The 55,253-nt window shown below is 64.9% G+C and carries 63 protein-coding genes (1 of these 63 running past the window's edge); 34 read left to right on the top strand and 29 right to left on the bottom strand.

The features are described from left to right. Together J3A75_RS32895 and J3A75_RS32890 are read right to left on the bottom strand one after the other, a co-directional pair. Positions 1-1,129: the 5' portion of an NADH:flavin oxidoreductase/NADH oxidase gene (locus J3A75_RS32895; RefSeq protein WP_209651078.1), read on the bottom strand. The gene continues 8 nt to the left of window position 1, outside the view; only the first 1,129 of its 1,137 coding nucleotides appear in the window; its start codon is at positions 1,127-1,129; its stop codon lies beyond the left edge, outside the window. Between the two features lie 274 nt (positions 1,130-1,403). Next, the gene (locus J3A75_RS32890) at positions 1,404-1,916 is read right to left on the bottom strand and encodes a lactoylglutathione lyase family protein (RefSeq protein ID WP_209651077.1); all 513 of its coding nucleotides are present in this window, start codon (positions 1,914-1,916) and stop codon (positions 1,404-1,406) included. Positions 1,917-2,010: 94 nt separating this feature from the next. Here J3A75_RS32890 and J3A75_RS32885 point away from each other — a divergent pair, with 94 nt between their 5' ends. Then, complete coding sequence (locus J3A75_RS32885; protein ID WP_209651076.1) at positions 2,011-2,904, top strand: LysR family transcriptional regulator; 894 nt, start codon at positions 2,011-2,013, stop codon at positions 2,902-2,904. A 192-nt stretch (positions 2,905-3,096) separates the two neighbouring features. On the opposite strand, the gene leuD is transcribed toward J3A75_RS32885, so the two are convergent. From leuD to J3A75_RS32800, 17 genes are all read right to left on the bottom strand, one after another. After that, positions 3,097-3,729, bottom strand: coding sequence for a 3-isopropylmalate dehydratase small subunit (gene leuD, locus J3A75_RS32880; RefSeq protein ID WP_209651075.1), 633 nt, complete (start codon positions 3,727-3,729; stop codon positions 3,097-3,099). Continuing rightward, positions 3,726-5,141, bottom strand: a complete 1,416-nt coding sequence (gene leuC, locus J3A75_RS32875) for a 3-isopropylmalate dehydratase large subunit (RefSeq protein WP_209651074.1) — start codon at positions 5,139-5,141, stop codon at positions 3,726-3,728. Before leuC ends, leuD begins: the two co-directional genes overlap by 4 nt. 82 nt (positions 5,142-5,223) lie before the next feature. Continuing rightward, a complete protein-coding gene (hpxZ, locus tag J3A75_RS32870; protein ID WP_209651073.1) occupies positions 5,224-5,604 on the bottom strand; it encodes an oxalurate catabolism protein HpxZ in 381 nt (126 codons plus the stop codon). Positions 5,605-5,614: 10 nt separating this feature from the next. After that, the gene (locus J3A75_RS32865; RefSeq protein WP_209651072.1) at positions 5,615-6,433 is read right to left on the bottom strand and encodes an MBL fold metallo-hydrolase; all 819 of its coding nucleotides are present in this window, start codon (positions 6,431-6,433) and stop codon (positions 5,615-5,617) included. 97 nt (positions 6,434-6,530) lie between these two features. After that, positions 6,531-7,763, bottom strand: a complete 1,233-nt coding sequence (locus tag J3A75_RS32860; protein ID WP_209651071.1) for an FAD-dependent monooxygenase — start codon at positions 7,761-7,763, stop codon at positions 6,531-6,533. 82 nt (positions 7,764-7,845) lie between these two features. Then, positions 7,846-8,496: an isochorismatase family protein gene (locus J3A75_RS32855; RefSeq protein ID WP_245364992.1), complete on the bottom strand. Its 651-nt coding sequence runs from the start codon at positions 8,494-8,496 to the stop codon at positions 7,846-7,848. Positions 8,497-8,587: 91 nt separating this feature from the next. Further along, entirely contained in the window at positions 8,588-9,337 is a 750-nt protein-coding gene (locus J3A75_RS32850) for an ABC transporter permease (protein WP_209651070.1), read from the bottom strand. A gap of 70 nt (positions 9,338-9,407) precedes the next feature. After that, entirely contained in the window at positions 9,408-10,211 is an 804-nt protein-coding gene (locus tag J3A75_RS32845) for an ABC transporter permease (protein ID WP_209651069.1), read from the bottom strand. Then, on the bottom strand, positions 10,208-11,047 hold the full coding sequence (locus J3A75_RS32840; protein ID WP_245364991.1) for an ABC transporter ATP-binding protein: 840 nt from the start codon (positions 11,045-11,047) through the stop codon (positions 10,208-10,210). Before J3A75_RS32840 ends, J3A75_RS32845 begins: the two co-directional genes overlap by 4 nt. An 81-nt stretch (positions 11,048-11,128) precedes the next feature. Further along, positions 11,129-11,944, bottom strand: a complete 816-nt coding sequence (locus tag J3A75_RS32835; protein WP_209651068.1) for an ABC transporter substrate-binding protein — start codon at positions 11,942-11,944, stop codon at positions 11,129-11,131. Between the two features lie 256 nt (positions 11,945-12,200). After that, positions 12,201-12,452 (bottom strand): cupin domain-containing protein, encoded by a 252-nt coding sequence (locus J3A75_RS37440; RefSeq protein ID WP_354405268.1) that lies wholly within the window; start codon positions 12,450-12,452, stop codon positions 12,201-12,203. Positions 12,453-12,574: 122 nt separating this feature from the next. Beyond that, a complete protein-coding gene (locus J3A75_RS32825; protein WP_209651066.1) occupies positions 12,575-13,054 on the bottom strand; it encodes a hypothetical protein in 480 nt (159 codons plus the stop codon). Positions 13,055-13,088: 34 nt separating this feature from the next. Next, the gene (locus tag J3A75_RS32820) at positions 13,089-14,042 is read right to left on the bottom strand and encodes a PDR/VanB family oxidoreductase (protein ID WP_209651065.1); all 954 of its coding nucleotides are present in this window, start codon (positions 14,040-14,042) and stop codon (positions 13,089-13,091) included. Positions 14,043-14,102: 60 nt separating this feature from the next. After that, on the bottom strand, positions 14,103-15,146 hold the full coding sequence (locus J3A75_RS32815) for an aromatic ring-hydroxylating dioxygenase subunit alpha (RefSeq protein WP_209651064.1): 1,044 nt from the start codon (positions 15,144-15,146) through the stop codon (positions 14,103-14,105). Positions 15,147-15,275: 129 nt separating this feature from the next. Then, on the bottom strand, positions 15,276-16,457 hold the full coding sequence (locus J3A75_RS32810; RefSeq protein ID WP_209651063.1) for a 2Fe-2S iron-sulfur cluster-binding protein: 1,182 nt from the start codon (positions 16,455-16,457) through the stop codon (positions 15,276-15,278). Then, positions 16,450-17,274 carry an FAD binding domain-containing protein gene (locus tag J3A75_RS32805; protein WP_209651062.1) on the bottom strand — a complete coding sequence of 275 codons (825 nt, stop codon included), beginning with the start codon at positions 17,272-17,274 and terminating at the stop codon, positions 16,450-16,452. Before J3A75_RS32805 ends, J3A75_RS32810 begins: the two co-directional genes overlap by 8 nt. Then, positions 17,271-19,679, bottom strand: coding sequence for a xanthine dehydrogenase family protein molybdopterin-binding subunit (locus tag J3A75_RS32800; RefSeq protein WP_209651061.1), 2,409 nt, complete (start codon positions 19,677-19,679; stop codon positions 17,271-17,273). Before J3A75_RS32800 ends, J3A75_RS32805 begins: the two co-directional genes overlap by 4 nt. 625 nt (positions 19,680-20,304) lie before the next feature. Here J3A75_RS32800 and J3A75_RS32795 point away from each other — a divergent pair. The 5 genes from J3A75_RS32795 (at position 20,305) to J3A75_RS32775 (ending at position 26,964) form a co-directional block, all read left to right on the top strand. Further along, entirely contained in the window at positions 20,305-20,781 is a 477-nt protein-coding gene (locus J3A75_RS32795) for a MarR family winged helix-turn-helix transcriptional regulator (protein ID WP_245364990.1), read from the top strand. A 1,401-nt stretch (positions 20,782-22,182) separates the two neighbouring features. Beyond that, positions 22,183-23,238, top strand: coding sequence for a nucleotidyltransferase domain-containing protein (locus J3A75_RS32790; RefSeq protein ID WP_209651060.1), 1,056 nt, complete (start codon positions 22,183-22,185; stop codon positions 23,236-23,238). Further along, positions 23,238-23,999 carry a hypothetical protein gene (locus J3A75_RS32785; protein ID WP_209651059.1) on the top strand — a complete coding sequence of 254 codons (762 nt, stop codon included), beginning with the start codon at positions 23,238-23,240 and terminating at the stop codon, positions 23,997-23,999. Before J3A75_RS32790 ends, J3A75_RS32785 begins: the two co-directional genes overlap by 1 nt. A gap of 1,470 nt (positions 24,000-25,469) precedes the next feature. Continuing rightward, complete coding sequence (locus J3A75_RS32780; protein ID WP_209651058.1) at positions 25,470-25,769, top strand: hypothetical protein; 300 nt, start codon at positions 25,470-25,472, stop codon at positions 25,767-25,769. A gap of 586 nt (positions 25,770-26,355) precedes the next feature. Further along, positions 26,356-26,964, top strand: a complete 609-nt coding sequence (locus J3A75_RS32775) for a hypothetical protein (protein ID WP_209651057.1) — start codon at positions 26,356-26,358, stop codon at positions 26,962-26,964. Positions 26,965-27,457: 493 nt separating this feature from the next. Here J3A75_RS32775 and J3A75_RS32770 read toward each other — a convergent pair whose 3' ends face one another. The 5 genes from J3A75_RS32770 to J3A75_RS32750 all read right to left on the bottom strand — a co-directional run bounded on the left by J3A75_RS32770 (position 27,458) and on the right by J3A75_RS32750 (position 29,541). Then, positions 27,458-27,964 (bottom strand): hypothetical protein, encoded by a 507-nt coding sequence (locus tag J3A75_RS32770; protein ID WP_209651056.1) that lies wholly within the window; start codon positions 27,962-27,964, stop codon positions 27,458-27,460. A gap of 120 nt (positions 27,965-28,084) precedes the next feature. After that, positions 28,085-28,336, bottom strand: coding sequence for a hypothetical protein (locus J3A75_RS32765; RefSeq protein WP_209651055.1), 252 nt, complete (start codon positions 28,334-28,336; stop codon positions 28,085-28,087). Next, positions 28,333-28,482, bottom strand: coding sequence for a hypothetical protein (locus tag J3A75_RS32760; RefSeq protein WP_209651054.1), 150 nt, complete (start codon positions 28,480-28,482; stop codon positions 28,333-28,335). Before J3A75_RS32760 ends, J3A75_RS32765 begins: the two co-directional genes overlap by 4 nt. A 142-nt stretch (positions 28,483-28,624) precedes the next feature. Further along, entirely contained in the window at positions 28,625-28,897 is a 273-nt protein-coding gene (locus J3A75_RS32755; RefSeq protein ID WP_209651053.1) for a hypothetical protein, read from the bottom strand. Next, entirely contained in the window at positions 28,894-29,541 is a 648-nt protein-coding gene (locus J3A75_RS32750) for a ParA family protein (RefSeq protein WP_209651052.1), read from the bottom strand. The genes J3A75_RS32755 and J3A75_RS32750 overlap by 4 nt, the downstream gene beginning before the upstream one ends. Positions 29,542-29,667: 126 nt before the next feature. Here J3A75_RS32750 and J3A75_RS32745 point away from each other — a divergent pair, with 126 nt between their 5' ends. Beyond that, entirely contained in the window at positions 29,668-29,946 is a 279-nt protein-coding gene (locus J3A75_RS32745) for a hypothetical protein (RefSeq protein ID WP_209651051.1), read from the top strand. Here J3A75_RS32745 and J3A75_RS32740 read toward each other — a convergent pair. The 5 genes from J3A75_RS32740 to J3A75_RS32725 all read right to left on the bottom strand — a co-directional run bounded on the left by J3A75_RS32740 (position 29,902) and on the right by J3A75_RS32725 (position 33,311). Then, positions 29,902-30,621: a hypothetical protein gene (locus J3A75_RS32740; protein WP_209651050.1), complete on the bottom strand. Its 720-nt coding sequence runs from the start codon at positions 30,619-30,621 to the stop codon at positions 29,902-29,904. The genes J3A75_RS32745 and J3A75_RS32740 overlap by 45 nt on opposite strands. Beyond that, a complete protein-coding gene (locus J3A75_RS37140; protein ID WP_281068227.1) occupies positions 30,615-30,737 on the bottom strand; it encodes a hypothetical protein in 123 nt (40 codons plus the stop codon). Before J3A75_RS37140 ends, J3A75_RS32740 begins: the two co-directional genes overlap by 7 nt. Further along, positions 30,737-31,327: a hypothetical protein gene (locus J3A75_RS32735; RefSeq protein ID WP_209651049.1), complete on the bottom strand. Its 591-nt coding sequence runs from the start codon at positions 31,325-31,327 to the stop codon at positions 30,737-30,739. Before J3A75_RS32735 ends, J3A75_RS37140 begins: the two co-directional genes overlap by 1 nt. 68 nt (positions 31,328-31,395) lie before the next feature. Continuing rightward, complete coding sequence (locus tag J3A75_RS32730) at positions 31,396-31,602, bottom strand: hypothetical protein (protein ID WP_209651048.1); 207 nt, start codon at positions 31,600-31,602, stop codon at positions 31,396-31,398. A 17-nt stretch (positions 31,603-31,619) separates the two neighbouring features. Further along, positions 31,620-33,311, bottom strand: coding sequence for a DEAD/DEAH box helicase (locus tag J3A75_RS32725; RefSeq protein WP_209651047.1), 1,692 nt, complete (start codon positions 33,309-33,311; stop codon positions 31,620-31,622). Positions 33,312-33,374: 63 nt separating this feature from the next. On the opposite strand from J3A75_RS32725, the gene J3A75_RS32720 reads away from it, so the two are divergent. The 27 genes from J3A75_RS32720 to J3A75_RS32590 form a co-directional block, all read left to right on the top strand. Continuing rightward, on the top strand, positions 33,375-34,094 hold the full coding sequence (locus J3A75_RS32720; protein WP_209651046.1) for a ParB N-terminal domain-containing protein: 720 nt from the start codon (positions 33,375-33,377) through the stop codon (positions 34,092-34,094). Then, positions 34,091-34,282 carry a hypothetical protein gene (locus J3A75_RS32715; RefSeq protein ID WP_042673020.1) on the top strand — a complete coding sequence of 64 codons (192 nt, stop codon included), beginning with the start codon at positions 34,091-34,093 and terminating at the stop codon, positions 34,280-34,282. Before J3A75_RS32720 ends, J3A75_RS32715 begins: the two co-directional genes overlap by 4 nt. Next, entirely contained in the window at positions 34,269-34,952 is a 684-nt protein-coding gene (locus tag J3A75_RS32710) for a ParB N-terminal domain-containing protein (protein WP_209651045.1), read from the top strand. Before J3A75_RS32715 ends, J3A75_RS32710 begins: the two co-directional genes overlap by 14 nt. 23 nt (positions 34,953-34,975) lie before the next feature. Then, on the top strand, positions 34,976-35,422 hold the full coding sequence (locus J3A75_RS32705) for a hypothetical protein (RefSeq protein WP_209651044.1): 447 nt from the start codon (positions 34,976-34,978) through the stop codon (positions 35,420-35,422). Continuing rightward, positions 35,419-36,060, top strand: coding sequence for a hypothetical protein (locus J3A75_RS32700; protein WP_209651043.1), 642 nt, complete (start codon positions 35,419-35,421; stop codon positions 36,058-36,060). The genes J3A75_RS32705 and J3A75_RS32700 overlap by 4 nt, the downstream gene beginning before the upstream one ends. After that, complete coding sequence (locus J3A75_RS32695) at positions 36,057-36,332, top strand: hypothetical protein (protein ID WP_209651042.1); 276 nt, start codon at positions 36,057-36,059, stop codon at positions 36,330-36,332. The genes J3A75_RS32700 and J3A75_RS32695 overlap by 4 nt, the downstream gene beginning before the upstream one ends. 94 nt (positions 36,333-36,426) lie before the next feature. Next, positions 36,427-37,371, top strand: coding sequence for a hypothetical protein (locus tag J3A75_RS32690; RefSeq protein WP_209651041.1), 945 nt, complete (start codon positions 36,427-36,429; stop codon positions 37,369-37,371). Continuing rightward, a complete protein-coding gene (locus J3A75_RS32685; protein ID WP_209651040.1) occupies positions 37,364-37,663 on the top strand; it encodes a hypothetical protein in 300 nt (99 codons plus the stop codon). The genes J3A75_RS32690 and J3A75_RS32685 overlap by 8 nt, the downstream gene beginning before the upstream one ends. Before the next feature lie 88 nt (positions 37,664-37,751). Further along, the gene (locus J3A75_RS32680; protein ID WP_209651039.1) at positions 37,752-38,435 is read left to right on the top strand and encodes a hypothetical protein; all 684 of its coding nucleotides are present in this window, start codon (positions 37,752-37,754) and stop codon (positions 38,433-38,435) included. After that, complete coding sequence (locus tag J3A75_RS32675) at positions 38,428-39,732, top strand: phage terminase large subunit (RefSeq protein WP_209651038.1); 1,305 nt, start codon at positions 38,428-38,430, stop codon at positions 39,730-39,732. Before J3A75_RS32680 ends, J3A75_RS32675 begins: the two co-directional genes overlap by 8 nt. 71 nt (positions 39,733-39,803) lie before the next feature. Beyond that, on the top strand, positions 39,804-41,435 hold the full coding sequence (locus J3A75_RS32670) for a hypothetical protein (RefSeq protein ID WP_209651037.1): 1,632 nt from the start codon (positions 39,804-39,806) through the stop codon (positions 41,433-41,435). Positions 41,436-41,493: 58 nt separating this feature from the next. Continuing rightward, positions 41,494-42,429, top strand: coding sequence for a DUF6651 domain-containing protein (locus J3A75_RS32665; protein ID WP_209651036.1), 936 nt, complete (start codon positions 41,494-41,496; stop codon positions 42,427-42,429). Positions 42,430-42,562: 133 nt separating this feature from the next. Continuing rightward, positions 42,563-43,465 carry a major capsid protein gene (locus J3A75_RS32660; RefSeq protein WP_209651035.1) on the top strand — a complete coding sequence of 301 codons (903 nt, stop codon included), beginning with the start codon at positions 42,563-42,565 and terminating at the stop codon, positions 43,463-43,465. Positions 43,466-43,555: 90 nt separating this feature from the next. Next, positions 43,556-43,819, top strand: coding sequence for a glutaredoxin domain-containing protein (locus J3A75_RS32655; protein WP_209651034.1), 264 nt, complete (start codon positions 43,556-43,558; stop codon positions 43,817-43,819). Between the two features lies 1 nt (position 43,820). Then, complete coding sequence (locus J3A75_RS32650; protein ID WP_209651033.1) at positions 43,821-44,546, top strand: hypothetical protein; 726 nt, start codon at positions 43,821-43,823, stop codon at positions 44,544-44,546. A gap of 5 nt (positions 44,547-44,551) precedes the next feature. Then, the gene (locus J3A75_RS32645; RefSeq protein ID WP_209651032.1) at positions 44,552-45,367 is read left to right on the top strand and encodes a hypothetical protein; all 816 of its coding nucleotides are present in this window, start codon (positions 44,552-44,554) and stop codon (positions 45,365-45,367) included. Further along, positions 45,367-46,143 carry a hypothetical protein gene (locus tag J3A75_RS32640; RefSeq protein ID WP_209651031.1) on the top strand — a complete coding sequence of 259 codons (777 nt, stop codon included), beginning with the start codon at positions 45,367-45,369 and terminating at the stop codon, positions 46,141-46,143. The genes J3A75_RS32645 and J3A75_RS32640 overlap by 1 nt, the downstream gene beginning before the upstream one ends. Further along, positions 46,140-46,517 carry a head-tail adaptor protein gene (locus J3A75_RS32635; protein ID WP_209651030.1) on the top strand — a complete coding sequence of 126 codons (378 nt, stop codon included), beginning with the start codon at positions 46,140-46,142 and terminating at the stop codon, positions 46,515-46,517. Before J3A75_RS32640 ends, J3A75_RS32635 begins: the two co-directional genes overlap by 4 nt. Continuing rightward, the gene (locus J3A75_RS32630; protein WP_209651029.1) at positions 46,514-46,969 is read left to right on the top strand and encodes an HK97 gp10 family phage protein; all 456 of its coding nucleotides are present in this window, start codon (positions 46,514-46,516) and stop codon (positions 46,967-46,969) included. Before J3A75_RS32635 ends, J3A75_RS32630 begins: the two co-directional genes overlap by 4 nt. Beyond that, a complete protein-coding gene (locus J3A75_RS32625; RefSeq protein WP_209651028.1) occupies positions 46,969-47,367 on the top strand; it encodes a minor capsid protein in 399 nt (132 codons plus the stop codon). The genes J3A75_RS32630 and J3A75_RS32625 overlap by 1 nt, the downstream gene beginning before the upstream one ends. Before the next feature lie 78 nt (positions 47,368-47,445). After that, entirely contained in the window at positions 47,446-47,976 is a 531-nt protein-coding gene (locus J3A75_RS32620; protein WP_209651027.1) for a hypothetical protein, read from the top strand. An 87-nt stretch (positions 47,977-48,063) separates the two neighbouring features. Continuing rightward, positions 48,064-48,402: a hypothetical protein gene (locus J3A75_RS32615; RefSeq protein ID WP_209651026.1), complete on the top strand. Its 339-nt coding sequence runs from the start codon at positions 48,064-48,066 to the stop codon at positions 48,400-48,402. Between the two features lie 50 nt (positions 48,403-48,452). Further along, positions 48,453-48,719 (top strand): hypothetical protein, encoded by a 267-nt coding sequence (locus J3A75_RS32610; RefSeq protein ID WP_209651025.1) that lies wholly within the window; start codon positions 48,453-48,455, stop codon positions 48,717-48,719. Positions 48,720-48,723: 4 nt separating this feature from the next. After that, positions 48,724-53,337, top strand: coding sequence for a tape measure protein (locus J3A75_RS32605; RefSeq protein ID WP_209651024.1), 4,614 nt, complete (start codon positions 48,724-48,726; stop codon positions 53,335-53,337). 8 nt (positions 53,338-53,345) lie between these two features. Then, on the top strand, positions 53,346-53,690 hold the full coding sequence (locus J3A75_RS32600) for a phage tail protein (protein ID WP_209651023.1): 345 nt from the start codon (positions 53,346-53,348) through the stop codon (positions 53,688-53,690). 55 nt (positions 53,691-53,745) lie between these two features. Further along, entirely contained in the window at positions 53,746-54,459 is a 714-nt protein-coding gene (locus J3A75_RS32595; RefSeq protein WP_209651022.1) for a phage minor tail protein L, read from the top strand. Beyond that, on the top strand, positions 54,459-55,253 hold a 795-nt coding region (locus tag J3A75_RS32590; protein WP_209651021.1), incomplete at its 3' end, for a C40 family peptidase. The genes J3A75_RS32595 and J3A75_RS32590, both read left to right, overlap by 1 nt.

The raw sequence follows: 55,253 nt of genomic DNA, 5'->3' as shown, positions 1-55,253 counted from the left end.
GAGCCGAAGCCCGCCGGTGCGTCGCGGCCTCCTGCCGGCCGGCGTAGCGTTCGAGCCAGTGGGCGTAGGGTGGCGGCAGCACCCATGCCGGCCGCTCTTCGCCGAGCTCGATCGCGGCGGCATAGGGATAGTGCGGGTTAGCGAGGTGAGCGCGACCGACCATCACGAGGTCGACCTGCTCCTGCTCGACAGTACGGTTCGCGACCGTGGGCGCGTCGATGCCCCAAGCCGAGGAGACCGGCAGGGCCGCCTCGCGACGGACCCGCTGAGCGATCGGCGCCAGGAAAGCCGGCCCCCACGGGATGCGGGCGTCGGGAGTCGAGAAGCCTATGCTGACGCTCATCATGTCGAGGCCCTCGGCCCGGAACTGCCGCGTGAGCGCGATGGCTTCGCCTAGGGTCTCCTCGTCCCGGCCGTCAAACTCGACCACACCAAAGCGGACGGTGAGCGGCAGGCGCTCAGGCCAGGCGGCGCGAACGGCGGCCAGGGTTTCGCGCAGGAAGCGGCCGCGGCCTGCGGCGTCGCCACCATACACATCGGTGCGCTCGTTGGCGCGGACCGAGAAGAAGCTCTGCGCGAGATAGCCGTGGGCGAAGTGCAACTCCAGCCACTCGTAGCCGGCGTCACAGGCGCGAACCGCGGCGGCGACGAAGTCGGCCTTGATCCGGCCGATGTCCTGCAGGGTCATCGTACCTGGCACCTTCGGCAGGTTGGCGCCAAACGCGAGGGCCGAGGGCGACAGGGTGTTCCATCCGCGCGGGTCTCCATCGGAAATGTGATTGTCGCCTTCCCACGGCCGGTTCGCGCTGGCCTTGCGGCCGGCGTGGGCAATCTGGATCCCCGGCACTGATCCGGCAGCCTTGATGGCAGCGGCGACGCGCGCCAAGCCCTCGACCTGCTCGTCCTGCCAAAGCCCCGTGCAGCCAGGGGTGATCCGCCCCTCCGGTGAGATGGCCGTGGCCTCGACGATGACGAGCCCGGCGCCTCCCCGGGCAATGCCGCTGTAGTGGGCGAGGTGCCAGTCGTTGATGAAGCCGTCGTTGGCACTGTACTGGCACATCGGCGGGACTGCGATACGGTTGCGCAGCGCGACGTCCTTTAGGGTGTAGGGCGTGAACAGGGCGGACATCTGCCTCTCTTGCGATCGGAAAATGAGGGCGCGAGCCGGCAGATGGCCCGCTCAGAGCGACTGGCTGCTTGGTGGCCGATTTCGTTGAAAAAGTCGGAGACCGCGCTTTGAGCGGCATCGAAGGCGGTGCCCGGGAAAAGATTTTTCTCTCGATAACGGTGTAATTCCATCCCGGTAGTGGGTTCTGAGCAATTCAATGGCACGTCCTTCTCCGGCCGCCGTCCTCTACGGCACTGCTTCGATCAGATCCCGAGTTTTTCAACGAAATCTGGCCTCAAGCGGCCGCAGGGCTGCCGTAGGCACCGGCGGAGTAGGTCAGCTCGTAGCTGTGGCTGTAGATCTCGAAGATGTTGCCGAACGGGTCTTCCACGTAGACCATCCGATAGGGCTTCTCGCCGGGGTAATATTCTCGCACAGGCATGCGCTGCTTGCCGCCAGCCGCGACGATTTTGGCGACGAGCCCTTCGACGTCGGGGTCCTGGACGCAGAAGTGGAACACGCCGGACTTCCGGTACTCGAAATTGTCCTCCCGCCGCTCCGCTCCGCGGAACTCGAAGATCTCAACGCCGACTCGGTCCCCCGTCGAGAGGTGGGCGATACGGAAAGAGCCCCAGCCTGCCCCGAATACGTCCGTGCACATTAGGCCGATGGCGCTTGTGTCCTCGCTGACCGTGGTGGGTGGCATGATTAGGTACCAGCCCATGACCTCCGTGTAGAACCGCACCGCCGCATCAAGGTCAGAAACCGAGAGGCCGATGTGGGAGAAGCTGCGGGGATAGGCGGCCATGCCTTCGACCTTCATGGGAGAGGGGATAGCATCGTAGCCATGCCTCGCTATAAGTTAAAGGCAGCGAACGTTATGGAATCGATCACATTTGCTTATGTTGAACGCACAGTGGGTACGCACCTTCGCGGTGCTGATTGACGCCGGCAGCTTTACGAAAGCGGCTGAGCGAATGGGCCTAACCCAGGCCGCGGTGAGCCAGCATGTCCGGCATCTTGAAGATGAGCTTGGCCCTCTTCTAATCCGTCGCCCACGCGCACTGGAGCTCACTCCCTCTGGATCGGCGCTGCTGGACTACTGTCGCGAGGTCGAACTGGCAGATCAGCGCATGCGTTCTCGCCTTTCCGACGCGGATGCCGCTACAGGCGAAGTCAGCCTGATCACGCCTGGGAGCATCGGGCTATTCCTCTATCCCAAGCTCCTTGACCTGCAGCAGGCACGCCCGGGAATAACCATCCGGCACCGTTTCGCTCCCGACAACGAGGTGCTCGACGCCGTGCTTCAGAACCGGTTCGAGGTCGGGCTAATCACCCTGAAGCCGGACGATCCACGGATCGTGGCAAGCCCCTTCGCCGAGGAGGCGCTCGAACTTATTGTGCCAGCAAGCGAGGAGGTGCAGCGCTGGACTGATCTAGAGCGGATTGGCTTCATCGACCATCCAGATGGGCTCGCTATGGCGACGCGTCTTCTAAGTCAGAATTTCCCCGGCCTTTGCAGCGGACAAAAATTGCCCGTGCACGGCTTCAGCAATCAAGTTGGATTGATTTTGGAGCCAGTTGCCCGCGGACTAGGGTCGACGGTGCTGCCCCGCTACGCGCGCCAAGCCTTCCGTTACCAGGAAGCAATCCGCGTCGTCGACTTGGATACACCAGTAGTGGACACGCTGTGGCTTATCCATCGGTCCGAATGGCCGCTGCGCGCGCGAACTGTTTGGATAATGGATCAACTTCGGAAGTGCGTGAGCGTTAGTGTCGCAATGGGCAGATCCTAAAAGCATTCATTCACATACGGCATTTTCCGAGTCCATTGCAGTCGAGTTTACTACAGATGCAGAATTGCAAGCATAACGAATGCAAATGCCAGCATGCAAAATCGAAAATATATTTGCTGATGATGGCCACCCAAGATCGCTGTCGACCAAATATCAACAAGTGATGGTTGTCAGAACCTAGAACAGCTCATTTTAGCGACTCTCATCCACTACAGGTCCAAAAAGCCACGCGCGCTCCACTCCGTGACGGTCTTCGAAGGCGCTGATCTGCTGCTCTCGAATGAGGGTTTCGCCTATATCGTCGATGCCATTCAAAAGCTTGTGCTTGCGTGTTGGATCAATTTCGAACTTGATGCCCTCACCATTGGGTGGGACTATGAGCTGTCCAGCCAGATCGATTCCGAAGCGTGCGTTCCCGCCCATTCGGGCGTCGTTCATCAGACGATCGCAGATCTCACGTTCTAGTGAAATTAGCAGGAGGCCGTTCTTGAAGCTGTTATTGTGAAAGATATCTGCAAAGCTGGGAGCGATGATGCAGCGGATCCCATAATCCCGGAGGGCCCAAGGGGCATGCTCGCGCGAAGACCCACATCCGAAGTTCTCGTAAGCGATCACGATCTCGGCGTCGCGGAACTGTGGTTGGTTCAGCACGAAGTCTGGCCGCTCCGACCCATCTGACTCAAATCGAAGGTCGGCGAACGCCGCCCTGCCAAGTCCGGAACGTTCCACGGTCTTCATGAAGCGAGCCGGCACAATCGTGTCGGTATCGACGTTAGCCATCGGGAATGGCGCGGCAATGCCCGCGAAGGCTGTGAAAGGCGTCATAGGGCCAAGTCTCGCACGTCGGCGATGTGGCCAAAGACGGCCGCTGCAGCTGCCATTGCAGGTGACATCAAGTGTGTCCGGCCGCCCTTACCCTGGCGACCTTCGAAGTTTCTGTTAGAAGTGGACGCGCAACGCTCGCCTGGTTCCAGGCGGTCTGGATTCATGCCGAGGCACATGGAGCAACCGGCCTCGCGCCACTCGAAGCCGGCCTCCTTTAGGAGGACGTCGAGACCCTCGCGTTCAGCCTGCGCCTTGACCGAGCTCGACCCAGGGACGACCAGGGCGCGAATCCCTTTCGCGACCTTACGGCCACGCGCAACGATGGCAGCGGCACGGATGTCCTCGATACGTCCGTTCGTGCAGGAGCCGATGAAGACCGCGTCGATCCGGAGGTCTGTGAGGCGCTGACCTGGTGTCAGGCCCATATATCGAACCATACGGCGCATCTGCTCTCGCCGCGCCACGTCGGTGACGTCTTCCGGATCCGGGATTATGCCCGTGACGGGCTCGGCATCCTCGGGAGACGTCCCCCATGTAACCATAGGTTCGATTGAGCCGCCATCCAGCACGACCTCCTTGTCGAACCGGGCATCCGGGTCAGTCCGGAGGGTTCGCCACCATTGGATCGCCTGTTCCAAGACGTCGCCGGAGGGCGCCATCGGACGACCTCGGACATAGTCGAACGTCTTATCGTCCGGGGCGACTAAGCCGGCCCTGGCGCCCGCCTCAATCGACATGTTGCACACCGTCATCCGGCCGGCCATGTCCAGGGCCTCGATGGCTTGGCCCGCGTACTCGATCACGTGGCCGGTTCCACCCGCCGTCCCAACCTTTCGGATGATGGCGAGCGCGATGTCCTTGGCTGTGCAGCCCGGACCGAGGCTGCCGGACACGGTCACGCGCATGTTCCTGGCAGGCTTCTGGAGGAGAGTTTGAGTCGCCAGGACGTGCTCGACCTCGGAAGTGCCGATACCAAAGGCGAGGGCACCGAGCGCGCCATGGGTGGAGGTATGGCTGTCGCCGCACACGATCGTCATACCGGGGAGAGAGAAGCCGAGTTCCGGCCCTATGACGTGGACTATGCCCTGTCGCCGATCATTCAGCGGGAGGTGGACTAGCCCGAACCCTCTGGCATTTTCGTCGAGCGTGGAGACCTGCAAGGCGCTGTCCGGATCCGCGATACGGTCGAGGCGGCTTGCATCCGTCGGCACGTTGTGGTCGGCAACCGAGATGGTGGCTGCGGGCCGGCGTACGCGGCGACCTGCAGCGCGCAGGCCCGCGAACGCCTGCGGGCTTGTTACCTCGTTGACGAGATGGCGGTCGATGTACAGCAGGGTCATGCCGTCCGGTAGGACCTCGACGACGTGCGCATCCCAGACCTTCTCGAACAAGGTACGTGGTCGGTCGGCCATGGCGTGTGAAGCTCCTTCCAGACCTTGGTCATTCGGCAGACCGGCGCGGAACGCCGCTCTGCTCAATCCTCGGACCGCACGATTACGCGGCGCGCATATAAGACACGTGCGCTGCAACGATTTTCCATACTCCTGACACCCGCACCCAGGTCTGGCTCTGACGGCCGATGCGCGCGTCGTTGGGGAGTTGGAACTCGACGTTGGCGACGGCAAAATCCGCGTCAAATGTCGATACCTCGGTCCGCAAGATAGCCCGCGGCTTCGGGCCAGAGGGACGGGCAGCGCGGAACGCGGCTATGGCCCGCGCCCCGTAGAGGTTCTCAGCTTCGCCGTAGCGGACAGTCCCAGGATCATCGAGGAACATCGCGTCGATCGCAGGAAGGTCGTTCGCCACAAGGGCCGCGTCGTAGGCCGACACTGCCGCGAGGACCTCCGCGATTACGGTTGGATCGTTGTGGCGCATGGTGAGGCCCTCAGGCGACGTCGCGGTCGAGCCATTCCAAGTGGCGGGCGACGGAGCGTTTCAGCACGTCCGCCGCATCGGACGGGACGACCTTGTCCCAGAAGGCTCCGTAAACGGCGTCGAACCGAAAGGGGGTGACCCGATTTGCTACGCGCTCGACGGCCTTCGCGCCTAGGGGAAGGAAGTTCGGGTAGCTCCGCATGAAAGCAAAGTGGCGGGCATCCGCCGTCACCTGGATCAAATCTCCGGTAAAGAGTGCCCCCTTGCCCTCGTGTGCCCCAGCCCAGTGGAGCACTGTTCCGCCTTCGAAATGGCCGCCGGTGCGCACGAGCGTGACCCCGTCAAGGATCTCGAGGGCGTCACCTGACCAGAAACGGACGGCCGGGTCCGGCCGCATGACCCACTCGCGGTCAGCTGCGTTCAGATGGATCGGGGCATCTCCGAACCGCCGGCTCCATTCCACCATAGTCGTGTAATAGTGCGGGTGCGAAATCGCGATGTGGTCGATCCCGCCAAGCGCCTCGATGATCTCAACCGCTGCATCGGACAGCAAGCTGACGCAATCCCAGAGGACGTTCCCGGCGGGAGTGCGCAAGAGGAGCGCGCGTTGGCCGATCGCGAAGTGCGGGGCTACGCCAATGCCGAGAACGGCGCCGTCGTGTCGAAAGGTGTTGGAGTGTGTCCGATTCAGGCGAGCGAATGTCGTCCACCCCTGGCCCGCGGCTGGGACGTACTGCCGCTCATCGAGACAGATCGGGCAGTCGTCGGGCGCCTTTTCAGACGGTGCGAATTGAGTGCCGCATGTGACGCAGATGAATTCCGTGCTCATGGTCTTTCCCAATTGGGGGAGTTCGGCTGGTGACATCCGGCCGCGGGGTGCTGGTGCGAAGGGCGCGCGGCTCGCGCACGCCATAAGGCGGCTCCACCTACCCTGCGCGAGCCGCGGCTGCCTCCGACAGCTCGATGCCGGTGTTGCGCATGATGAAGTCAGGACTGACCGGCGGAGCGTCCGGCGTATAGTTGGACCGTCGCCGCCCGTCGGCATCCATCTGGAAGTAGGAGCCGAGGTGAGCCGCCCACTCGACGGCGTCTTGGCCTGCAGCGCCGCGTTCAGCGTTGTAGCGAGCGGTCGCCTCCGCCACATTGTCGGTTCCTGCCAGGGCGTCGGCCAGTCCGGCAGCGTCGGCCGCTGCTTTACTCACCCCGGCTCCACAGTGCGGCCTAGCGACAAAGGCTGCGTCACCCGCGAGAACGATGCGACCTTGGGCGATGCACTGACTCTTCAGATCGTAGATCGGCTGTAGGAAGAGGCCATCCATGCGCCGCATGGTCTCGGCGAAGACCGGGGGAAGAAGCCGCGCGGCGTCCGCCTTCACCTGCTCGACAAGTTCCGGGCGGACGAGGTGGGGCGGAATTCCATTCGCATAGTGGGTTCCATCGCTGCTGGTCAACAAGTTGCGCAGCTCAGTGTCGGCCTCAGCGGGCCTATACCACATGACGTTGAACCGCCGCCGCCCCGTCTCTGTCGACCCGTCGGCGCCAGCGACCGGGTAGCCGACGGCTTCCTCTCCAGGGCAGAACCCGAAGTTGAAGGACGAGAAGGCGGTCTCCTTGAAGTCGACTGGAACGTCGGCCTCGTCGAGCATCCCCCGCCAAGCAACATATCCCGCGTAGGCCGGCTGCACATTCGGGAACAGGCAAGCCCGAACTGTTGAACGGATACCATCGGTACCAATCAAGAGATCGGCAGTTTCAGAGCTCCCATCATCAAACGTGACGGTTGCGGCGTCCGCCGTCTGCCCGACAGAAACGACGTTCCGACCTCCGTGGAAGCGTTCGTCCGGGAAGGCCGCGCGCAACAGCCCGTAAATAACGCCCCAAGACGTGGTGTGCTGCCCGTAGGCGTGTGTGCCGACAATCTCCCCGGCCTGGTCGTACATCACGCGCCGTTCGAACGAGATGCCGATCCCAGGCGGCACCGTCACGCCGGCGCGCCCGAGCGCGGCCATAAGCGCTCGCTGGGTCGCGATACCGGCGCCACGGCCCTGGAGGTCGCCTCCTGTCCGCTCGTATACGCGGACGTCCCACCCGGCTCTAAGGAGGATGTTGCCGGCGAGGAGGCCCCCCATGGAGCCTCCGACGACGATCGCGCTTTTCATATGTGCTCGTCCCATTAATCGAGAGTGGGCGGCAGCCAAGATGAGTCTTGGGGCGACCGCATCGTGCTTCCGTTGCAGCAGCTTAGGCCAGGCGCGCGGCCCGCTCGGCTGGTGCAACGGCCGCCACGACTTCATCGACAGACATCACGTCGCCGTACTTCAGCTGGATGTCGACCAGGCTCTGGTGGTGTGAGGCAGGCAGGCGGTCGAAGACGGCTTCCCGGGCGACGATGACGTGTAGGCCGAGCTGGCAGGCATCAACGGCAGTCGCTCGGACGCAGCCGCTCGTCGTACATCCGGTAAGGATCAGGGTGTCAACGCCGCGAGAAACTAGCCGTGACAGTAGGTCGGTTCCGAAAAAGCAACTGGCGTACTTTTTGACAATTAGATCGTCTGTCCCTTCGCGGCGTAACCGACCGTCGACTTCGCTGCCTCCAGTCGACGACAGCAGCGTCCGGAGCGCCGAAACCTTCCGTATCCACACGCCGGCGTCACTGAAATTCTCATCGTCGTAACGGATAGTGAAGAACATCACTGGGATCGACGCCGAGCGGGCCGCGTCAATCAAGCGGTTGGTCTCGGCGACTTCGGCATCGGCAGACGCCCCGAGGGGCGAGTTTGGGTTCGTGAAGGCTTCGATCACGTCGATGACGAGCAGTGCTGGGCTGCGGCCGAAACCGACGCTTTGCCCAAAGCCGCGGTCGGCTAGATCCGGGGGGACCATGTCCTGCATGGATTGTGCTCCTTCGTTCCAGGGGATGGCGTCCCGGGGACGCCGTTTGCCCGGGTGCCCATTTGTTAGGGCCCGGAAAGTGGTGTCTCGCTCAGGTGCGCCACCGCTCGGCACGGCGCTCAGCCGCGCGCACCGCCTCGTTGAAGCCTATCGCCACGAGAGAAACGAGGATGACGCCGGCGAGGAGCTGGTCGACCTGAAAGTTTTCACCCCACGAGGATAGCGATCGGCCGAATCCGCCCCTCGATGCATACATCTCCGCGACGAGAATGCCCGTGAAGCCGAAGATCATCGAGAGCCGGAGCCCCTCCAGGAGCACCGGCACCATGCTTGGAAGATAGACGTGGCGGACTGTCTGGACGAGACTCGCGTCGTAAGAGCGGGCGACGCGCAAATACTCTTCAGGAACGGACTCGACGGCGGCTATTGAAGTGACGACCATCAGGAAGACGATCGAAAACGTCCCGAACGCGATAGACTGCACCGGCCCAATACCGAGCGTCAATATGAATAGCGGGAGGAAGACAGATTTTGGTATGCTGAGCGGGAAGTAGAGAATCGGGCGCAGGACGTCCTTCCAGTAATCGCTAGCTGCAGTGGCGAAGCCAATTACTGCACCCAAGGGCACTGCTATAGCGGCTGAAGCCAGCACCGCAGATACTGTCCAGCCAAGATTAGACCAAGTGTCCGGCCGCTGAACCAGCTCAGCGAATGCCGCCGCTACCCGTCCCGGAGGTGGAAGGACGAACGGGCTTACAAAGCCTCCCGCCGTCAAGCCCCACCAGAGCACAACTAGCGCGCCCACGATGGCCAACTGCGCGATCACGTCGCCGACACGCATTTTCGTTCAAGCCTCAATTGTGTCTCTGGACGGCGGCGTTGTCCGCCGCTTAGCGGACTTCGCTGACCAATCAGCCTGCTGCGGCTGCGGCAGGCTGCTCGCCACTCACAGCAAGCTCGAGCGATTTCCAGGGCGCCCAACGCCGGCGGCAACCCGCGTCAAGGGTGCGCATCAAGATCTCGAACAAGACCACCAGCGCGATCACGCACAGAACGGAGAAGAATACCGCTGGCGCATCGAGCATCGTCCGGAACTGCGAGATCAGGTAACCGAGCCCTTCAGAAGACGTCAGCATTTCGGCAGCGATGACGCCCACGATCGCGAGGGCGCCCCCGAGACGGACTCCGGACACGATCGAAGGGATGGCGGCAGGCAGGACAATCCCGACCAGTTCCTGCAGCGAGGTTGCCCCTAGGCTGCGACCCACCAATCGAAGATTGCTGGGTATAGTTGAGACGCCGGCTGCGCTCGCTAGGAAAGTTGGCACGAAGCCGTAGAAGGAGCCGAAAGCGAGCTTGGACGCCGAACCGATTCCAAGCCAGACTGTGAACAGTGGGTAGAGTACCACCAGTGGGATCGCGTAAAGCATCGAGGCAAGGGGGACGATCGTCCTCGAAACCGTGCGAGACGCGCCAACGAGGGCACCAAGCACCAGGCCGAGGCTACACGAGATCACGACCGCGAGCGCCGATTCCCAAGCTGTGATGAGGAAATGCTCGAGGAACAGCCCGCGCGATTCGAAGCCAGCGGAGAGAGTCCGCGTCAGGCTGGGGAGGAGAATTTCCGGGATCCCGAAAACAACCGGAACCACTTGCCATAGGAGCAATATCGTCGCGACGATGCCCAAGCGCATGATGGAAGGGGACGGCCTCATGAGCGCTCCTCCGGATTACGGATCTGGCCCCAGATGCGGTCCCTGTAGGCGGCGAACGCGGGGGTCGAGATCATCGATAGGGTCCGCGGGCGCGGCAGATCGACGTCGATGCGGTCGATGACTTTTCCAGGGCGGCCGCTCATGACGACAACCTCGTCGGCAAGATAGACGGCCTCTGTGAGGCTATGGGTAACGAAGACGAGTGTCTTCCGAGTACGATCCCAAATGCGCAGGAGCTCGTCGCTCATCGTCAAGCGAGTCTGCTCGTCGAGCGCAGCGAAAGGCTCATCCATGAGCAGGATTGGCGGATCTTGAACGAGTCCTCGAGCGATCGAGGCGCGCTGCTTCATACCTCCAGACAATTCATGCGGATATTTGTCGCGAAAGCCGCCGAGCCCGACCCGGTCGAGCTCGGCCCTCGCCCGGTCCGACCGCTCCTCCTTCCGCACGCCGCGCAATTTCAAAGGGAACTCAACGTTCTGCTGTGCGGTCAGCCAAGGAAAGAGACTGGCTTCTTGAAACACAATCCCAACGCGCTGCGGGTCGGGCGTCACCAACGGCCGCCCGGCACAGGATATGTTGCCCTGGGTCGGGCGCCCGAGCCCTCCCAACATCATGAGCAGAGAGGACTTGCCGCACCCTGATGGTCCGACAAGCACAACGAATTTGCCGCTCTCGATTTTGAGGTCGATCGAATCGAGGGCAAGCATACCGCCGTATCGATGCGAAACACCCGATACAACGATTTCACCACGGCGTTCCTTAGCCAGGGCGGCCGGCGCCGCGTCGGCTACGGCCCCCATCGTCCGTGCGCTCATTGCGGCGGCCTTCGTCATGTCAGTTACTCCTTGCTCATGGTGTCGGTCGCCCATGAGGCTTCCGGAGAAATGATGGGCGACAGCGGTGCCCAGCTGCCGTCACGGCTTCGCTGGTTTGGCAACCAAAACGTCGGCGTGCGGCAAATCTGGCTCAGTCGGGCGAGCGAAGTCGATGTACTGATCGACCAGAGCGGGATCTAATTTATTTTCACGGGGGAGCTTGAGGATGGTGTTTTCGTATTCGAGTGCAGCTGTCTGCTTCGACACCGCCCCGTTGCGCATGATCAGTTCGATCGCGTAATCCCGGTCCCCCTGCAGGAGGACAACCGCCTCGAACAACGCGTCCACAGTTGAGCGGATTGCCGTGCTTCGGGCGGAAAGTATCTTCTCCGATGTGGTCCAGGTATCGATCGCAGCCTTCGGCATCTCTTTACTGAAATCGAGGAGCGATCGGATCTCACCGGAGGCGATTAGGTCGTAGGTCACCGGTGGGTAAAGCACCGTTGCGTCGATATTCCCTGAAAGGAGGTTCGGAGCTACCCCGCCTCCACCGAGCGCAACGAACTGCATTGCCGTCGCGGTTCGGGCTGCGGCCCAACGACCGAGTAGGTCCGACAGCGAGCCGGCGCTGTTCATTCCAACCCGCTTACCTGCCAGCTTCCGCGGATCGTCGACGGGCGATTTCGCCTTGACAACGAGGTGCCAGCCGAGGGGGGCATCGCTGCCGATGCCGACAACCAACGTCTTGACGCCGCGCTTGTAGGCTTGCGCGTTACTAGTTGGCGAATTCAGCGAAAGGTCCGCGGCATCGGCAACAACGGCCTGAAAACAGTCCGCACCGCTGCGGAATATGATTAGTTCCGAGTCGATGCCTTTCTTTTTGAAAAGACCCTTTTCCTGAGCAGCTGTCGCCACTGTAGTGGACCAATAGCCCTTGGTCGGAACCGCAATACGTATCTTCTCTGTAGCTTGGGCACTATGAGATGCTGCCACGCAGAAGCCCAAGGAGAGTGCCAGGGCTACGGGTCTAAGCAATGACCTCAGCATCTTAGTGGTTCCTCAGTTCGGTATCGAACGACGTCGCCTGTTCGTGCGGGTCGCGTGGTGTGTTGATTAGGATAATACTGCGAAACAGGCTCATCCCGGGCGGGCCGGTCTGCTGTCGCGGCACCTAGAGTGCGCCGATCCTCTTCAGGAGTTGAATGTCGGCGGGCGCTGGGCCACCGACGCTGGTCACTCCGCAGTCTGGATCGGCGCGTACCGCATGCTTTACACCCGGAGGCACGTGCACGACGCAGCCTGCGTGGAACCGAAGCTCTTTGCCCGCGTCATAGTCGTGAGCCGTCCCCGTACCCTCGAGTATGAAGATCGTGTCCTCGGAGGACTCATGCACATGGGGGACATTGGCCTCGCCGGGCTCCATGCGTACGTATCCAAGCGTGGCGTCCCAAGCTCCGACGCCAGGCCAGACGACGATGCGGGCATCCTTAGAGATCATTGGGAGACGCAGACTCGGCCCATCTCGGTGAAAGATCCTGATCGCCATCACGCCGTCTCCCCAGGGAACGCAATCAGCTTGTAAAGGTTGGGATCAGGTGGGCACGGCCCCCCGACTATGCTTAATCCATCAACGCCCGCGTCGAAATGATAGGTGTCGCCGGGACCGACGTGGACGATGGAGCCGCCGGTGAGCTCAAACCGTTCGCCGGTGCCGGCGTCGGTGACCGCTCCACCTCCATCGATCACGTAATATACGCTCTCGGATGGGTGCTGGAGAGGTATGGTGGCTGCGCCATCCTCAAGACGGAGGAGGTGAAGACTGCGATGCTGGGCGCCATTACCAGGCCAGCTCAGGATTTTAACTTCGCCTGCGCCGCGGACAATGCGCAACGTCGGATGCGTGTCGGAGCTGTCGAGCACGGTCACTACAAACGGGTCGCTAGACGAAGCTGCGTGTGTCTCGCGCTTGGCAGCGAGCTCTTCAACTGATGCAAGTTCCATTACTATCTTTCCCGGTTGGGACATCGGTACCTGCCAGGCGACAGGCGCGACCCGACCCTCAAAGGTCCAGTACGAGCCGCTCGCTCTTCGCGCGCGACACGCAGATCATGAGCACCCTATTGGTCGCCTGCTCCGCAGCGCTGAGCACCGAGTCTCGATGGTCGGGCTCCCCCTCCAGCACGCCGGTCTCGCAGGTCCCGCACGTGCCCTCTTCACATGAGCAGGGCACGATCAGCCCGGCCTCTTGGATTGTAGCGAGGATCGACTTGTCCGGCGGGACCTCCAGCGTCACACCTGATCTCCGCAGCTCAACGACGAAGGCACCAGCCTCGGTTGAGGCTGCCTTCGGCTTGAAGCGCTCGACGTGGAGCGTCCCTTCCGGTCGCCTGCCAGCGAGTGCCTCCACTGCCGCGACGAGCGCCTCCGGCCCACAGCAGTAAATCAAGGTCTCGCGATCTAGGCCCTCCAGTTGGGCAGCAAGATCGATCCGGCCCCGTTTGTCTTTAGGCACGACGTTGACCCGGTCACCGTAGCGCGAAAGGTCAGCTAGAAACGCCATCGAACCGAGCCGACGTCCTACGTACAGTAACCGCCAATCTACACCGGACCGTTCCGCCGCCGCTATCATCGGAACGATTGGAGTGATCCCAATCCCACCGGCAATGAATAACTGCCGATCGGATCGCACCCAGCCGAAGTTGTTCCGCGGCCCCTTAACATTGATTCTCTGGCCAACCGCGAGCTCTTCGTGGATGAACTGTGAGCCCCCTCGCCCAGCCTCTTCCCGCAAAACTGCAACACGGTAAATCCGGCGATCATTCGGATCGCCGCAGAGCGAGTATTGCCGGGTCAGGCCGTTAGGCAACTCAAGGTCAATATGTGCTCCGGCGGTCCATCCGGGTAGTTCCTGGCCGTCCGGCCGGCTTAAGGTGACGGCCACAACGGTCTCGGAGGCCGGGGTTTTCGCGACGACTTGGAGTTCGTCGCGGTGCTCCGTCACGATGGTTTTCATAGCTCCGACCCTACTGTTTCCGTGTCGCCCCGGCCCATTGCAGGCCGGGGCGTTTCATAGTCAGGCCGCGATCGAGTCCTTGGCTCCGTCGGGGTTCTTCATTGCCAATCCGGTCTCGCGCATGGTTTTACGGTAGTTCACCGCCACCTTGTCGAAGTCGAGATGAAGTTCGTCCGCGAGATCGAACGGCACGTGTTCAGGCCGCTGCGTTTCAACGATGAATTTATCCTGGTCGAAGATAACGTCGTTGAAGTCGACCATGACCTTCGGGTCCTGATCGTGGGCGTAGTTGCGAGCGGTGCGAATGAACCCCCGCGAGTGCTCACGATCGATCGGCTGCGAAGTAAAGATGTGCACCATCTGCTCGCGTCCGCCCCAGTTGTGGCGCAGGATGATAGTGTAAGGGACCTGCAGCTCATAGCGGGAATGTCGAATTGGGGCGTTGCGCTGGGCTTCGCCTCCAAAAACCGGGAAGTCATCCGTGTTGTTCACCTCGGGGCGATCATAGGTATAATGCAGCACATGCCCGCGAACTTCGACATTGTACTTGTCGACGACGACGCGGTCAGGGTCGCCGAGCAGGCCGGCGTGGACCCAAGGGAAGTGGCCGAAATCGGTAAAGTTTTCGACCTGACGCGACGAGTCCGCCTTCCAGGGGTATGGGCCGGCCGAGACTTTGTTGTACTCCTCGTCCTCCATCTCCGGGATTTCGGGCAGGGCCCAGCGCGGCTCGTCCATCGCCACCCATATGAGACCGTAGCGCTCTTGCGTGTTGTAGGCAGCCACGCGGGCCTTCGATGGCACGTTGCGGGGATTCTCGCGCTGCGGGATCAGAGTGCAGGCACCGTCCTTCCCGTAGCGCCAGCCGTGGTAGGGACACATGATTTCGTCACCGACGACCTTACCGATCGAGAGTGCGGTACCGCGGTGGATGCACAAGTCCGCCATGGCGTGGACTGCGCCCTTAGAGTCCCGCCAGACAACGATCTGCTCGTCCAGGAGACGGGTTGCGTAGGGCTTGTCGGTGACCTCGTTAGTGAAGGCCACCGGGTGCCAGCAGTGCCGAAGCGCCTTGAAATCGGGGATTGCCGCGGGTGCGTACATGTCCATTCCTCCGTGTTGTGCTCTCTTACCCAAGCGGGCCGACGCGCGATTATCCGCCGCATACCCGCATGGTCCCTCAGTTCCGTCGCTGAATAGAGTCCTGACGACGGGACGACCCCTTTGCTTCCGTCACTGGCGACGGAAGATCGAATTCCAGAGCGCCGCGAGCATCATGCGCGCCGCCGCAAAGGCGCCAAGCGGCCTTGTCGCTGACGTTGACGCTTCACCGCCTGTGATTGAGGCGCTTGCACGGGTCGCAAACTCTTCCATCAGCCGCATTGTAAATTCGCGGACGATTGAGGACCGCGAGAATTGGGCGAGGGGACCCTGGATGTCGAATGCAAGGGTTACAGTAAGCTCGGTTGAGCTGGGGCTAAGCGGCTTAAGCTTGAAGCTCAAGTCGCCTCTGACCTTGGACCTTGTGATTTTATCCTGTCCAGAGCCGGTGATGGCGCCGCTATGTGCCGCGTTGTCGAAGGCATAGGTTCCGCGACCACTAACCTTAGCTCGAATTGGGCCCAGAGCTACGGCCACCAACCCCTCAAATGTCGTGTCGTCGAATGACGTGAGTTCCGCACCCGGTACGCAGCCGGCAACGCGGTTCAGATCACGAAACAAAGCCCAAGTGTCATCTATTCCGGCATGAACGACGGCCGTCTGCGTGATGCTGGGACCGTCAGTCCCTCCTGATGTCTTGGACCGAACTTGGCCGGATTCGTCCTGTCGATTCGGCGTCGGCCCGAGCCGAGTGGGAGCGGATCCTAGGGCTTCGAGGCCGGCCTTCGGCGAAGTGGAGGGCACTACAGTTGCAACGGGTGCCAAGCGAGGGGGCTGAGGCTGCGTCTCAGCGGGTCGCGTGGCGCCGACAGAGCGGATGGCCCTCACGATGCCCACGTAACCCGTGCAGCGACACAGATTTCCGGCGAGTTCAGCCCTGGTGCGCTCCTCGCCAGGATCGCCCAACCGGAGAACGATATCTCTAGCTGTGACCAGCATTCCGGGCGTGCAATACCCGCACTGGAGTCCGTGCTCGCGGCTGAACGCTCGGCGCAAATCCGACATGACTGGATCGTCGTCGAATCCCTCGATGGTGATAATCTCGCGGCCATTCGCCTGCGCCGCAGACATGATGCAGGACCGCATGGGTTTGCCGTCTACCAACAGCGTGCATGCGCCGCAGACGCCGTGTTGACAGGACAGGTGAGTGCCCGTGAGGTTCAGCGACTCGCGCAGGAACTCACCGATACTCGTGCGCGGCTCCACGCGCCCGGTGCGGCGTTCCCCGTTTACGGTCAGTGCGATGTCAAGCATGACGGGCCTGGTCGATGGCGCGGGCGAGACAGTGGGTGAAGATCTGGCGATCAGGTCCGTCGAGATCGGGAGCCGCCTCTCCGACGCGATCCGTAAGGGCAGCAATCGAGGCGTCGAGGTCGTCGAGCGACTCGCCCTCCCGTGTTAGCGGTTGGGGCGGACCTCCGAGCGCTCCTAGGTAGATCCGACACCCATCTCTGTCTGGGTCAGAAATGATAGCTGCACTTGCCGATGGGAATTCGCCGACTTTGCGGCAAACCTTGGCGTATCCCCAACGGGAATGCTTGCCACTTTTCGGAAGATCCACGCTGACGATGATCTCCTCCGGCGCGAGCACTGTAGTGAACGTCGTAATCATCAAGTCAGCGCACGTTACTTTGCGCCGACCGCCGGGTCCCGCGACGTTGACGGTCGCCCCCATCGTGGTCAAAGCAAGGACCCAGTCGGCTGAGGGATCCGCGTGCGCTAACGAGCCACCGATCGTGCCTCGGTTGCGGATCGCGCGGTATGCAATCCGACGGGCGACGGACGCGAAAGGGCAGGTCCGACCAGCGACGGCAAGCGCGCCGTCTTCGATCTCCGCGTGAGTCGTCGCCGAGCCCACGCGCCAATGCGTCCCATGATCCTCAATTGCCCGGAGTTCGGGCATACGAGATATGTCGACAACAACGCGAGGTCGCGCGATCCGCAGGTTGAGCATCGGTCCAAGCGACTGTCCGCCCGCTATGACCTTACCTTCGCCGTCCGCGGCCTCGAGCGCCGCAATCGCGCTCGCAACATCCGCTGGCAGCACGTATTCGTAGGCAGCGGGCGTCATGCGAACTCCTTCGTTTGAGTTGGCACGTCGGCAGGGGCAGTCAGGTGCGGGTCATTGCCCGCAGCTCTCGCCTCCGCGAGGCGAGTGAGCAGCCTTCGCGGCGTTAGAGGCAGCTCGTTCATGACAACGCCAAACTCCTTGATCGCGTCGTTGACCGCGTTGAGGATGGCCGCCGGCGGTGGGATCGCGCCGCTTTCGCCTGCTCCTTTGATGCCGAACTCGGTCAGAGGCGATGGCGTCTCTATGTGCATAAGCTTGATCTGCGGCATCTCGGACGCGCCGGGGAGCATGTAATCGGCCAGGGTTGAGGCGAGCGGCTGCCCGTTCTGGTCGAACGTCATTTCTTCAAACAGTGCCGTACCGATGCCTTGGGCCGTTCCGCCGTAGGCCTGCCCCTCGACGATCAAAGGATTGACGATGCGTCCGCAATCCTCCACCACGACGTAGTCGAGGATTTTGACCTCGCCCAGGTCAAGGTCGACCTCCACCAGCGCGCCATGGCTGCCGTAGGCGAATTGGCCGGTGTCGGCCTTGGCCTTGAATCCCTCGGTCACTTCAATGCCGCCGGGGTCTACATCTTCGGGTAGACGCTGCGGCTGCCGGTACCACGTCACAGCAACCTCACGCATGGCGATGTCGCCGACGGGCCCCTGGAAGCGGTCGCCCACGAGGGTAACATCAACTGGCGCCGCCTGAAGGAGGTGCGCGGCAATCTTGGTCATTCGCTCCTTGAGCTTGGCGCAGGCTCGCGCAACGGCGCCGCCTGCCATTGTGATCGAGCGCGAAGCGTAGGTTCCGGTCGAGTAGGGCGTCAGGGCCGTGTCGCCGAGAACCACCGCGATGCGCGCCAGGGGGACGTGCAACACCTCGTGCGCGATCTGCGCTAGGGAGGTCTCCATTCCCTGCCCGTGGGAGTGCACACCTGCACGGATCTCAAGGCCCCCGTCGGGCGTGAAGCGGACAGTTGCCTGCTCGTAGCCCGGAATGAACGCGTAGCCGCCTGCAACGAAGGCTGCCGTCCCATGCCCAGTCATCTCTATATAGTTCGCGAACCCCACCCCGATGCGTTTGTTACTCTTAGAGTTGCTAGCCTGTTGGGCCCGAATTGCAGGCACGTCCAGTTGCTCTACCGCCATCTGAAGGCTTTTGCCGTAGTCGCCACTGTCGTAGACTCTTCCGGTGGGATTGGTAAACGGCATGGCTGCAGCCGAAACCAAGTTCTGAAGCCGCACCTCCCAGGGTTCGCGACCGATTTTCCGGGCTATCGCGTCGAGCGTCAGCTCCATCGCGAAGCAAATGTTGGTACGTGCCACACCCCGGTAGGGCAAAACAGGAGGCTTATTCGTCGCAACCGAATAGGTCTGGGCGCGATATGCTGAGAACTTGTAGGGTCCCGGAAAGTGGTTCCCCGCCATGGTACCTTCCAGTGCGGAGGTTGAAGGCCATACAGAATAGGCTCCTGCGTCAACGTGCACCTCGACATCGACCCCCAGCAGCATTCCGCGGCCGTCAGCGTAGGCAGTGACTTCGTAGTGATGATCGCGACAGTTGGCGCCCGCTATCAAGTGCTCCCGACGATCCTCAATCCACCGGAAAGGCTTCTTGTAGGTCATCGCTAGCCACGCGATTAGTAGCTGCTCTGACTCCAAGTTGCACTTGAGGCCGAAACCGCCGCCGACATCGGGCGCGACGACCCGAATGAACTCCTGCTCGAGCCCAAGAAATTCGGAAATCCCGAGCCTGATAAGGTGCGGCACCTGTGTCGAGGCGTAGACGACCAGTTGGTTTGCCCGGTCATCCCAGTACGCGAGCACAGCCCGCCCCTCCATAGGGTTCATGACTTGGCGGGCAGCCTTGAACTTCCCCGATACCTTCACCGTCGCCGCACGGGCGGCCTCGGCGATGCCCGTGTCGATGTGTGTGCTGACGAAGACATTGTCGTTCCAGTGCTCGTGGACTAGCACGGGAGACCCGTCTCGCGCCGCAACGCTGTCGACGACGGCCGGCAATTCCTCGAGGTCAAGCTCGACCTCCTCGGCTAAGTCTTCGGCGAGGGCTCGGGTGGCCCCTACGCACATGGCTACTGGCTCGCCGACGAATCGCACCTTGCCCTTCGCCAGCGGGGGGAACGCAGAGAGCTTGAACCCCGGTATTGCCAGCCGGCACTCGGGGGCCACCACGCCGTTAAGGTCTTCGGCGACAAAGACAGCCCCCTCGTTGCCCGCCGGCTTCGTGACGCTCAGGATGCGCCCGTGGGCGAGAGGACTACGCAGGAAGGCAACGTCGCGCATACCCGGGATCGCAATATCCCCGACGTATCGGCCGCGCCCTCTCATGAAGCGCGAGTCCTCCTTGCGTTCGACTCGCGCGCCGATGCCCTCTCCCTGCTTCGCTTCTAGCGCCATGTTGATCTCGTCCGTTGGCTTGCCCCACCGCCAGGCAGTCCATGGCGGCGGCCGTCCGGGCCGTCGCCAAGATACTTGGCACGCAAACTATATACGGTCAACAGGCCTAGCAAGCTCGGCTGGACAAATGCGTCGATGCACTGCAACAATTTTGCGCAGCGGTGATTGCTGGCGATACAAATGGTGTAATGGCTCAAGACAACTGATGAATACATGTGAACAATTTGCGCCCGAAAAAACGGCAGTCGAGACGATCGACGCCGCCTAATGAGTATAATTATAATTCTAAAGGCTTGTTGACGATGGCGTACCGCTATGAAATCTTATGCCGCCACCCGTCCGCTTCGGAATCTTGAGTGATGTTCCTGTTGCGAGATCCGCTGAGTCCCATCGAACTGATGCAGGCTGTCGGCGATGGCGGCATTGGCACCCGAAACGAGGGACGCCACGATCGAGGACCCGACAGATCGCCTTTCACACGTGTGAATGCAGATGGAATCCGAGTGTAACGGCCATGGTTTCCGCACGCTCTCTCGGCTACGTGGATCATTGCGGCAACGTGTGCGGCGCACGGCCGGCGCACGACATCGATCGTCGGCACCGCCTTCATGCGCGGAGAAGGTTCATGGAGCGAGTTTCGTCAATGAAGAGAAATACGCTGCTCAAACCCAAGACGGGTTCGAGGAACGTCGACGCCTATCTCTTCCGAGAGCAGGTCGGTTTTCTGCTCAGGGTCGCCTATCAGAGACACTCGGCGATATTTGCCGCGCGGATGACGGCGAACGTGACGCAAACACAGCTGGCGGCGCTGGTAGCGCTCTACAAACACGGTCCATGTGCGCACAACGAATTAGGACAGCTCATTTGTCTCGACGCCGCCACGATCAAGGGCGTCGTCGATCGTCTTCGAGATGGCGGGCTACTGGATATTCGAGTTAATGAGAGCGATCGCAGGTCGAGGACCGTCAGCTTGTCGCCACTTGGCCGGCAGACTGTCGAAATCGCGATTGAGGATGGGTTCCGCATTACGGAGGAGACGCTTGAGCCTCTGTCGCAAGACGAGCGGGGCGTCTTCCTGGATATGCTTCGCCGTCTCGGGTAACAGTCCTCTCCTGGTTCAACACCGTCAATCTACGTTTGTCGTGGTCATGGATCGGAATAAATGGCCCGTGTGTTCACCACTCGCGGAAGATTCGATTGCCCATTCCTATTAACCCGTGAGCGTTTCCCAATTGTCGGTCTGTTTGCGCCTCCCGTCTTGCCGAAGGTAGGCGCGGATAGGAGTCTGGGGTTGCTTCCATTAAGCCGAACCGGGTGAATGGCTCCCGCTCCGACCGCGGTCACCTGAGTGCCAGAGTGTGGTTACTGTTAAAGCAGCCACGCTGATGCTGGTCCGCGTCGAGGAACGCTTTGCCGAGGTGCGGGTGCCGCACCTCATGCTGTGGCTTGTTGCTAACGGCTCCGCTTACACGGCGTCCGAAACATCGGCCTGCGCTGCAGCTTGGGAGCACAGCCCTGCTTCATTTCCTCCGCTCGCGGCAGAGCTACGGCGTCGTGAAGGCGTTCGCAAAGACGCTTGAGCGCGACTACGCTCGCCGCGCCATCTTGGCCGACACCGAGACCGTGATGCGCCTTCCGCTGGCTTGCGCCGTGGATTACAGTTGCTCGTCAGAACGCACATTTCGCTATGTCGTTGATGTGAAGAGGGATTGCTGCGCCGGATGCGGTACCGCGCGATGTCCGCCTCGGTCGAATGCCTCCTGCGCAAGGCCACTGGCAGCTGGGCCGCCGCGAGGGGTGCGGCTGTTGACCCAGGTTCGTCCCCGAGCGGATGCGCCGCATCGATTCTACCCCTCGCCGCGGCTAGACGAAGGGTTTGCGCAGCAACTCCTACGTGGGCGTCAGCTGGGGTCAGGCTCAGGCAAGGCTCCTCTCCCGTCGTGGCCTCGAGAAAAACTTGGTTGCGGTACTGCGAGCCCAAAGCGGTTATGTGTTCGCGCGTGAAGCGGTTTTCGTACCCCGTCCTCAGCCGTTGCAGTCGAGCACGCACGCGATCACGTTGTCGCGCGATAAGCGCCAGCGCGCGCGACGCTTCGATTACGTCAGCGGGCGTGCTGTCGCGCTAACCGCGTCGGTGACGCGGCAATCAATGCTCGGTGCGGGCGCCGTCGGCCCACAGTGCAGCGGGAGCACGATCTCCGCCCGTACCTCGTCGAGATCGGCGATCGCCTCGTGGACGAGATGTGCACGAACTGCTTCTTGAGCCGTGCATTCGTCGTGTGCGCTGATCAGACGCCCATCCGGTCCACGGCGAGCGCGTCCTCTTCTGCGGCACCGGCGTCCACGGCTCTCTTTGGCCCCTCCTACGCGATCCCTGGTAGAGACCTCAGCCTTCAATCGGTCGCCAAGCTAGGGGAGACGGGAGACGGGACCGCGAGAATGGGATAGAGGCGTGCGGATGAACGCGTCCCATCAGACAGGACACCGGACAGGATCGACGCCGATGCAAGCCAGCGCCCTCGACCGCCTCAGAGCCGGCGATGCAGCGCGCTGGGCCACAATCGCGAATGCCCAGGCTCTGAGCCGCAGCAAGATGGCTGCGCTTGCCGAGATCGCGGCCGACCTGCTCCCGACGGATGAAGGCACGCTGGTGGTGTTCGGCTCCCTAGCGAGAGGTGAGTACACCGCCGATAGCGACCTCGACTGGACGGTCATCATCGACGGCCTCGCCGACTCGGGCCACCTGAAGATCGTTCAGTCACTGAGGCCGAATTTGACCGGGGCAGGCTTCAAGGTCCCGGGACCGACCGAGGTGTTCGGAGGCCTGGTCTTCAGCCACGATTTGATCCACGCGATCGGCGGCGATGAGGACACCAACAAGAACATGACCCGGCGCCTCCTGCTGTTGCTGGAGTCAGCACCGATCGATCTGTCCGGAAGCAAACTCGTCCATAGCCGTGTCCTGAACGGCATCTTGAACCGCTACGTCGAGGAAGACGCAAACTTCATCGCGGCCAACCAGCATAAAAACAAAATACCGCGCTTCCTTCTTAACGACGTCGTTCGCTTTTGGCGCACCATGGCTGTCGATTATGCCAATAAGTATCGGGTGCGCGGCCGCGAAAAATGGGCACTTCGGAACATCAAACTGCGGATGTCGCGCAAGCTCTTGTTTGTGTCCGGGTTTTTCATGTGCATTACGTGGACGCTACAGAACCCGGACCCCGCTGATGAGCCGCTCATCACGCAAAGACTCGTATCATATCTGCGAGATTGGACACAGAAGCCGCCGCTTGAGTCGCTGGCAACCATCGTCGAGGAATACGGCCCCTCCTTGGCCGACGATATCTTCGGCGCATACGACTCGTTTCTAGCTCTGCTCAACAATAAAGAGCACCGCGAACTCCTCGAGCGACTATCACCCGACGAGGCGTACGAAAATCCGATCTTTCTGGCGGCCCGTGACGAGGCATATCGCTTCGATGAGGCCCTGACCAAACTGATGTTCGACACGGACGAGCGCGTCACCGCTCTCGTGAAGAAATATGGAGTCTTCTGATGTGCACAGTTGGATTTTCAACGGGCGCGCTGGCCTACGAAGATTTCGCACACGCCCTCGAGTTACTTGAGCCGACGCGCGCAACCGCTGTGGAACTATCAGCCCTGCGCTCCGTCGAACTTCCGGCCCTGCTTGCAGCGCTGCCATCCATATTTGGCACGCTCAAGAACCGCTACCGCTATATCAGCTTCCATGCGCCGACCAACTTCACCGACGAGCCCGGCATGGTCGAGCAGCTCATGGAGATCGCGGGCAGGGGCCTGAACATCATCGTCCATCCGGACTGCATCAAAGACAGGTCGCTATGGCGCCGACTCGGCAGCCACCTGTGCCTTGAAAATATGGACTCGAGGAAGCCAACGGGTCGCACCGTCGCGGAACTTGCCGGTTTCTTCGCCGATCTGCCGCGGGCCAAGTTGTGCTTCGACATCGCGCACGCGAGACAGGTCGATCCAACTATGACGGAAGCGGCTTGCATTCTAACCGAGTTCGGCGACCGCCTGGCGCAGGTTCATATGAGTGAGGTCAACAGCCGAGGCAAGCATTTCGCTATGTCTTTTGGCGCAAAACACGCCTACGAACCGTTCGCCTGTGCGATGTCAAAGGTTCCGGTTATTCTAGAATCGGTCGTCGAGGCATCGAATATCGAGAAGGAAATTGATGCCGCTGTGAAGATCCTTTCACATCACACCGGCTACTATACGCACGCCGAGTCGACCCACGAAGAAGCCGTTGAGCTCGCTTACGTTTACCGGGGGTAGGGACCATTGGCTCGTCCCCGCAGAACCGCGCCGCAATGTCGGTACCGAGCGCCACAGTAGGGCGCGAGCCGATGACTCAAGCCGCTTCGTGTGGAAGCCGGGCACTTGATGGCTAAGCCGGTCGATCCTCGGCCCAATTGTCGGCCCCAGGCCGAGCCTACAGCGCCGCGCTGGGCGCTGCAGTCAAGGCGATGGACAGCCACGTAGGCCGTCACGATACCAACGACCTGTTCAAATAGCTTCGGCATGCCCCGTTCCCGACTCGTCCTGTGTGCGCTCATCAGCGGACTTGTTTGTTCTGGAGCGCGGCGGGCTCGTGTGGCATGAGCGTCGCCTTCGTTGAGGGGCAGGCGCTCGGCCCCTACGCCTCGTTCGTTGACTTGGCTGGCGCCACGCCCAATCCGACGCGTCGGCACGCGATCTCCGACGGCTTCCTCAATGACAAGACGTCCCCTGGATGTCTCCGCCGGCCCAATGCGACCAGCGGCTCTTGTCCCCGCAATGTCCCCTAGATGTCCCCCGCGTGTCCCCTGGATGTCCGGCCAACGTGCGATTTTGCTCGCGTCCGGACAAAATCGCCGTGTCTCAGAACGCTCATGCGCTCCCTGAACATGCCCCAGGTCGTGCAGCATAACGGGCGCAACGACGCAGAAAGCGCACGCCTTGAGGATCAAGCCCGATACCTCAATGAGAGGCGAGGGGCTCACGACTGGCCGAGTTCAGTCGAGGCATGGTCCACCCAACCGGTGCGACTCGAGCGAGGTTCAACGGGAACGCGCAGAGAGACGAGGACTTGGCTCCGTGGATGTGCATGAAGAATTTACAGAGAGAAACTGCCAGACAACATGTACATCTCTTCGGCCGCCCCAACCACAACCGACCCACAGCTCCAAAACACGCCTTGCCACCGGCGCTCCACGCCCCGCACCCGGCAGCGCCACCCGAAGCCGATCCCTGCCGCCACACCGCCCAATCCGGACCTAAACCCGGAATCCGGAACGGCCGGACATCCCTTCAGGTACCAACCCGCCTTCAGGTACCAACCCGTGCCGCCGTGGCCGGCCCCAGCCGACCGGCCGGATATCCAAGTCCGCGTCCCTGTATGTAGATACATCTCTAGAAGCGTAGATATTTACATACAGGCCGATGGCGCATTCCCGAGTTGGGCATCCGGCCGCTCCCATGGGCTCCCGCCCCGGTACACCCGTCCATAGAACACGGATCGAGGCCATGGCAGGCGGAGGCTGACCTACGCTCCTCCAGCCCACGGCCTTCTATGATGTCCTGTGCCCTTCCATGGGAGCGCCGGCCCATGGAGCAGCCTCCCGTGCCACCTCACGCCGGGCATGTATTTCCTCGAGCATCTTCCAAGTAGTCGCCAATACATTCCGCACATAAACTCTATGACATTCGCTAATCTCTTGCTGCAAACGACGAAGCACAATGCTTCAACACAGCAGAGCTATGCCAATGACCAACTTCATCGCCTCCGTCGCCCGTCGTCTCGCCGAGTGCGGCGACTACCTCGACAGCCTCGACACCGAGACCCGTGCTCGACGACGCGCCGCTGCCCGGGTGGTCTCGGACCAAGCGTCGCGCAACCTGCGCGAGATCGCCCGCGCCATCGAGACCGAGCGCGAGACGATCCCCTTCAGCCTGGCCCGTCAGCTCGCCCGGGCCGAGCACCTGCAAGCCCGCGCCGCACGCCGACGAGACCGCGCCCGGGCACGCGCCCAGAAGGCGCTGCTCCGTGACGACCTCTTCATCTGACACCGAGACACCCGAGCGCCGCGCGCACCGAGGGGCATCGTATCCCGGGGCGCCCCTTTTCTCGACCGGGTGCCTGCGCATGGGAGCGCGAGAATTAGCCCGTGGGCGCCCATGGGAGGGTTCTCAGCTGGCATTGGTGCTCCGCGGGGCTCTATGGGGCTCCTCGTGCCGTTTCTCGCGTCTGGTGCGCCATGGGCGTCCCGGTCCATGGCGCCAATCCGGTCCGACTCGGCCCATTTGGAATTTCCAGGAACGGCCCGGGGTCCCTACCGGAGAGCCCCATGGCGGCGCCCGGCGCCCCGTGGGAGGCCATGGGACCCGGGTGCGGCGGGGAAGCCGCTGTGACATCACCGCCGCCACAGTGGCGGCCCAGCCACAGGGCGCGTCCGCGGAATCCTATGGGAAAGCCAAGTGGCTTTTCCGCCGACCTCACAGCTTTCCCATGCTGGGGCACGGATTTCGAGCTTCCGCAGAAAATCAGTTTTAGCTGACTTGTTCGCTTTTTCCGTCTCGGGGCGCTTGCTCCCCCGCCTCCCCCGAGTATTCTACAGAAGTCATCACGACACATATCGAGAAAGACAAGCAAATGACCAGGTTGATCGAAGCCGTCGCCACCTACACCGCCGAAATTGCCGCCGCCATCGTCTCGCGCAAGTCTTACGAGACAGATCAGAACTCCGAGAACATGAACATTCAAAAGACCCTTGACGGTCTTGCCGCTGATTTCGCCCACGTCGATGTGTGCAAATTCATGCACGCTGCCAGCGTTGACGCCAACTTCATTAACCGCCAGGAGCGCAAGAACAAGCGCTTCAACGTCTACAGCGCCCAGAAGATCGCCAACGTGGCTCGCGCCGCTGCGGCTGCGGAGTCGCTCAACGCCTACACCCAGACGCTCCTGCGCACTGCCATCGCGCTGACGAAGGCAGAGAGCAGCATGACGCACCGCGACGCCCACAGCGCGCTGTGCCTGGACCTCAAGGTCGATGCGTCCAAGGCGCAACACATCGTGCGCTACGGCAAGAACATCGCGAGCAACACTGCCGACACCCAGTCGTCCTCGTCCATCAACGCACTGCAAATGTTCAACGTTCTCAAGGAGATCCGCGACGACCGCAACGAGGTTGCCTATGTCGTCGACCTGAGCAACGCAACCACGAAGCGTCTCGCGAAGCACCTCGACATCGCGCTCTAAGCGCACCAGGAGCTCGCACAGCGTGTCCGACGCTGTGCGAGCAACACGGGTAGCACCCGCACGCGGACCCTGCCAGTGAGCTTCCCACGCACGCTTTTCCCTTCTGTGCATAAGTCAGCCCTGACTTGTATAAGCCACGAGGGCGTGCGACAAGCAGCCATCAATATAGCAACCGAGCCCGCGATGACCATCGAGGATATCGTTGAGATGAACGAAGAAGGGTTCCGCCTCCGCTACATCCTGAGCCGGCGTGTTGCTCGGTGGATGCGTGGTATGTTCGCCACAGACATCGACGACTAGGGGATGGTTGCGGCAAAGCCACTGTACATCCTGCGTCACAGTCGAAGTCCTAGGGGTTTGGCGCGCCCTCGGAGGCTGTGCCTCGGGTCCCCTCGCAGCTCCCGGATCTACCCTTGGGAGACCAGGCACTCTCTACCCCGGCGATCGGTCGAGCGACGCTCCCGACCTTGGGATCATCCTTGGAACGCCTGTATCAACGCGTCAAATCGGGAAGCATGCAGTAGCTCCGGAAGTCATTCTCGAACGCCGAACTAAACTCCACGCTCTCGACGATCGCCGTCGGTCCGATAGTGTAGTAGCGCTTCATGGGCGCGTATCCACCGAAGCTGTTGCGACCCGTGACCATCCCGCAGGAGACGTAGAAGCCGCCCTGCGCCAACACCTCGAACTGGCTGCTGAAGCGGGCGGACGAGGGCTCCAGCAGCGCAGCGCGCACGGCCGCCTCTCCCATCTGGCGCGCTGCCGTCTTCGCAGCTTGCTTGACCTCGAACTCCGAGACGACTGGCGTCGCAGCGACGGCCTCTGGCACGACTGGCTGGCGCTTCATGAACATGGGAGCGATGACCAGGCCGAGGCCGAACAGCGCGAAAGCCCCGCATGCCGTCGCGTAGTTCTCACGCCCATTGGAATGAGCCTGGATCGCGCGGACGACTCCCGAGACGAACAGCAAGAACCCAAGTATCGCGAAGGTGGCAACCATCAGAGCGATCCAGACCGGACTGGATCGACCCTAGATTTCGTCCGTTAGCGAGGTGTAACCGACATTTGAGGGACCTGAATGTTGGTTAAACCGGCCGTCACCATACGGGCCTTGGGTCTCTCACCATCCGACCTTGGGTAGCTTCTCGCGCTCCTTCTGGACGTCGCGACGTGCCATCTCCTCGAGCTGGTAGCCGCGCACGATCGCACCGAGCGCCCGGGCCACTAGCACCTCGACCTCGACACCCTTGGAGATCGCCTCCGCTATCGCGTCAGCGCGCTCTTCGGGCGTCATCAGGGCCAGGACCTCTCGAGCGCCCTTCAGGACGTCTTGGAGCTTGTGGTGCTCGAGAAGGTCGTAGGGCTCGCTCAATGCAAGGTCGTCCCCGTCTCGGAGCGCATTCGCGCCAGGTTGCGCTCGATCCGCTCAGAGGCCCGATCGAACAGCTCCAGGATGGTTATACCACCTTCCCGAGCCCGCTGCTCGTAGGCGGCGAGCTCCTTCTCGGAGAGGCGCATACCCGTGAGCCTCTCCAACCTCTCGAACGCCGGCTGCCCGGCGAGCTTCTCGCGATGATCCAACGCTACACCCTTCGAGAACCTACCCCTCGAAGGGCACCCCGCTACGCCCGCGGGAAGCGTGGCTCAATGGGGTCTGACGCTACCTGTCGGGCACCGGGTATGTGTCCCGGTAGTGCTGCATGGCAGCCTGAAACAGCTCCTTGTGCTTCATCTTTCGCTTGGCCGCCTCGAGGATGAACTCGTCGCGTTCGTCCTCGGTCAGCTTGAAGGAGAGGTCCACCCAGCGCTTCTGGTTCGAGCTGGTCATGTTCTGGGGCGCCTCCGCCCGGGCCGGCACGGCGTGCGCCAGGCGGCCTGCGGGCTTGTCGTCCTTGGGAGGCGGGGGCGGCGCGGACAGGCGAGGGCGGCTCATCTCTTGGTCCCTGCGAGCTCGGTGAAGCGGTCGATGATCTCTTGAGCGAGCGCGTCGGCCCGCTCGTTGAGGCTCGGATACTGGCTCTCGTTGATGGCGCGCCCCTGGTTCTGGGCGAGCTGGTAGCCGGTTTTCACCGGCAGGTCGGTCGAGGCGCAGCGGTAGCCGGCGGCATCGATGAAGCCTTTGGCGTCGGCGATCGAGGCCGCGCTGTCGAGCGTCTTGTTCAGGACGAACAGGATGTCGGACCGCTCCACGCCGCGCTGGAGCAGCTCGTGGGCGAACTTCACCTGCGGGCTCAGGTCGTCGAGCGTCACCTGGGCCGGGATCAGGATCAGGTCGCTCTCCCGGGCGATCTCCAGCGTGATGGTGTCGGAGTCGGGTTTCCCGTCGAACACCATGAGGTCGTATTGGGTCTGCTGGGTCAGTGCCTTCTTGACGTTGGCGAAGGCCTCGGCCGGCACCTCGGGCGTCAGCTCGTTCTTCAGCCGGTGCCCGGCCCAGTCCACGCTGGTGAGCTGCTTCACGTTGAAGTCGGCGAGCTTCACGCGCCAACCGACGCCGGCGTAGGCCGTAGCCATCAGCCGGGCGATCGTGGATTTGCCTACCCCTCCCTTCTGGGAGAGCACGGCGAGGGTCTTCATGGGCGAACTCGCTCAAGGCCTAATGCGATCATGCGCGCATAAGGCCTCTCATAGGTTCACAGGTCGTTAACGGCTACGTGAACACAGGTGGAACAGGGCGTCGCACCGGATATTTAGGGAGCCGTCATGCTCTGGTCCTGCCTGGTTCTGATCGCAGAACACACCTTCGTGCCCGTCCAGTGGGAGCGCTCCTCGGTGCCCCGGGAGGCGCTCCTCGACTGGCTATGCCTCGGTATCGTAGGCGCCATCGTCGGCGCCGGCGCTCTCGTGTTCGCGATGGGAACGATCGAGATCAGCGGCGTGACCCACAGCGTGGGCTGGCAGCGCAGGCACGATCAGGTGCGGCCGGACGTTGGACCGCTACCGCCTCTTGCCGCTGAAATCGCCGCCCATCTGCCGCTCTAGCGCGCGGTTCATCTTAGAGCCGGCTTTCGCGGCGGCCGCGCCGAGCTGGTTGAGCGTCTTGCCCAGCTCCGAGACAGGCATCTTCACGTTCACGAGAACCGAGGCGAGGTCCGAGACCGGGGTCGTGACGCGACCCAGCGTCGAGATCGTGGTCGCGACGCTCGACGGCTTCAGGAGCGAGCCGGGCACCTTCAGCGGGGCGGCCGGCTTGCCCCAGGAGTGGAACAGCGCCTCCTCGGCCATCAGGGCACCGTCGGCCTCGCCGAAGGGCACGAAGTTGTCGAAGTCGAACAGCTCCTCGGCCTCCTCGGGGCTCACCACGGCAGCGGTCCAGGTGTAGACGCAGGCCTGCACGCCCTCGAGGCGCGAGCACCGGGCGTATTCGGGCACGATCGCGTGGATGTGGTCGAGCGCGGCGTGCGTGCGGTAGTCGGTGAAGCGCGCCTCGAACTCGTCGACCCGGACGCCGCTCATCAGGCCTTGCGTCTGCACGCCGTCCTCGTCCTCGATCACCATCCCGTCCGGGTCGGCCACGAACTCGAGGAGCTCGTCGGCCGGCACCAGGGCCGCCCGAATGCCCGAGATCCAGCCGAGCAGCCGGCCGGTCTCGCCGCAGCGCACCTCGAGGTGGTCGGCCGGCGCCCGGTTACCCTTGATATTCGAGCGGGTCAGCATCGCCGGTCCTCCTCCATGAGCGCGCCTGCCTCCCGGGACATGGCCGTCCAGTAGGCGAGGGTGAGGGCGTTCGCGGTCGTGACCGACCGAAGCCAGAAGTCGAACCAGCGGATCATCAAGCGGCCTGCTGGGTGACGCGGGCCAGCCAGTCGGCGCGCCGGGCGTGCAGCTCCTGGAGCGCGGCGAACACCGCCTTCTCCAGCGCGCGCAGGCAGCGACCGTCGTTCTCGATCGTGAGGTCGACGACAGATCGGTCGTATCGGTCGAACTCGTAGGGGGAGGGGCCCGCGCTCGGGTTGATGATCTCGATCACCACGCCGCCGCGCTCCTGGTAGTAGCGGCCCTGGTCGCGCCGGACCAAGCCGAACGATAAGTGCCCGGCCCGGGCCGCGACGGTGCGCTCGGTGAGGAACGGCATCGCGTGGGGCCCGAGCAGCGCTTCGAGCTGGTTGCCGATCTGCCCGAGCAGGTCGCGAACGACCCAGTCCTTGCCGGCGAGCTGCACGCTCTCGCGCTTGCCGGCCTGGGTGCGGACCTGGTCCCAGGTCAGGCCCATGTGCTCGACGGCGATCGAGCGGATCGCGTGCCCGTCGTCGACCGGGGTGACGCCGTAGTCGCGCCGCAGGATCTCCTGGACGGTGCTCTTGCCTGAGAGCGGGTTGCCGCACAGGGCGATGTAGCGGGGAAGGGTGATCGCGTAATTCATGTCAGCACTGACTGATGGCTCCGGGCGCACTAAGCCATTGGTAAAACAATGAGGAAAACCCGCCGCCGCTAGTGCGTGCGGGGCGGGGTGGCAGCGGCGTGGGCCGCCTTCGACTTGGCCAGGATCTGGTTGATCTTGGCGAGGTTAGCGCGCAGCCGGGCGTTCTCCGTCCGGAGCTGCTGGATGATCGTCTCCTGTACGTCGTAGCTGGAGAGGGCGTGCCCACGCTCATCGAAGAGGTGGACCGGGTCGACGAGGTGGGGCTTCTTGCTCATGGGACCCACTATAGCGATCAGGCTGCGCGCTTCGTCGCCGAAACGAGGCGCCACGGGTGGTCGGCACCCGATTTCAGGATCCCCTCGCGGAAGCCGTCGGTGCCCTCGATGATCGCCCGGCGCTCGCGGGCGTGGCCCTGAAGGTGACTGTTCGGGCCGGTCGAGTAGTCCGAGATGAAGAAGATGTTGGCGCCCATCTTCTTGCGCCTGGCGCCGCGGCCGATCCGCTGCCGGAGCGCGACCTCGGCCTTGCCGCCGCCAGCGAGCTGCACCAGGCCGACGGCCGGCACGTCGACGCCGACGTCGAGGATGGTCGTGCCGATCAGGACGTGGATGCGCCCATCGGCGAGCGAGGCGAGGGCGGCCTTCCGGGCGGCCTGGTTGTCCTCGCCCTTCAGGAACACGACGCGCAGGCCGGCCTTGCGCATCAGCTCGGCCAGGATGTCGCCGTGGGCGGTGCGCTGGATCAGCGTCATCACCGGCTGCCCGAGCTCGGCCGCCTTCTTCGCCTCGGTCACGATCGCCTGGTGCATCGGCACGTTGTTGACGTAGCCCATCGCGTAGGCGCGCTGGTAGGGCGTCGACTTGAACAGGCCCTTGGGCGTCGGGGTGTCGACGAACCGGAAGTAGGGCTTGGCCAGGATCCCCTTGTCGATCAGCTCCTTCTCCGTGACCTGGATCAGGATCGGGCCGAAGGCGGCCATCAGGCGCATGTTGTCGGCCGCGTCCGCGCGCATGAACGGGGTCGCGGTCAGCGCCAGGCGGTAGCGGGCGTTGCGGCAGTGGCGCAGGATCTCGAAGTAGCTCGTGCCGCCGACCTCGTGGGCCTCCTCGCCGATCACCAGCTCGATCATCTCGAGGAACTTGATGGTGCGCGCCCGCAGGGTCATCTGCTGGATCGCGCGGCGCGAGGCCTCGGCAGCCATCTCCTCGTCGGAAGGTCTCGCGTCGATCTGCTCGTTCTCCAGCTTGTCGAGCGCGATGCTGATGTCCCGGGGCTTCGCGCCGTCGCGCTTCATCCGGGCCTCGAGCCCGGCCCGGGCCTTCTCTTCGGCCGCGGCGCGCCGCTCGACGCCCTTGATGAGCTCCCTGGAGACGTCGGTCTCCTCGAGCCGGGCGACGAGCGTCTGCACCATCGCGCAGTTCACGCCCCGGACCGGGCTCCACTCGCCGTCGCCGATCAGCCCGACCTTGAAGCCGGCGTCCCGGAAGCCGTCGGCCATCTGGTGCATGAGCACGCCGCGGGTGGTGATGAACAGCGTGGGCCGGCGGATGCGCGCGACCGCGAGCTTGGCGATCTTCGACTTGCCGCCGCCGGTGGCGATCTGGGCGATCCCGCGCCCGTGGCGCAGGAGCTGCCGGATCGTGCGCATCTGGTAGTCGTAGTCGGGATTGTCGTTGCCGAAGGCGTCGACCTGCGGATCCTCCGGGCCGAGCGGCTCGGGCAGCGGCTTCTTCACGACGTGGACGCGGTGGCCGGCCCGGACCAGCTCCGAGTGCAGCAGGTGGGCAAAGCCCGCGGGGAAGGTGCCGCGCAGGTTCGAGAAGAACGACGAGCGCCCGTTCCACTGACCGTTGCCGGCGCCCGAGAACTCGGCGCCCTCGACGACGTAGGACAGCGTCTTGTGGGCGATCGCCTTCACCGCCTTCGAGGGGTTCACGAGCTGGGCGTTCACGGTGCCCACGGCCATCTGGACCAGATCAGTCACGGCTTACTTTTTCCCCGCGTTGGCATTGACAAGTCAGTCAGCACTGACTTACCAAATCCTCTCATGCAACCCAACTCGCTTCAGGTCTCGCCTACCGAGCTCCGGCCCAACCCGTGGAACTCCAACCACGTCGCGCCGGACAACGAGGGCAAGCTCATCGCCTCGATCCGCGAGCGCGGCATCGTGCGCCCGATCCTGGTGCGCGAGACCGACACCGGCTTCGAGATCCTGGGCGGCGAGCACCGCTGGCGCTGCGCCTCCGACCTGGGCCTGGCCACCGTGCCGGTGCTCAACTTCGGCCGGGTCAGCGACGACGAGGCCAAGAAGATCGGGCTGATCGACAACGTCCGATACGGCGAGGACGACGCGAGCGAGCTCGCCGCCCTGCTGCGGAGCTTGGACGATGTCGAGGGCTTCCAGGAGACCATGCCGTTCACAGACCAGGAGATCACGTCGATCTTCTCGTCTTCGACTATAGCGCTGGAGGACTTGGATTTAGACGAGTCCGAGTCCGATCCCGCGCCGGAAGACGATCATCCGGTCGCCGCGGCCCCGAAGACGCACGCCATGATGCGCTTCCAGGTGCCGCTGGCCGACGCGGAGCGCCTGACCGACCTCATCACCCGGACGTGCAAGCGCCAGGGCTTCGAGGCGGCCACCGCCCTCATGAACGCGGGCGACGCGCTCTGCTTCCTCCTCCTCGGCGCCGCAGCGCCCCCAGTGCCCGGCGCCGAGGAGGAGACGGAGATCCCCGAGGCCGACGGCTTCGGAGAGCCGCTGTGACCGGCATCCGCATCGAGCAGCGCTTCTCGGAGTGCGAGGAGTGCGTCCACTTCGACCCGACGCGGCTCGTGCGGGCCTGCCTCGGCTGCAAGGCCGGGGAGAACTTCGACCCCAAGATCGACGACGAGGAGCCCTCGGAGGCGACCCTCCTCGGCATGCTGAAGGAATGGTCCCGTGACGACGGCTAAGACGGATCCGGCCAACCTGGTCGTCGAGCACTGGCCGGTCGCGGACCTGGTCCCCTACGCCAAGAACGCCAAGAAGCACACGCCCGAGAGCACGAAGAAGCTCGCCGGCGTGATCCGGGCCCGGGGTCACTGGACGGCGCCGATCGTCGTGCGGGCCGAGACCAAGGAGGTCATCAACGGCCACGGCCGGCGCCTGGCCGCGCTGCACCTCGGCATGAAGACCGTGCCCGTGGTCGTGCTGCACGGGCTCACGGACGCCGAGGCCGACGCGCTGCGCCTCTCGGACAACCAGGTCTCGAACCAGGACTACGACACCGACCTGCTGCGCCAGGGCCTGTCCGCGCTCGCCGAGACCGGCGGCATCGACATGGACAACCTGGGCTTCGACGAGAAGGAGCTCGACTTCCTGGTCGAGGACCCGGGCGAGATGCTCGAGGACGCCTTCGTCGAGGACATCGGCGAGGCCGTCGAGGAGCAGAAGACCGAGAACGACGCCAAGGCGGCCGCCGTCGACGAGGCGCCGGCCCGGCTCGCCGAGGTGTTCGGCTTCACCAAGGTCTCGGTGGCCGACGGCCGGCGCGTGAAGGCGTTCATGGCCCGGATCGAGGCCGAGACCGGCAAGAAGGGTGCTGAGGCCTTCATGGGCTTCCTTACCGAGTTTGGCATCTGAGTTAAGTCAGGACTGACACGCCCATGAGCGATGCCCTCGACGAACTCCGCAAGCGCCTGAAGGCGGTGGCCGACGAGGCGGCTGCGGCCGCCCCGACGACGCCGAAGGTGTTCCACATCTTCTCGCGCAAGCCCTACGAGCCCGCGCCCGAGACCGGGGCCGCCCCGAAGCGCGTCCGACCGCCGAAGCGCGACAAGCAGGCGATCGAGGCGCTCACCGAGCTGCTCGAGGACTACCGCGCTGGCCGGCTGCACGGGCTCTGCCTGATCGGCTGGAACATCGACGAGAGTCGCATCGAGCAGCACGTCATCCTCCCGCCCGGCAAGAGCGACCACGAGGCCGCGCTGCTGTTCTCGGGCGGCGCCGTGATGCTCAACCAGGCGCTCCAGGACATCGCCGAGTTCGGCCTGGAGAACATGCGCGACGGCAACGAGGTCGTCCTGATGGACGGCCCGGAGGACGCGCTGTGAGCGTCTACCGGATCTCGAAGGCCTTCACCTCCTCGGTGGGGCGGACCCCGCGCGTGCTCGAGGTCGCCGAGGGCTTCGGCCTAGGCCTCTCCGACAAGGAGTTCGTGATCTACGACGGCCTCGAGGTCGAGGTCCGGCCGGCCGACGTCGTCTACATCACCGGGCAGTCGGGCTCGGGCAAGTCGCTGCTCCTGAAGGAGCTCGCCGCGCAGATGCGCGCGGGCGGCCTTAAGGTCGCCGACCTGAACGAGATCGTGCTCGATGACCGCCCGGTGATCGAGCAGGTCGGCGCGTCGATGACCGAGGCGACCCACCTGCTGGCGCTCGCCGGCATCTCGGACGCCTGGATCTACATCCGCAAGCCCTCGGAGCTCTCCGACGGCCAGCGCTACCGGCTGAAGCTCGCGAAGGTGCTGGAGTCCGGCGCCGACGTCTGGATCGCCGACGAGTTCGGCGCCGTGCTCGACCGGGTCACGGCCAAGGTCGTCGCCTTCAATATCCAGAAGGTCGCGCGCCGGCAGGGCCGGACGCTGATGGTCGCCACGACCCACACCGATCTGACGGCCGAGCTCGCCCCCTCCCTCACCCTGACCAAGCGCTTCCGCGAGCGGGTCGACATCGAGAAGGCCGCACCATGACCACCGTCGTCCTGATCCGCCCCACGGGCCCGGCCACCAACGTCCAGGCGCAGGGGACCCACTTCGTCGAGACCAGCCTCGAGCAGCTCGTGGTGAAGGCCTCGGCCCGGTCCGTGCTGCTGACCCTCTCCGTCGGCGCCCTGATCCTGGAGGACCTGCGCCTCGAGGACATGCCGGAGCACGTCCGCAAGGCCGTCGTCGGCGCCACGCTCGGCCAGAGCTGCCCGATCGTCACCCGCTGGACGAGCCCACGGACCGGGGACGCCAGGTGAGACCGCGCGACCGCCTCGAGGCCGTGCTCGGCCTGGCGCTCGGCGCCTCGATTATCGCCGCGATGCTGCTCGCGCAGTCGCTGGGCTACCAGTGATGCTCGACGTCGTGCAGGAACACGCGCCCGGTCGCGCTGGGGAGCTCGCTCACAGCGTCCGCGCGTATCAAGCGCCCGAGACACTGATCGAGCGCGAGAGCGCTCCTGCGCCCCGTTTCTCGCTCATCGACGAGATGATCGTGGAGCGCGGCACCAAGGCGGACTGGGAGCTCCTGCACGACCTGCACTACAAGGCCGAGAACCTGCCGATCGGCCCGCGCTTCTGGAAGCTGACGCTCGCCGGCGAGACGATCGGCGTCCTGGTCACGGCCAACCCGAAGGGCCTACTGAAGGAACGGCACATCGCCTTCCCGAAGCTGAAGCCGGGCGGGTCCGAGACCAAGCTCACGAACACCGACCGCTACGTCTGGGTGAACCGCAACATGCGGGTGATCTCCCGCTTCGTCGTGGACACGATGTATCGCGGCATCGGCGCCGGCTACCGGATGATGAACCTGGCCTCGCGCCTCGAGGGCGCGCCGATCATGGAGATCCAGAGCTCCATGTCCAAGTTCAACCACTTCGGCCAGAAGGCCGGCTTCCGGTTCGTGAAGCCGATGAACGCCAACAAGTTCGAGGCCGGGCTCAAGTTCTTCCGGGGCCACTTCGAGGCGTCGCCGTCCGACTACGAGGCGATCCTGGCCGAGCTCGACGCCAAGGCCCCGGCCGAGCGCGAGCGGCTGCTCCGGGCGGCCCGAGACTTCTACTACCGGCACTCGGCGCTGGAGAAGACCGGCAACAACCGGGACAAGGGGCAGGGCCGGGTCGACGCCATGGAGGCGCGCCAGGTCTTCAAGAGCCTCCAGCAGATCACGCTGGCCTCGCCGATGTATGGCGTGTGGCGCAACCCCGATCGCGGCCGGGCCCTACCCGAGCGCCTTCCCCTGTCCGCATTCGACTGGCAGGGCGTGAACGAGCCGCTCAAGGAGCCGGTCGATGGCTGAGACCTTCGCCGGCACCGAGAAGCAGCACGAGATCATGAATCTGGTGTTCGCGGCAGCCGACGGCAGCCGGGACATCGGGTTTCACGAGCTGAAGGCGTGCCTGTCCTACGGGGCCGGGATCACCGACCAGGCGCTCCAGTATTCGCTGCGGTATCTCGACCGGCACGGCCTGATCGCCCGGAAATACGGGGAGCGCCGGAAGCTGACGATCGCGCCGACGCTGCTCGCCTACCAGATGCTGCGGTCCAATTCCGGTGCCGCGATGGACTTGGATCCGGCGCCATCGGCCTGAATGTATATAACTACTAAAGAAACAACTATATAATACATACAGGCCGATGGCGCCGGAATACCCGAGCCACGCCCGATGGAGTAAGTAAGTGCTGACTGGTGAGGATCAGGTTCCGGGAGACGACGCCGCCCTCGAAAACGAGGATGCGAGCGACGCCGGCCGCCGCCTGACGCCCGCTGAGTGGGCGCAGATCAAGGACCTGTGGGAGCTCGGCACCGCGGACGCCTCGGAGATCTGCGCCCGGTTCAAGATCAAGCCCGACACCCTGGCCAAGCGCATCAAGCGCGCCGGGATCCGCCGGGGCTCGCGCGCCCACGAGGTCGCCAAGGCCAACACCGCGGCCACCGTGAAGGCCGCCGAGAAGACGGCCGAGGAGCTGACGGCCGAGCGCAAGCAGAAGATCGAGAAGGCCCGGTCCGAGCACCTCAACTGGACGACGATCCTCGCCCAGCAGGCCATGGCGCTCGTCGCCAAGGCCAAGCAGGAGGACCGGCCGTTCTCCACCGAGGACAAGAACCTGAAGGCGCTGGAGCGCGCCATGAAGATCGTCGTGGCCGCGCGCGACGAGCGCTTCACCCTGCTCGACGCCCACGACGAGGTGGATGACCGCGAGCTGCCGCAGCTCGTGATCCGCGACCTCACCGACGCCGAGATCAAGGCGCGCCGCGACGCCCAGGAGGCCGACGACGCCGAGATCCTCGACGAGACCGACGAGGCGGCCATCGCCGCCCTCGGCGAGGAAGAGGTGATCGAGGACGGCGACGATGACTAGCGCCGCCGCCCTGCTGCCCGGGCTCGGCGGCGCGCCTGCGCACGAGTTCACGCTCCACCGCGGCCAGTCGAAGGTGTTCAAGGACCCGCGCCGCGTGCGCGTGGTCGTGGCCGGCCGGCGCTGGGGCAAGACGCAGCTCGCGCGCATCCTCGCGGTCCGGGCGGCCGCGGCCAAGACCAAGCAGCTCATCTGGTATGTGGCCCCGACCTACGGGATGGCCCGCTCGATCCTCTGGGACGAGCTGAAGGACTCCATCCCGAAGAAGTGGATCCGCTCGATCAACGAGACCCGGATGACGGTGCGGCTGCGCAACGGCTCGCGCATCGAGCTGAAGGGCGCGGACAAGCCGGACAGCCTGCGCGGCGTCGCGCTCAACCTGGTGATCGTCGACGAGGCCCAGGACATCGAGCCCGACACCTGGTTCAAGGTCCTCTACCCGACGCTCACCTCGACGCGGGGTGAGGCGATCATCATCGGGACGCCCAAGGCCTACAACTGGCTCTACGACGTCTACATGAAGGGCCAGCGCGGCGAGACCTACCGCGACAGCAAGGGCCGGCTGCGCAAGAACGACCACAAGTCCTGGCAGTTTCCGACGATCACCTCGCCGTTCATCCCGCTCGAGGAGATCGCGTCCGCGCGCCAGAACATGGACGAGAAGTCGTTCCGCCAGGAGTTCGAGGCGAGCTTCGAGACCATGTCGGGGCGCGTCTACTACGCCTTCGACCGCAACATCCACGTCGGCGACTTCGCCTTCAACCCACACCTGCCGATCTGGGTGGGCCAGGACTTCAACATCGACCCGATGTCCTCGGTCATCATGCAGCCGCAAGACAACGGCGAGGTGTGGGTGGTCGGCGAGGCGATCCTGTTCAACTCGTCCACCGCCGAGGTCTGCCTCGAACTCGACCGGCGCTACTTCAAGCAGCAGAAGTCGGTCATCATCTTCCCGGATCCGGCCGGCGCGCAGCGCGGGCACGGGCGCGGCGAGAGCGATCTCGACATCCTGCGCCAGGGCGGCTTCCGCAAGCTCCAGTATAAGCGCAAGCACCCGCCCGTGGCCGACCGCGTCAACGCGGTGAACCGGATGCTCAAGGCGGCCGACGGCATGGTGAAGCTGCGGGTCGACCGGAGGTGCAAGCACGTCATCGCGGGCTTCGAGCAGACCATCTACAAGCCGGGCACCCGCGAGGTGGACAAGTCGCAGGGCGTCGAGCACCCGATGGACGCGATCGGCTACTGCATCGACTTCAAGTTCCCAGTCCGGCGCATCAGCGTCCTTGGGGTGTCGGTCTGAGGTTGCGTACAAGTCAGCGCTGACTTATTATTGTGGCCTCAGACCCCTGCAATCGGTGAGGCGCGCGGAACATGCTCTCTGGAGCCAGTCAGAAGCAGCTCCAGGAGTTCCTGAAGCGGCGCCACCCCGAATACGAGAACCGGATCAAGCACTGGACCTTCCTCGAGGCGACCTACGAAGGGTCGCGCGACTGGTTCAAGGCGAACATCCACAAGTATCTCAAGGAGGGGCGCAAGGAGTTCAACGACCGTGTGGCGCGGGCCTACCGCTTCAACCACACGCGCGAGATCGTGGAGCTCGTCCAGAAGTATCTCTTCAAGGGCGACGTCATCCGCAAGGACGACGCGCCCGACTACATCAAGACCTTCTGGAAGGCCTCGACCCGCTCCAACCTCAACATCGACCAGTTCGTGCGCCTCGTTTCCTCGACCACGTCGCAGCTCGGGCGCTGCGCGGTGTTCGTCGACAGCACCAAGACCGACCAGACGCTGACCAAGGCCGACGAGAAGAAGGCCGGCGCGCGCGTCTACGCCTACATCGTCAAGCCCCAGAACATTCTGGACTACGGCTTCGACGACGACGACGGCGAGCTGCTCTGGATCCTGGTCGCCGAGACCTACCGGGACGACAAGGACCCGATCACGGCCACCGGCAAGGTCAAGGTCCGCTACCGGCTCTGGACGCGCACCGACTGGTATCTCTTCGAGGTCAACACGACCCGGGGCGGCAACGCGCGCGTCGACCAGACCGGCACCGGCGCGGTGTCGATCGGCCGGGTGCCGTGCTTCTTCGCCGACCATCTGATAGGCGAGAACCTCTACTGGGCGCCGGGCCTGATCGACGAGATCGCCTACCTGGATCGCGCCACCGCGAACTACCTGTCGAACTTGGACGCCATCATCCAGGACCAGACCTTCTCCCAGCTCGCGATGCCGGCCCAGTCCGTGCTCCCGGGCGAGAAGGGCTACGACGCGCTGATCGAGGCCGGCACCAAGCGGACCTTCCTATACGACAGCGAGGGCGGTGAGCCGAAGTTCCTGTCGCCGGATCCGAAGCAGGCGCAGCTCATCATCACCGTCATCAACAAGATCATCGCCGAGATCTACCAGACGGCCGGCGCGAGCGGAGAGCGGACCAAGCAGGACAACGCGGTCGGGATCGACAACTCCTCGGGCGTGGCCAAGGCCTACGACTTCGACAAGCTGAACTCGCTGCTCACCTCGAAGGCGCAGTCGCTCCAGCAGGTCGAGAACAAGATCGTGGAGCTGGTCGCGCTCTGGACCGGCGAGACGCCTCCGGAGGAGAACCTCGTCTCCTACCCCGAGACCTTCGACGTCCGCTCGCTGTTCGACGAGTTCACGGTCGCCCAGAACCTCGCGCTCATGGACGCGCCGCAGACGGTGCGCGCCGAGCAGATGAAGCAGGTCATCGAGAAGCTGTTCCCGGGCATCGCCAAGGCGATCAAGGACAAGATGCTCGACGAGCTGAAGGATTGGCCGAAGGACCCGATCGAGCAGGCCCGGCTGATGTTCAACGCCACGACGCCGGCAGCCGGCGCCGACGGCGAGAGTTTGACCGCGAGCCGCAGCAACGCGCCGCCCACGGCCTCCAAGACTTCCGGGCAGTCCGACACCAAGAAGACCTCGACGAAGGGTCGGCAGGGTCAGGTGACGGACAAGACCCAGAAGAAGACCGCGGCCTGATCCCCAGGCCCGGCACCACCCCGCGCGCCCGAGAGACTGTGGCGCAAGGAGCATGACAGTGACCAAGTTCTACCAGGCCCGCAGCTTCCCGCTGCACTCGATCTTCACGCACCCCTTCGGCCACTCCCGGCCGGTCTACGACGCCCCGGGCGAGGGCGGTGCAGGTGGTGGAGAGCCCCCGGCGACCCCGCCCGCGACGCCCCCGGCCACTCTCCCGGCCACGCCGCCCGCGACCCCGCCCGCGACGCCGGAGCCCGGCACCGAGCCGACGCTGCCCAAGGCCGGCGACCAGATCACCGACGAGGTGGCCAAGCTCCTCAAGGACACGATGAAGCACAAGAAGGCGGCCCAGACCGCCCAGGAGAAGCTCGCCGCGTTCGGGCAGGTGACGCCCGAGGAGGTCGCCTCGCTGCTCGCCGAGAAGCGCACTGCTGCCGAGAAGAAGGCGGCCGACGAGCTGGCCGCGGCCGAGGCCCGGGGCGAGTTCGACCGCGTGAAGCAGTCGATGACCGAGCAGCACAACACGGCGCTCGAGGCGATCCGCAGCCAGGTGGCCGCCAAGGACACCGAGCTCGCGGCCGCGCAGGCGACGATCTCCGAGCTCACCGTCGGCTCGGCCTTCGGCAACTCGTCGTTCATCCGCGAGAAGCTGGTGCTGACCCCGGCTAAGGCCCGGACCGTCTACGGCTCGCACTTCGAGACCGAGGGCACGAAGGTCGTGGCCTACGACAAGCCGCGCGGCGCCGCCGATCGCACGCCCCTCGTCGACGCCCAGGGCAACAAGCTCGGCTTCGAGGCGGCCATCGCCAAGCTGGTCGAGCTGGATCCCGACAAGGACCACATGCTGCGCTCCACCATGCCGACGGGTGCCGGGTCGAAGACCACGGACAACACCAAGCAGGCGAAGACGGCCGGAGCTGAGACGACCGAGCTGACGGGCGCCGCCCGCATCCGCGCGGCTCTCGCAGCGAAGAAGGCCGCGCTCGGGGCCTGAAACCCCTTGCGTGGTGCAAAAAATCAGTCAGTGCTGACTGATTTTGCTTGGCGACGAGTCCCGTGCCGGATATCCTATTGTAAGTCACCGATGACTTATGCCCGGCACGGGCAGTCGCCAAGGAGAATTGGGAATGCCCCTGCTTGTGGAAGAGGCCGCGAAGCTGAGCGTCGATCAGCTCGAGCGCGGCATCATCGAAGAGATCATCGTCCAGGACGACCTGTTCGCCCTGTTCCCGTTCGTCCACGTCAACGGCAAGGCCTACGACTACATTCGTGAGGCCACGCTGTCCGAGGGCGCGTTCCTCGACCCCTACGAGGACATCACCGAGGGCGCCGCGACCTTCGAGGAAGTGCAGGCCAAGCTGCGCATCCTGGCTGGCCACGTCGACCTGGACAACTTCCTGGTCGAGACCCAGTCCGACACCCAGGACCAGCTCGCCGTGCAGCTCGCCGCCAAGGCGAAGGCCCTCGGCATGCAGTTCCGTCGGACGCTGGTGAACGGCGACACCACGAAGAACCGCAAGGAGTTCGACGGCGTCAAGGCGCTGGTTCCGGCCAAGCAGACCCTGATCGCCGGCGCCGACGGCGCGGCCGTCTCCTTCACCATGCTCGACGAGCTGCGTGACGCGGTCATCGGCGGCGCCGACGTGCTCATGATGCGCAAGGGCACCTGGCGCTCGATCAAGGCGCTCCTGCGCGCCATGGGCGGCAACGACGCCGGCACGATCATCGTCAAGGACTTCGGCAAGGCGCTGCCGGCGTTCGATGGAACCCCGGTCATCATCAACGACTACATCACCGCCGACGAGGTCCAGGGCGCGTCGACCGCCTCCACCTCGATCTACGCCCTGCGCCTCAACGAGGTCGACGGCATCCACGGCCTCTACGGCGGCGCCACCGCCGGTCTGCGGGTCGAGGAGATCGGCAAGCTCGAGGGCAAGGACGCCCAGCGCTGGCGCCTCAAGTGGTATTGCGGCACGGCCCTGAAGCGCACGACCTCGGTGGCCCGTCTCAAGGGCGTGACCAACATCTAAGGTCTCGACAATAAGTCACCACTGACTTACCATCAAAGGGCGGGGAGCGATCCCCGCCCTTTCGTCGTCTCGAACCCTGCAAGGACCCAGATGCCAGCGATCCGCATCTACGGGCAGCCGGACTGCATCTGGTGTGCCCGCGCCAAGGCGCTCTGCGAGAACCGCGCCTACGACCACAGCTACGCCGACATGAAGGCCGACCCGGGCGCCCGCGCCTACGTCGCCGGCCGCGTCGGCTCCGAGACCTTCACGGCCCCGCAGATCTTCGTCGGCGAGCGGCTGATCGGCGGCTTCACCCAGCTCGCGCTGGCCGACAATGACGGCTCGCTCCAGCAGATGATCGCGGGGGCCTGAGATGGCGCGCATCAAGATCACCCAGCCCGGCTGGGCCGGCTTCACCGGCGAGATCGGCATCACGCTGTTCAAGGACGGCATCTCGGTCGACCACGTCGGCCGGCGCGAGATCGTCAAGATCGGCGCGTCGCTCTCCCTGATCGAGGTGGACGACGAGGGGGACGAGGGCGAGAACCCCGCGCTCCAGCACCGGATGCTCACCGACGGCTCGATGTCGATCCCGGCCGAGGTCCTGACGCCGCTCGCGCGCGCCAGCGACGAGCCGAGCGTCCCGGCCGCGCCCCGCGCCGCCAAGGCCGTCGACCCGACCACGATCACCTTCCACACCAAGGACGAGCTGGAGAAGCTCGCCGAGACCAAGGGCCTCGCCGGGCTCCGGGCGATCATGGACCCGCTCAACATCAAGGCGGTCTCGATCAACAAGGCGATCCAGGTGATCCTGAAGGCCGAGCTGCGGCTCAAGGCCGAGCTGGAGCACGCCGGGCACCTGGTGCGCGAGGACCAGGCCAACGCCGGCGCCTCGACCCCGAACGAGGTCGTCGAGGGCGAGGACGATAAGGCCGGCGAGCAGGGCGGCGAGCAGAACGGCCAGCAGGACGGCCAGCAGGACGGTGAGAGCTCCGAGGAGGCCGAGACCGACGAGGACGGCAAGCCGAAGGCCACGACCCCGCCCAGCGCCAAGAACACCGACGCCGGCCCGGGCGCCGACGGCAGCGAGCAGGCCTGATCCCGATGAAGAACCTCCCGGCCGGCTGCGCCTTCTCCGTCACGGTCCCGTTCCAGAACGCCCAGGGCGTCGCGGTCCAGCCGACCGGGATCATCGTCACCGTCCTCAACGAGGACGGCCGGGTCCTGCACGGGCCCGAAATCCCCGATGCGTCCGTGCTCGAGCAGGACGCGATCACCTACAAGGTCCCGGCCTCGGTCAACGCGCTCCCCGTGGACGTGCCGCTGGCCGTGCGCGTCGTCGAGGTCGAGCTCACCACGGCCGACGGCGTGATCGAGCTGCGCGAGAGCGTGCTCCTGCGCGCGGGCCTGCGCCTGCGCTACCTCGTGAACTCGTTCGGCACCTACGAGCGCCTGGTCATGGCCGCGGCCGACATGCCGCGGATCGAGAGCTTCAACGCCCTCGAGCAGACTGACCAGGAGCCGGCGCTGATCGAGGCGTTCCGGCGTCTCACCCGCTTCGGCTACCGCGTGCTGCCGCCGGGCTACGACGACGGCTGCGATCGGAGCTTCAACACGATCGGCGGCGTCATCGACCGCATCGTGCCGCGCGAGTGGCAGGCGATGACCCCGGAGTGGTTCGAGACGCTGAACCCCGACTTCCGCTCCGCGCTGCTGCGCGCCCAGGTCCAGGAGGCCAACGCCATCCTGACCTCGGGCACGGCCGACGAAGCGCGCTCGCAGGGCCTGCTGTCGAAGACCACCGGCGAGAGCTCGGCGATGTTCCGCTCGGGCAAGCCGCTGGAGCTCGGGATCTCGAAGGAGACGCTCGCCCACCTCACCGGCTTCATCGAGATCCGCTCGAGGCTCGCCCGCGCGTGATGACGCTCAACCTCATGACCCAGGCGGCCGACGCCGCGGGCGCCCGCTACCAGGCGCTCGTGGACGCCTGGGGCGCCCTCTACACCGAGGCGCTGGGGCAGCGCGACGCCGGCTACGTGCCGGCCGTCGAGCGCGCGGGGAGCCGCGCCTACGAGCTCGCCCGGACCTACCTCGCGGCCGAGGAGGGTCACATCACGAGCGCGATCCGCCAGGTCTCAGCAGACGCGCTCTCAGACGCGGCCGACGATCTGGGCAGCACGACTGAGCGCGCGCTCACGGAAGCTGCCAGCGAGCTGCTGAGCGCGACCGAGCACTATCTGCTGCGCGAGATCACGATCCAGATCGAGCGCGACGTCGCGCAGCTTCAGCAGGCGATCCGGCACGCCTTCCTCCAGGCGCAGCTCACCGCCCGGGCCAAGGGCTCGACGGTCCGGCGCGCGTTGATGGAGCACCAGTTCGCGTCCGCCGAGGCGCCGGCCTTCTACTTCCGGGACCGGCGCTCCTCGAAGTGGCCGTCCCGGCTGTTCGTGCGCACGACGTGGCGCCAGGCGCTGCTGTCCGCCTACAACGAGGTGGTGCTCGCCGTGCTCTCCGAGGCCGGCATCGCGGTCGCCGAGGTCGAGCACACCCACGGCAAGGCCGGCGTTCACGGCCTGCAGGTCGCCCTGGGCCCGAGCACGGCGCTGCCGGCCTACGGCGAGATCCGCAACGACATCTTCCACCCGAACGCGGAGGCGCGCCTGCGCGTGCCGGCGGCGCTGCGAGGCACGCGATGAACCTGATCGGCAACACGACGGGCACGCTCACCCGCAAGATCGGCAACTCGCGCCGCGGCGAGCCTCTCTACGCGGCCGCCTCCGAGATCGTGCGCTGCGACCTGATCCAGCTCCGCGCCCAGGTGGCGCCGACCAGCGTGCGCACCGACCAGTCGGCGACCCACGGCAACGCCGAGGAGCAGGTGGCCGACGCGCGGATCCTGTTCCGGGTCGAGACGCGCCCGCAGCGCGGCGACCGCTTCAAGATCGACGGCGTGGTCCTGCGCATCGAGGGCGTCGAGCCCCGGCGCGACGTGTTCGGCAAGCTCGACCACTGGGACACGACCCTGGTGCTCTGGGACGACGACGAAGACAGCGAGGAGATCGTGTCGTGAACGTCGGCATGCGCATGACCGGGGACGTCGAGCTCCAGGCGCAGCTCCGCTCGACCGGGCTCCTGGTGCCGGCCAACGCCCGCAAGGTGATGCAGGCGGCCGCCGACCGGATCACCAAGGAGGCCAAGCTCAACGCGCCCGTGGACACCCACGCGCTGGAGGACTCGATCCGGCAGACCAAGAGCTACTCGACCTTCCGGGGCCGGCTTCAGATCGACATCGACGTCGGCGGCTTCGTCGACGGCGTGAACGTCGACCTCTACGCCGTCGAGGTCCACGAGAACTACGACGCCAAGCGCGCCGGCCCGGGCACGCTCGCCAAGATGGAGGCCAACCCCGGTCGGCACATCGGCTCCAAGTTCCTCGAGCGCGCGGCCCAGGCCGAGGCGCCCAAGGTCCAGCCCTCGCTCATCCAGGCCGTCCTCGCGGCCATTCGCGGGAAGTCCCTCTGATGCGCATCGACCTGCTCGCCGACCTGCTCGAGGCCGCCAAGATCGGCACGCCCGGCACGTCCATCTTCGAGGACGAGATGCCGGCCGACGCCCGGGCCGGCGTGCTGCTGAGGCTGCCGATCCTCGGCGTGCCGATCGACTGGGAGATCCCGGGCTACCTGAAGGGCCAGGTGCAGGCGATCGTGCGCGCCCAGAAGGTCGCCACCGGCGACGCGCTGGCCCGGAAGGTCTCCGAGGCGCTCACCTTCACGGACCGGAGCTTCACCGACGACAAGGGCGTCGAGGTCATGTTCGTGAACTACCTGCGCCCGCGCACGCTGCCGATCATCTACCCCCGCTCCGACGGAAACGGGAAGGAGTGGTCCATCAACCTGGACGCCTGCTACGTGCTGCGATAGAATGTAAGTCACCACTGATTCATCTTCGCGAGAGACGATCCGCGAAGGCAGACGACGGCTCGGCGAAGGAGATTTGAGATGGCGTCCGATACCAAGAACGTGAAGATGGGCGTGTGCGCCGTCTTCTTCGGAGAGGAAGACCTCGGCTACACCAAGGGCGGCGTGTCCGTCGAGGTGACGACCGACACCCACGAGGTCGAGATCGACCAGTTCGGCAAGTCGCCGATCGACGAGGTCATCATGGGCCGGACCGTGACCGCGAAGGTCCCGCTGGCCGAGACGACCATCGAGAACATGGTCAAGATCATGCCCGGCGCGGTCATCGTGACCGACAAGGACGACCCGACCAAGAAGAAGGTCGTGATCCCCAACGGCGTCGGCACCTCGCTGCTGAAGATCGCCAAGGAGCTGCGGTTCCACCCGAAGTCCAACGCGGCCACCGACAACTCGGACGACTTCGTGATCCCGCTGGCGGCGACCGCCGGTGGCCTCCAGTTCGCCTACGAGCTGGAGAACGAGCGGATCTACAACTGCACGTTCAAGGGCTACCCGGACCCGAAGGACGGCACGCTGTTCTACGTGGGCGACGACGCCGTCGCCGGCGCGTAAGCCCTTGCCTTTCGGGGCAAGATAAGTCACCACTGACTTTCCGTGCATCCGCTCGGCAAGTCATTTTCACGAGCGCAGAAGGGCAGCATGTCCACGAAGATCATCGACCTCGACGCGGTGGACCAGTTCCCCGACATCGTCGCCAAGCTCGGCGGCAAGCGCCACAAGCTGGTGCCCGTGTCGGTCGAGGACTTCATCGCCAACACCAAGCTGCTCCAGACCCTGGGCAAGGACGGCGACATCGACGCCGAGGTCTCGGGCCTGATCCAGATCATCCTGCGGGCCTTCCCGTCGATGACCGACGAGATGCTGCGCAAGCTCCCGCTCGTGAACCTGAACAAGCTCATGGGCATCGCCCAGGAGAACGACGGCACCAAGAAGGTGTCGGGTGAGGCCTCCGAGGGAAACCCGGCGGCGGCGGCGTAGAGGCGATCGACTTCGGCTTCTTCGTCTCCCGCGTCTCGTATCACTACGGGATGAAGTTCCAGGACGTCATGCGCATGCCGCTCAAGACGTTCTGGCTCTACTCCAAGAACATCGACCGCATCCTCTCGGAAGTCGATCTCCGGCAGTTGCAGTTGGTGGCGTCCGCGACCTCCTCGGAGGCCTACGGCCAGATGCAGGAGCGCCTTCGCAAGCAGATGGGCGTGGTCATCAAGGTCAAGGACGAGGGCAAGGCCACACAGGAGGAGCTGGACCGCGCGGGGCTCGCAGACCTGAAAGCGATGGCACGGGGTTTCTGAGGCGATGACTGCAATCCGGGTAGAGCTTGAGCTGGACGACGGCTCCTTCACGACCCGGATGCTGCGCGCCGGCCAGTCCGTCGACGAGTTTCGCGCCTCCGTCGGCCAGGGCATCCGCCAGGTCAACGCGATGCAGGGCGCCTCGCAGGGCCTGATCGGCTCGCTGCGCGACGTCACGGTCATCCTCTCCCAGGTCCGGGGCGCGATCGGCACCTTGCAGTCGGTCACGACCGACTGGGTGCAGTCCATCATCCAGGTCAACGCCGGGTTCGAGACCACCCGCAAGACCCTCGAGGGCCTCGCCACCTCGGCCGACAAGGTCAAGGAGGTCGGCGACAACTTCGCCTACCTGCGCAACCAGGTCCAGAACACCCCCTACACGATGGCCGGGCTGACGGACGTGTTCGTCAAGCTCAAGAGCGCCGGCATCGACCCGACCAAGGGCTCGATGACCGGCCTCGTGGACGCCGTCGCGTCGTTCGGCGGCTCCGAGGAGCAGCTCAAGCGCGCCTCGCTCGCGATCCAGCAGATGGCCGGCAAGGGCGTCGTGCAGATGGAGGAGCTGCGCCAGCAGCTCGGTGAGGCGGTCCCGCGCGCGGCCGAGCTGATGGCCCGGTCGATGGGCGTCACCTACTCCGAGCTGACGAAGCTCCTGGCCACCGGCACCGTCGAGGCCAAGAACGCCATCCAGGCGATGTCGGGCGAGTTCGAGCGCACCTTCGGAGGCGCCGCGGCCGCGCAGATGGACACCTACAACGGCATGGTCACGAAGCTCCGCTCGAGCTTCCAGGACCTCGCCGTGAAGGTGGGCGAGAGCGGCGCGTTCTTCGACACGGTGAAGGCCAAGGCCGCCCAGCTCAACGAGATCCTCCAGAGCCGGGGCGCCGTCGACCTCGCGAACTCGATCGGCTCGGCGCTCACGACGCTGATCCGCTACGTCGACACCGCGGTCGGCCGCATCGCCTACTTCCGCACCGAGATCGTCCAGGTCGGCATCGCGCTCGCGACCGGCATCGGCGCGACCAAGGTGCTCGAGGCGCTCATGGCCATCGGCAGCGCCTTCGGCCAGGCGAGTGCCCAGATCACGGCGCTGGGCGTCGCGATCCGCGAGCTGCCGACCCGGTTCGACCAGGTGCAGACCTCGCTCTCGGCCGCGGGCGCCTCGTTCGCGACCTTCCGGGCCGGGCTCGCCACCGTCCGCACGGCCATCGTCGCCACCTCGGTGGCGCTCCTCGAGCTCGCGCCCGTGCTCGTGGCGATCGGCGCCGGCATCACGTTCGCGGTGAGCTACTTCGACCTGTTCGGCAAGAAGGCCAAGGAGGCGCGCGAGGAGGTCGAGAAGTTCGGCGCCAGCGCCTCGAAGGAGAGCCTGAAATCGTTCGTCAAGCAGATCCAGGATGAGAAGGAGCAGCTCACGGCGCTCGAGGCCGAGAAGAAGCGCGTGCAGAACGTGGGCATCTACGTGGGCTCCGGCTCGCGCGATGACCGGCTGGCCGAGCTGACCAAGCAGATCGCCGACCAGCGCGCCAAGATCCAGGCCGACGAGCAGCGCGCCTCCCAGGTGAGCGCCGACTACCAGGTCAACCAGGCCGAACGCGTGGCCAACGAGAAGCTGCGCGTGTTCGACCAGAACGGCCGCGATCAGCTCCGGCTGTTCGACCTCTACGGCAAGGAGCTCGCCGACAAGCAGGAGGCGGCGCTCGCCGCCGCGGCCAAGGCCGGCAAGTCGACCGACGCGCTGAAGGCGGAATACGCCAAGGCCGAGCGGGAGCGCGAGCTCGGCATCTACGATCTCCAGATCGCCAACTCCCAGGCCGCCTACGAGGACGCCAAGGACAAGGCGCAGAAGGCCGACGGGCTCTCCAAGGAGGCCCTCGAGCGGGAGATGGACGGCTACGTCAAGCGCCAGCAGGCCGCTCAGAAGGCGCGCGACACGCTGGCCAAGCAGCCGATGGGCGTGACGCTCCTCGCCAAGCCGATCGACGAGGACAAGCTCTACCAGAAGGGCAAGACGGCGCTCGACAATCTGTCGGCGGCGATCCAGGGCGTGCGCGCGAACCTGACCGGCGCTTCCGGTGAGGTGGCCGAGCTCCAGGCGAAGCTCGCGGCCGGCAAGTATGGCCCGATCGACTCCGGCCGCGTGCAGGAGCTGATCGGCCAGCTCCTCCAGGCCCAGGCCGAGAAGTCCAAGCTCGACGAGCTGATGGAAGGCCGCAACAAGTTCGACCGCGACGCCACCAACGCCCAGCAGAAGGCCGAGCAGGACCTGTTCGAGGCGCGCAACCGCAACATCTCCGCGGTCGACAAGATCGTCGTCGGGCTGAACAACGACCTCTACAAGGGGATGGGCTCGAACCAGACCCCGATGGAGCGCGCCATCGCGGCCGCCCGCACCCAGCTCCAGGCCGCCCAGAAGGAGGCGACCGACGCCGCGAGCACCGTGTGGGGCAAGCTGCTCGGCGGCCAGGGCGTCGGCGGCTCGGACCAGGCGCTGGAGAAGATGAAGGAGCTCGCCCGCTGGATGGGCGTGGTCCGGGGCGACGCCTCGGCGATCACCGAGCTCAACATCGGCGCCAACATCCGCGTGCCCAACTCGCCCGTGTCGCGCAACGGCCAGGTCACGGGCGGCTCCTCGACCGACCCGGTCTCGACGAACCTGCCGGCCGCGGCCATCGCCTTCCTGAACGCGATCTCGGGCCCGGAGAGCGCCGGCCGCTACAACGTGCGCTACACGCCGAGCGGCGGCGCCACGTTCGACAGCTACGACCAGCACCCGCGCATCTACGAGCCGACCCGGGATGGGCGCCAGTCGTCGGCGGCCGGCCGCTACCAGATCGTCGCCTCGACCTGGGACAGCCTGGGCATGGGCGGCATGCCCTTCACGCCTGAGAACCAGGACGCGGCCGCCTGGAAGCTCGCGCAGCAGGACTACAGCCGCAACACCGGCGGCGGCGACCTGCTGAAGGAGCTCCAGGACAACGGCTTCACCGACAAGGTGGTCGCCGCGCTCAAGAGCACCTGGGAGGGGCTCCAGTCCGGCGCGGGCGCCGGCAAGGCGCGCGACTGGTATGGCGACACGCTGCGCCGGCAGGGCGGGAACACGGTCGAGCAGGACTCCGGCTACTACCCGGTGAACCCGACGGACAGCCGCGCCCGGATCCCGACCACGATCCCGCAGGCCGACGCCGAGAAGCTGTCGATGGCCCGCGCCGCCCAGCAGCTCGCGACCATCGAGCAGAACGACAACGAGGTGCAGGACGCGCTCAAGAACATCATCAACCTCACCGAGAAGGCCTCGGAGAAGGAGGAGGGCTACGGCAAGCGCGTGTCCGAGACCCGGCGCCTGATCCGCGACGGCAAGTTCGGCTCGGCCGACGGCCAGAAGGACCCGGACAACGAGCGCTACAAGGAGCTGATCGCCTCCGCGCAGAAGCTCGACGAGGTCGAGGCCGCGGCCGCGCGCGCCCAGCAGGAGCGCAACCGGCTGAAGCAGGCCGAGGACCGGCGCGCCAAGCAGAGCGACGAGCTGGACGTGAAGGAGGCCGAGCTCAAGGCGCGCCTCGACGAGGAGGGCACCTACAAGCTGCCGGCCAGCGTCCAGCGCGCCCGGGCCGAGCAGCTCCGCGACCAGCAGCGCTACCAGGAGCTGATGAAGGTCGACCCGTCGTTCACGCAGGCCGGCTACGACGCGCTCGCCGCGTCGAACGACGCCCTGTTCCAGCGCATGAAGGACTACGAGGTCTCCTCGACGATCCAGGCCGAGCAGAAGAAGACCCGCGAGATCAACCGCGGGCTGATGACGGCCGACGAGGCGCGCGAGGCGAGCTACCAGGAGGAGGTGAAGCGGCTCCAGGACCTGCTCAACCAGGTCTCGGGCAACGCCGACCAGCGCGCGGCCGTCGAGAAGGTGCTCGCCGACCGGATCATCGCGGAGCGCAAGCGGATCGAGGCCTCCTCGCCGCTCGGCAAGCAGCAGAAGGAGTGGTCGGACCTCGGCAACAACATGCAGAAGGCCGCGACCGGCTGGCTCGACAGCGCCACCGATCAGCTCGCCACCTTCGTGACCACCGGCAAGGCGAACTTCGCGGACCTGTTCCAGTCGATCGCCAAGGACATCACCAAGATGGGGATCCGGTATCTCCTGTCCTCGGCGCTCGGCGGCTCCGGGGTCGGTGGTGGCCTGAAGTCGCTGCTGGGCGGCGGCAGCGCCAAGGCCGCGGGCTCGGCCGGCGGCGGCGCCAAGCTGTTCGGCGCGATGCACACCGGCGGCATCGTCGGCGCGGGCTTCTCCATGACCCGGAACGTCTCGCCGTCGATCTTCTCGGGCGCGCCCCGCTTCCACACGGGCGGCATCATCGGCGCCGACGAGGTGCCGATCATCGCCCAGAAGGGCGAGGGCGTGTTCACCAAGGAGCAGATGGCGGCGATGGGCGGCGCCCAGGCCGGCAACATCGTGACGCTCGCGCCCACGATCCAGATGAACGCGACCGGCGGCACCAAGGAGCAGAACGCCGACCTCGCCCAGCAGACCGCAACGCAGGTCCAGACGATGATGCGCGCGATGATCCAGAAGGAGCTCGCCGTGCAGCAGCGCCCGGGCAACATGCTCAACAACTGAGGATCGTCATGGCCGTCCCGACCTTCACCCCGGCGTATCCGCCGACCGAGAGCACCGACAAGCCGGAGCTGAAGCTGCTCGAGGCCGAGTTCGGCGACGGCTACACGCAGGTCGCCGGCGACGGCATGAACCACATCCGCAAGGTGGTGGACCTCTCCTGGGAGGTCCTCACCCCGGCCCAGGCCAAGGAGATCGAGGCGTTCCTCGTCGCGCGCGGCGGCTTCGAGCCGTTCTACTACACGCTGTCCGACGACGACGCCCCGATCCTGTGGACCTGCAAGGACTGGAGCCGGAAGCGCGGCACGCCCAACACGATGGAAGCCACCTTCCGGCAGTGCTTCACCCTCGTCTGACCCCTGGACGATAAGTCAGCGCTGACTTATGATGGCCGCTCACCCAAGGGCAGCCATGTCGTCGATCCACGCCACCGTTCAGAGCTTGAGCCCCGGCGAACAGGTCTACCTGTTCCGCCTGGACACGACGTCGATCGGCGGCCCGGTCTACTACTTCACGCAGTCGGCGCACCCGGACGGGCAGGTCTCGTTCGGCGGCGTCGTCTACACGGCCGTGGACATCGACTTCTCGGACTACGAGACCAACGGCCAGGGCTCGCTGCCCCAGCCCAAGATCCGCTTCGCCAACTCCAACGAGGTGATCCAGCACCTTGTGAACACCTGGGGCGACGAGCTGATCGGCTGCACCGTGCAGCGCGTGCGCACCTTCGCCCAGTTCCTCGACGGCGGCGCGCAGGCCGATCCGACGGCCTTCTACGGCCCGGACACCTTCGAGGTCGAGCAGCTCACCGACGAGAACCCCGTCTACATCGAGTTCGAGCTGTCGGCCTCGTTCGACCAGCAGGGCCGCAAGCTGCCCGGCCGGCAGATGCTGCGCGACACCTGCACCGCCCGCTACCGGCGCTTCAAGAACGGGGCGTTCTCCTACGAGAAGGCGAGCTGCCCCTACACGGGCTCCGCGTGCTTCGACCGCAACGCCAACCCGGTCTCCGACCCGGCCCAGGACGTGTGCGGGCGCCGGCTGGTCGACTGCCAGGCCCGGTTCGGCACCAACGCGGCGCTGCCGACCTGGTCGTTCCCCGGCATGGCCCGCGTGCGGACCCAGTGATGTTCAAGCTGCCCAACGCCGCGCTGAAGGCCGCGCGCGCCCACGCGCTGCGCGACTTCCCCAAGGAGGCCTGCGGTCTCCTGGTCAACGGCCGCTACAAGCCGGTGCCGAACTACGCCGCCGACCCGGAGCGCGACTTCGTCATCCCGGGCGAGGTGTTCGCGCGGCTGCGCGAGCAGGGCAAGGACGTCCAGGCCGTTATCCATAGCCACCCGAACGGCCCGCTGTTCCCCAGCGAGGCGGACATGCAGGGCCAGATCGACACGGACCTGCCGTGGGTGATCCTCGCCACCGACGGGAAGGACTGCGCCGACCCGATCATCTGGGGCGAGGGCGTCGACCAGGGCCCGCTGATCGGCCGGCCGTTCCGGCACGGCGTCACCGACTGCTACGAGCTCGTGCGCCACGCCTACGCGCTCGGCCGCGAGGGGCTCGCTGCCCAGGACGTCACCAAGGAGTGGCCGCTGCCGCCGGTCAGCTTGCGCGCCCAGGCCCGCGCCGACGGCTGGTGGGATCCGGCCTACGAGGCGGACCACCGCGACCTCTACGCGGCGTTCGCGGACGTCGGCTTCCGGGAGATCCCGGTCTCCGAGGTGATGCCGGGCGACTGCTTCCTGGTGAAGCTCGGGCCCGGCGTGACCCAGCTCAACCACGGCGGCGTCTACCTCGGCTCGAACCTCATCCTCCACCACCTGCCGACCCGGGTGTCGCGTCGCGAGCCCATCGGGATCTGGCTGCGCGCCGTCGAGAAGTGGCTGCGCCACGAGCGCCTCGACGCGCTCCTGAAGGAGAAC

Origin of the sequence: Methylobacterium sp. PvP105 (assembly GCF_017876975.1) — a bacterium.
Taxonomy (GTDB): Bacteria; Pseudomonadota; Alphaproteobacteria; order Rhizobiales; family Beijerinckiaceae; genus Methylobacterium; species Methylobacterium radiotolerans.
The sequence above is the reverse complement of the archived record's forward strand: the minus strand, read 5'-3'. Positions and strand labels throughout refer to the sequence as shown.

Excerpts from the sequence above, each read along its gene's own strand:
- J3A75_RS32720 (WP_209651046.1), top strand. The coding sequence starts at position 33,375 with ATGCAACCCAACTCGCTTCAGGTCTCGCCTACCGAGCTCCGGCCCAAC.
- J3A75_RS32730 (WP_209651048.1), bottom strand. The coding sequence starts at position 31,602 with ATGAGCAAGAAGCCCCACCTCGTCGACCCGGTCCACCTCTTCGATGAG.
- J3A75_RS32850 (WP_209651070.1), bottom strand. The coding sequence starts at position 9,337 with ATGCGTGTCGGCGACGTGATCGCGCAGTTGGCCATCGTGGGCGCGCTA.
- J3A75_RS32610 (WP_209651025.1), top strand. The coding sequence starts at position 48,453 with ATGAAGTTCCAGGACGTCATGCGCATGCCGCTCAAGACGTTCTGGCTC.
- J3A75_RS32770 (WP_209651056.1), bottom strand. The coding sequence starts at position 27,964 with ATGGTTGCCACCTTCGCGATACTTGGGTTCTTGCTGTTCGTCTCGGGA.
- J3A75_RS32755 (WP_209651053.1), bottom strand. The coding sequence starts at position 28,897 with ATGAGCCGCCCTCGCCTGTCCGCGCCGCCCCCGCCTCCCAAGGACGAC.
- J3A75_RS32740 (WP_209651050.1), bottom strand. The coding sequence starts at position 30,621 with ATGCTGACCCGCTCGAATATCAAGGGTAACCGGGCGCCGGCCGACCAC.
- J3A75_RS32795 (WP_245364990.1), top strand. The coding sequence starts at position 20,305 with ATGGAGCGAGTTTCGTCAATGAAGAGAAATACGCTGCTCAAACCCAAG.
- leuC (WP_209651074.1), bottom strand. The coding sequence starts at position 5,141 with ATGGCCGACCGACCACGTACCTTGTTCGAGAAGGTCTGGGATGCGCAC.
- J3A75_RS32750 (WP_209651052.1), bottom strand. The coding sequence starts at position 29,541 with ATGAAGACCCTCGCCGTGCTCTCCCAGAAGGGAGGGGTAGGCAAATCC.
- J3A75_RS32890 (WP_209651077.1), bottom strand. The coding sequence starts at position 1,916 with ATGGCCGCCTATCCCCGCAGCTTCTCCCACATCGGCCTCTCGGTTTCT.
- J3A75_RS32805 (WP_209651062.1), bottom strand. The coding sequence starts at position 17,274 with ATGACGCCCGCTGCCTACGAATACGTGCTGCCAGCGGATGTTGCGAGC.
- J3A75_RS32695 (WP_209651042.1), top strand. The coding sequence starts at position 36,057 with ATGACCACCGTCGTCCTGATCCGCCCCACGGGCCCGGCCACCAACGTC.
- J3A75_RS32745 (WP_209651051.1), top strand. The coding sequence starts at position 29,668 with ATGCTCTGGTCCTGCCTGGTTCTGATCGCAGAACACACCTTCGTGCCC.
- J3A75_RS32650 (WP_209651033.1), top strand. The coding sequence starts at position 43,821 with ATGGCGCGCATCAAGATCACCCAGCCCGGCTGGGCCGGCTTCACCGGC.
- J3A75_RS32675 (WP_209651038.1), top strand. The coding sequence starts at position 38,428 with ATGACTAGCGCCGCCGCCCTGCTGCCCGGGCTCGGCGGCGCGCCTGCG.
- J3A75_RS32760 (WP_209651054.1), bottom strand. The coding sequence starts at position 28,482 with ATGCGCCTCTCCGAGAAGGAGCTCGCCGCCTACGAGCAGCGGGCTCGG.
- J3A75_RS32845 (WP_209651069.1), bottom strand. The coding sequence starts at position 10,211 with ATGAGGCCGTCCCCTTCCATCATGCGCTTGGGCATCGTCGCGACGATA.
- J3A75_RS32605 (WP_209651024.1), top strand. The coding sequence starts at position 48,724 with ATGACTGCAATCCGGGTAGAGCTTGAGCTGGACGACGGCTCCTTCACG.
- J3A75_RS32855 (WP_245364992.1), bottom strand. The coding sequence starts at position 8,496 with ATGCAGGACATGGTCCCCCCGGATCTAGCCGACCGCGGCTTTGGGCAA.
- J3A75_RS32800 (WP_209651061.1), bottom strand. The coding sequence starts at position 19,679 with ATGGCGCTAGAAGCGAAGCAGGGAGAGGGCATCGGCGCGCGAGTCGAA.
- J3A75_RS32620 (WP_209651027.1), top strand. The coding sequence starts at position 47,446 with ATGGCGTCCGATACCAAGAACGTGAAGATGGGCGTGTGCGCCGTCTTC.
- hpxZ (WP_209651073.1), bottom strand. The coding sequence starts at position 5,604 with ATGCGCCACAACGATCCAACCGTAATCGCGGAGGTCCTCGCGGCAGTG.
- J3A75_RS32790 (WP_209651060.1), top strand. The coding sequence starts at position 22,183 with ATGCAAGCCAGCGCCCTCGACCGCCTCAGAGCCGGCGATGCAGCGCGC.
- J3A75_RS32840 (WP_245364991.1), bottom strand. The coding sequence starts at position 11,047 with ATGACGAAGGCCGCCGCAATGAGCGCACGGACGATGGGGGCCGTAGCC.
- J3A75_RS37440 (WP_354405268.1), bottom strand. The coding sequence starts at position 12,452 with ATGGAGCCCGGCGAGGCCAATGTCCCCCATGTGCATGAGTCCTCCGAG.
- J3A75_RS32660 (WP_209651035.1), top strand. The coding sequence starts at position 42,563 with ATGCCCCTGCTTGTGGAAGAGGCCGCGAAGCTGAGCGTCGATCAGCTC.
- J3A75_RS32685 (WP_209651040.1), top strand. The coding sequence starts at position 37,364 with ATGGCTGAGACCTTCGCCGGCACCGAGAAGCAGCACGAGATCATGAAT.
- J3A75_RS32615 (WP_209651026.1), top strand. The coding sequence starts at position 48,064 with ATGTCCACGAAGATCATCGACCTCGACGCGGTGGACCAGTTCCCCGAC.
- J3A75_RS32655 (WP_209651034.1), top strand. The coding sequence starts at position 43,556 with ATGCCAGCGATCCGCATCTACGGGCAGCCGGACTGCATCTGGTGTGCC.
- J3A75_RS32625 (WP_209651028.1), top strand. The coding sequence starts at position 46,969 with ATGCGCATCGACCTGCTCGCCGACCTGCTCGAGGCCGCCAAGATCGGC.
- J3A75_RS32780 (WP_209651058.1), top strand. The coding sequence starts at position 25,470 with ATGACCAACTTCATCGCCTCCGTCGCCCGTCGTCTCGCCGAGTGCGGC.
- J3A75_RS32885 (WP_209651076.1), top strand. The coding sequence starts at position 2,011 with ATGTTGAACGCACAGTGGGTACGCACCTTCGCGGTGCTGATTGACGCC.
- J3A75_RS32820 (WP_209651065.1), bottom strand. The coding sequence starts at position 14,042 with ATGAAAACCATCGTGACGGAGCACCGCGACGAACTCCAAGTCGTCGCG.
- J3A75_RS32670 (WP_209651037.1), top strand. The coding sequence starts at position 39,804 with ATGCTCTCTGGAGCCAGTCAGAAGCAGCTCCAGGAGTTCCTGAAGCGG.
- J3A75_RS32865 (WP_209651072.1), bottom strand. The coding sequence starts at position 6,433 with ATGAGCACGGAATTCATCTGCGTCACATGCGGCACTCAATTCGCACCG.
- J3A75_RS32595 (WP_209651022.1), top strand. The coding sequence starts at position 53,746 with ATGTCGTCGATCCACGCCACCGTTCAGAGCTTGAGCCCCGGCGAACAG.
- J3A75_RS32785 (WP_209651059.1), top strand. The coding sequence starts at position 23,238 with ATGTGCACAGTTGGATTTTCAACGGGCGCGCTGGCCTACGAAGATTTC.
- J3A75_RS32635 (WP_209651030.1), top strand. The coding sequence starts at position 46,140 with ATGAACCTGATCGGCAACACGACGGGCACGCTCACCCGCAAGATCGGC.
- J3A75_RS32860 (WP_209651071.1), bottom strand. The coding sequence starts at position 7,763 with ATGAAAAGCGCGATCGTCGTCGGAGGCTCCATGGGGGGCCTCCTCGCC.
- J3A75_RS32815 (WP_209651064.1), bottom strand. The coding sequence starts at position 15,146 with ATGTACGCACCCGCGGCAATCCCCGATTTCAAGGCGCTTCGGCACTGC.
- J3A75_RS32600 (WP_209651023.1), top strand. The coding sequence starts at position 53,346 with ATGGCCGTCCCGACCTTCACCCCGGCGTATCCGCCGACCGAGAGCACC.
- J3A75_RS32735 (WP_209651049.1), bottom strand. The coding sequence starts at position 31,327 with ATGAATTACGCGATCACCCTTCCCCGCTACATCGCCCTGTGCGGCAAC.
- J3A75_RS37140 (WP_281068227.1), bottom strand. The coding sequence starts at position 30,737 with ATGATCCGCTGGTTCGACTTCTGGCTTCGGTCGGTCACGACCGCGAAC.
- leuD (WP_209651075.1), bottom strand. The coding sequence starts at position 3,729 with ATGACGCCTTTCACAGCCTTCGCGGGCATTGCCGCGCCATTCCCGATG.
- J3A75_RS32690 (WP_209651041.1), top strand. The coding sequence starts at position 36,427 with ATGCTCGACGTCGTGCAGGAACACGCGCCCGGTCGCGCTGGGGAGCTC.
- J3A75_RS32645 (WP_209651032.1), top strand. The coding sequence starts at position 44,552 with ATGAAGAACCTCCCGGCCGGCTGCGCCTTCTCCGTCACGGTCCCGTTC.
- J3A75_RS32825 (WP_209651066.1), bottom strand. The coding sequence starts at position 13,054 with ATGTCCCAACCGGGAAAGATAGTAATGGAACTTGCATCAGTTGAAGAG.
- J3A75_RS32775 (WP_209651057.1), top strand. The coding sequence starts at position 26,356 with ATGACCAGGTTGATCGAAGCCGTCGCCACCTACACCGCCGAAATTGCC.
- J3A75_RS32810 (WP_209651063.1), bottom strand. The coding sequence starts at position 16,457 with ATGCTTGACATCGCACTGACCGTAAACGGGGAACGCCGCACCGGGCGC.
- J3A75_RS32640 (WP_209651031.1), top strand. The coding sequence starts at position 45,367 with ATGACGCTCAACCTCATGACCCAGGCGGCCGACGCCGCGGGCGCCCGC.
- J3A75_RS32705 (WP_209651044.1), top strand. The coding sequence starts at position 34,976 with ATGAGCGATGCCCTCGACGAACTCCGCAAGCGCCTGAAGGCGGTGGCC.